Source organism: Bacillus sp. JJ1122, assembly GCF_036964885.1.
GTDB lineage: Bacteria > Bacillota > Bacilli > Bacillales > Cytobacillaceae > Mesobacillus.
Genome location: NZ_JBALQL010000014.1, coordinates 217444 through 259810, shown reverse-complemented (window position 1 = coordinate 259810; position 42367 = coordinate 217444). Strand labels below are relative to the sequence as shown.

The following is a 42367-nucleotide window of genomic DNA, read 5'->3' as shown; positions in this document are numbered from 1 at the left end:
AACAGCCATGTTTAACAGATCCTTTTTATAAATAGAGCAGAATTCACGCATTATCTTATAAGCCCAAAACTTCTTAGTATAGCTGAACATAATTAACTTCTAGCTGTTATTTTTAATAAAAATAGGGAAAAACAAAATTGTGTCCCAGTAATGCTTTTATATAACTGCCAGGCAATTGAAAATATTACCGGGATAATTCAAGTTGCTCTTAAAAATATAAGGGGGTATGCAAAATGAACGATATCACGGTATATTCAACCAATACTTGACCGTACTGCACAATGATGAAACAATTCCTTGAGGATCAAGGGATAGAATACAAAGAAGTAAATGTGCAGTTAGACCCCGTTGCAGCCCAAAAGCTAGTCGAGGAAACCGGACAGATGGGCGTACCGCAGACAAAGGTAAATGGTCATTGGGTGCTCGGCTTTGATCCCGAGACACTGATGCAGTATGTGAAATAGGGGTTGCAAAAAACAAGGCACCGGATTGATCCGGTGCCTTGTTTTTGAACTTCGTTATTAGCTTAAAGGATAAGTAAGACAATCGTCTGGCTTAAGAAGCCTTCTGTTCCGTAAAAGAAGCCTGCTGAACTACTTTATTACCTTTAAACACATTGAATACTAAATTCAATGCAATCGCAGTTAAGCTGCCCGCCACGATACCATTGTCGGTAAGTATACGGATGCTTGAAGGCATTTGGGCAAATAGTTCCGGAACTGCTGTCACGCCCAATCCCATTCCAACAGAGCATGCAATAATCAACAAATTCTCCTGTGATGCAAATTCAACCTTGCTGAGCATTTTTATTCCATAGGCGACTACCATGCCAAACATGGCAACCATTGCACCACCAAGAACAGGGGTAGGGATAATGGTCGTCAATGCACCAATTTTCGGTACCAGTCCGAGCAGCACAAGGAATACTCCTGCGGTGTAGATGACATTCTTTGTCTTTACCCCTGACAGCTGAAGAAGACCTACATTTTGGGAATACGTTGTATAAGGGAATGCATTAAAGACGGCTCCAAGGATTATCGCTAGCCCCTCGGCACGGTAACCATTCGAAAGGTCTTTTTCTTCCAGTTTTTCTTCACAAATATCACCAAGTGCAAAATAAACTCCTGTTGATTCTACTAAACTAACCATCGCTACCAGAATCATCGTAAGAATAGCTGTAACCTCAAAAGTCGGCATCCCAAAGTAGAATGGAGATGGCATATGGAACCAGGAAGCATCTGCTACAGCTGCAAAATTCACTTTTCCCATAAAATAAGCAACGATCGTTCCCGCAGCCAATCCCATCAGAATGGCAATCGCGCGAATAAATCCTTTAAAGAAGCGGAATAGCACAATAATGAAAAGCAAAGTCCCGAAGGCAAGACCAATGTTTGAAAGTGAACCAAAGTCTGGACTTCCTTGCCCTCCAGCCATATTATTCATCGCTACTGGGATTAAAGTAATCCCGATAATGGTTACTACAGAGCCGGTAACGACAGGAGGAAAAAATTTAACCAGCTTTCCAAAGAACTTTGAAATTGCTACTACAAATATACCTGATACAAGAATGGAGCCATATATTGCAGAAATGCCGTATTGTCCGCCAATGGCAATCATCGGCCCGACAGCAGTGAAGGTACAGCCTAATACAACAGGGAGGCCGATCCCAAAGAACTTGTTGCGCCAAACCTGCAATAGGGTAGCAATACCACACATGAAAATATCAATCGAAACTAAATAGGTTAACTGTTCCCCTGTTAATCCAAGGGCTCCTCCAACAATTAGAGGAACAATAACTGCTCCTGCGTACATTGCCAATACATGCTGGATACCTAATGAAGCAATTTTGAATGGGTTCTGTTTCATCATGCCAATTCCGCCTTTCTTTCTGTTGATTTCTCAAAGCTGACTATGCCGTTTTCAAGCGAGTTTAGTATCGCCAATGATTCAACCCGGTAGCCTTTATTTCGAAGAATACGGCCGCCTTCTTGAAACCCTTTTTCTATAACAATTCCGATTCCTTTTACAGATGCTCTAGCCTTGATCGCTATTTCTACAAGACCTAATGCCGCTTGTCCATTTGCGAGGAAATCGTCTATGATCAGCACCTTATCGTTTTCTGATAGATATTTATTTGAAATAGAAATTTCATTGGTTTCTTCCTTGGTAAAAGAGTAGACAGAGGCTGTGATCAAGTCATTTACGAGAGTCAGAGATTTTCTTTTTCTGGCAAAAACGACTGGCACTTGTAAATGAAGACCGGCCATAACTGCAGGAGCAATTCCAGATGATTCAATCGTTAGTATTTTTGTAATCCCGCAATCGGCAAATCGTTCGGCAAATTCCTTTCCAATTTCAAGCATGAGCTGCGGATCTATCTGGTGGTTTAAAAAGGAGTCTACCTTTAGAATGGACGATGACAAGACGCACCCTTCGTTTTTTATCTTTTCAATTAGCAGTTCCATGTTAATCCTCCTCTTTAGGTGTGAGCCAATGAAATACAAAAAGCCCAAAAACCATGCATTCACATCATAAAATGAGTGAAGCAATGGCCTTTGGGCTGTCAAGCATACAGGCGAATAAAGGGTAGAGATACCACCCTGACATTGCTCACCCATAGTCGGATCATTTACGGTAATCCGGTAGAAACTTGCAGGCCTTATCCCCGCGATTATATGAGTGAATCTTATTAATTTATAGTCATTATAACACCATTAAAAATTTCTTCAACACAAAATGATGAAAAAACCGAACTTAATTTTAAAAAACACCTCTAACATTCGTGATTTTTACAGTGTCTTTCCAGAAAAAAATTTTTTAAAACAAAACCCGTATCCAAAAGGATACAGGTTTTTTGCTCTTAGGAAGTTAAATGTTAATTCCCATTCCCGTTGCCATCACCATCTCCTGGAGGAGGTGGAGGTGGTGGATCCTTCGGTTTCGGATCTGTCGGAGGGTCCTTAGGTTTTGGATCCGCAGGAGGGTCATTTGGTTTCGGATCTGTTGGAGGATCCGCTGGTTTTGGATCCTTAGGTACTCCAATTTCAACAATATTGGATGGTGCAGATTCTTTTCCGGCAATATCGACTGCGGTCACATAGAAGGCACCGCTGCCTGCCTTGAATACTAAGGCTGCTCCTGCTTTAATGCTGCCGACCTTCTGTTTCCCGTTGTAAACTCGATAGCCGACTATATCATTTTCAGGATGTTTTCCCCAAGTAATGGTATTGCCAGAAAGCTTGATGCCTGGTGATGCAGGTGTTTTTCCATTCTCACTCAGTTTATCATCAGCCACAAGAATTTTAGACCAAGCATCTTTTTTAGGAATCAGCTGCTGTGGGTTTCTGATTTTATGGCCAATTATGCTTTCCATATACTCTGGATTCAGAATTACGCCTGTTTCAGCAAACTCTGCCGGAGTTGAATCAAGTGCAAGGTAGCGCTTATCGCCAACATAAACAAATTTGCTTTCAACCAGACTGTCATCGACTTTAGTTGGAGCGTACTTTGAGATGAAGTAATCGGATTCAACAAGGCCTGCTTTTGAACAAGCGCTTGAAGGGAGCAATCCTGATACGGCGCAATATGCTCTTTTGACGATTCCACCTGGCATTTTAAAGTGTTCAGCCGGGTCGACTAACTGAGGAGCTACATCATAAGCATCGTTCACTAAATCTGCCCAGATATACTGAGTCCTGACACCATATGAAAGGCCCTTATAGGTTTTTTCAAGGGGCTTATTATGGTCGTAGCCAAGCCAAACACCCATGGATACATTCGGGTTTGTAGCGACAAACCATGAATCATAATATTCATGCCCAGTTCCTGTCTTGCCAGCCCAGTCGGAATCAAACTTAAGACGGCCATTTACTGCAGTTGCTGTTCCTCTTCTGATAACGTCCCGCATCATATCGATTGTTAAGTATGCCGTTTGCGGACTGAATACATCAACGGGTTCTGCTTTGTGTTGGAAAATAATGTTTCCTTGCTTATCAACGATCTTGTCAATCAGGTAGGCATCAATAAATTTCCCGCCATTTGCGAATGTACCAAATGCATTTGTATTTTCCTCTACCGTAACTCCGCCTTGCAAAGAACCAATGGCAGTAGAAAGATTGTAATAATCGTCTTTTGTTAAATTAGAAAAGCCCATTTTATCCAGAAAATTGGCAGGCTTTTGGCCTAGGATATTCTTATAGGCAAGGACTGCAGGAACGTTATAAGACTTTGTCAATGCATATCTTGCCGAAGTTAATCCACTGTATTTCATGTCATAGTTGTGTGGCCACGCTTTTCCTGGACCGTTCAAAAATACCTCAACGTCTGGAAGGACGCTGCCAGGACTTAGTGATCCCAATTCAATCGCTGGAGCATAGACAAGCAGAGGCTTCATGGTCGAACCGTTTTGTCTTGTGGTATAGGTCGCGTGATTGGATTGCTGTTTGTCAAAATCACGCCCGCCGACGAAGCTGATTATTTTCCCTGATTTGTTTTCAATCATTACAGCGCCGACATCAACCTGTTCCGTAATTGTAATCGTTTTATTTGAATCATCAGGATCCGGTACTTCCTGAGGCTTATCACTGCCGTAATAAGCATAGTTTTTGGCCGTATCCTGCATTTTGTTATAGATATCCTTGTTGATGGTTGAATAAATTTTATAGCCATTCTGGCGAAGGTCGCGGTCTGCCAGCGCATTATATTCCGCTCTTAAATCCTCATCTTGCTTTAAATCATCTTCTTCATAGCCATCACGTTCAGCAAGGATCTTTGCTAAAATTTCTACAGCCCGAGATTCGATTTCAAACGTGAGGTACGGGTATTCTTCAACCGTATTATCACTCGGTACTTCTTTTACAAAGTCTTTCGTAATATCATAGTTGATTGCTTCATTGAACTCTTTGTCTGAGATGAATCCAGCGCCATGCATTCTGGTAAGGACTGTTTTTAGTCTTGTAAGCCCTGGTTCAAGCCCGGCTTCATCCTTGAGAATTCCATGATTGCTGCTGAACGGAGTATAACCAAAAGGGCTCTGAGGAAGCCCGGCAATAAAAGCTGCCTGCGGCAAAGTCAGATCTTTGGCGTCTTTGCCGAAGATTCCTTTAGCAGCTGCCTGTACACCTGCAATATTACTGCCATTCGCATTCCTTCCGAAGGTTGCGACATTCAAATATGCTTCCAAAATTTCCTTCTTATCGAAGAATTTTTCGAGACGAAGCGCAAGAAGGATTTCTTTTGCTTTACGTTCGAAAGAAATTTCATTCGTCAGGATTTGGTTTTTAATGAGCTGTTGAGTCAGTGTACTTCCTCCGGACGAAGTCGACGAGTTTGTGACTTCCTGGAAGAGTGCACGCATGATTGCTTTTGGAACAACACCATCATGCTCATAAAAATATTCATCCTCGGTTGCCACTATTGCATTCACCAAATGCTCCGAGACGTCATCAAGTTTAACTTCCTCACGGTATAGATCAGTACGGAGCTTGCCGAGATAAACATCGTTAGCAAAATATAAATCAGATGTCTCTTCGTAGTTGTATATGTCTTTCTTCATATTCTCATAAGGCCTGATTTGTTCATCTTTAACAAGGGATGCAAAGTATCCTGCACCGACACCACCCGCAAATCCAGTACCGAGCACGATGACGATGATCAATAACAGAACCATGTTCCAGATAACCGAATAGGTAATCCGGGCTCCTTTTACGGTTTTTTTATTCGTAAAAAAAGCACCCAAGGATTTTAATTTCTCTTTCCAAGGCTGTTTTTCTTCCTGCATTCGTATCATTCCCCCTAAAATCACATACATTATAGCATAAACAAGCAATCGAAAAGGCTCGAATCTCAATTTTTCTGAAAATTTATGTCGAATTTGACAGAGGATATGTTTGTGTGGTAAAAATGCATTATTAACTTTATAGCAAAAGCTTTGAAGGGAATTAGTAGTGCTTCTGTCCATGTTCCAGAAAGCCGGCGGGTGCTGTGAGCCGGTACAAACAGAAGGATGAATTACCTCCCCGAGCGCCGCCTGTGAACTGGAGACTTAGTAGCTGCGGCCGGTTTAACCGTTACATTAATGAGTGGAAGACAAATTTGTTTTCAAGCCGGGTGGTACCGCGCATTTATAGCGTCCCTGCAATTTATTGCAGGGGCGTTTTTTATTTGGCATAAAAGTAGTCTGCCGGGACCCAGGTTAAATTTTGAATGGAGGAAGAAACAATGGATTTATTGAAAGATCTAGAGTGGCGCGGCATCGTGTACCAGCAGACAGATGAAGAGGGAATAAAGGATACACTTTCTAAAGAAAAGATTTCATTATACTGTGGTATTGACCCCACTGCGGACAGCATGCACATTGGGCATTTATTGCCTTTCTTGACACTTCGCCGTTTTCAGAATGCAGGGCATCGTCCCATTGTACTTGTAGGTGGTGCGACAGGATTGATTGGAGACCCAAGCGGCAAAAGTGAAGAACGTAAATTGCAGACGCTGGAACAAGTCCAGCTAAATGTTGAGGGTCTTAGAAAACAGCTTGAGCAAATCTTTAAAGTTGAAGGTGAAAATGGTTCACTGATGGTCAATAATTATGATTGGGCAGGCTCAATGGATATCGTTACATTCCTTCGTGATTTCGGGAAGAATGTCGGCGTGAACTACATGCTGGCAAAGGATACGATTGCCTCCAGGCTCGAAACAGGAATTTCATTTACTGAATTCACATACACCATCCTTCAGGCAATGGATTTCTTCCACTTATACGAAAACCATAACTGCAAATTACAGATTGGCGGAAGCGATCAGTGGGGCAATATCACAACTGGCCTTGAACTGATCCGAAAGATGTCTTCTGAAGGTTCGAAGGCCTATGGGTTGACGATTCCGCTTGTTACGAAAGCAGACGGAACGAAGTTTGGTAAATCTGAAAGCGGAACAGTTTGGCTCGATCCTGAAAAAACCTCTCCATACGAGTTCTACCAGTTCTGGATCAACACGGCTGATGCTGATGTAATCAAATACCTGAAATACTTCACTTTCCTTGGGAAGGAAGAAATCGAAGTATTGGAAAAATCAGTTCAAGACGAACCGCATCTTCGCCAAGCCCAAAAAACGCTTGCCGAGGAAATGACTCGTTTCATTCATGGAGAAGAATCACTTCAGCAGGCCATCAAGATTTCAGCAGCACTATTTAGTGGCGACGTAAAGAATCTAACTGCAGATGAAATCAAACAAGGTTTCAAAGACGTTCCTTCTTTCACAGTAGAAGGGGAAGATGAATTAGGGCTGGTTGACTTGCTGGTTGCAGCCAAAATTTCACCATCTAAACGCCAGGCTCGTGAAGATGTCAGCAACGGCGCTGTCTCACTGAATGGAGATCGTGTCACAGACACAGCGTATGTCCTTGGTGAAGCAGATAAGATTGAGGGGCAATTCACAATCGTCCGCCGAGGCAAAAAGAAATACTTCATGATTAAATACTAAGGCAGATGCGTTGATAGCAAGTGCCTAATGAAAAAACAGTCTTCCTTGGTTGCAGGGAGGCTGTTTTTTTGTTGCGGAATGATGCTTTGTACAGTATTTATTTCAGGATATAAGGTTGTTTTTTGAATTGGGGATGTCTTTGTTTAATTCTTCTTTGGATTCCGCAGGTTCATGTCGAAATCCCGCAAAATTCCGTAGTCATTCCGCGGGTTCCCGCCATTATTCCGCGAGTTTTTGTCGAAATCCCGCAACTCGTGTAAAATTACTCAAAAAATGTAACTGAAACCCATGGAATAACAAGAACAAAAGGAAAAACAAAACCCCCGACCAGAATGGTCAGGGGTTTTAAAAACAAACTATTAACGAGAGTAGAATTCAACGATAAGAGCTTCGTTGATTTCAGCTGGAAGTTCAGAACGCTCAGGCATACGAGTGAAAGTTCCTTCTAGCTTGTCTGCATCGAAAGTCAAGAAGTCAGGTACGAAGTTGTTAACTTCGATTGCTTCTTTAACAACATCTAGGTTGCGTGACTTTTCACGAAGTGTGATTGTTTGTCCTGGAGCTACGCGGTAAGATGGGATATCTACGCGTGCACCATCAACCATGATGTGACCGTGGTTTACAAGCTGGCGAGCTCCACGACGAGTGCGAGCTAATCCAAGACGGTAAACAACGTTGTCTAAACGTGCTTCAAGAAGAATCATGAAGTTTTCACCGTGCTTACCAGGCATTTTGCTTGCTTTGTCAAACAAATTGCGGAACTGGCGCTCAGTTACTCCATACATGTGACGAAGCTTTTGCTTCTCTTGTAATTGTAATCCGTATTCGGATAATTTTTTACGCTGGTTAGGACCATGAGGACCTGGTGCGTAAGGGCGTTTTTCTAATTCTTTACCTGTACCGCTTAGTGAAATTCCAAGACGGCGGGATAGTTTCCAGCTTGGGCCGGTATAACGAGCCATGAATGACTCCTCCTTAGTTTTTATTTTGTAAAATAAAAACAGATTGTGATTGGTCAGTTATGGGTATTTTGTTTTCATGTACCTTCGCCCTAGCAGCAGCGGGTTACGAGATACACCATCAAAGAGTTTGAGGAACAAAATACATACATAATGTTGATCACATAGGCTGCGATATTTTACACAAGGAGTATTATATAATTTTAACATGATGAAAGTCAAGGTAATATTTTATTTAGTTGTTTTCTCGTAATAGTATAAGACCTTTTATGCTGCTAAATTGTTATTTTTTTATGATTGACTGCTTCCAGTGTTTCTTTGACTCCGCACGAGCTTCAATGAACGGAAAGCTCTGCGAATGCCCTCTCGGAAAGCAAGCGACTGGAGTGGAACTCAACAATAAAGGTTAACAGAGATATTGAAAAAAATATTCGAAAGAAGTTTATATAAAAGATGAAATGTAACTGAAAGAATATCCTTTTAAATCATACTATTTTACTATGCATATGATATAATTAATAGTAATTGTTTTATATTTCTAAAAATTGGATAATTACCTTAACTAATTGATTTTGCCATGTGATGACATTAAATTAATGACTGGTCTAAAAGGACTAGATCCGAGATATTGTTCTATTTTTTAAACAAAATAAGAATCACATCCAAATCGCTTGCTGATGCGATTGAAAAACAGGTGATACATATGGAAGAAACTTTTGAACGTGAATTATTATTGGAGTTAAAAATCAGTTTTTTTGAATTGATCTGCGGCAGCAGAGATTCATTTTCCTCTACAGAACTTCTTTCACAAATGCTTGCGATCCTGAAACCTTTTATGAATGCAGATGAAGTTGATTTTTATCGTTTGGAAGAATGGAAGCAGGACTTGGTTTTAGAAGCGACGACAAGGATAGGCGGAAAAGAGGCAATTATCAGTCCTGAAATTGCAGCGGTTCAGCACATTACTGGCCAGCGATCTTTCATTACGAATCCATCTTTTCCTGGCTTTGAAAAATATGACATGCTGATGCTTCTGGATCAAGCTGGAAAATTAGAAGGTATGATTGCTATACAAATGAATGGGAGTTTGCAAAGCAGTGCATCGGACAATTTTTTAGAGAAGGTAACAAGCGAATGTGGCTCCTTCGTTCAGAAAATCAGCAGCCTTGCTGATGCGATGGCCGAGGAAAAACGCTATAAGCAATTGTTCCGTGTCACTGAAAAATTCCATTCATCGATGGATATGGACGCCGTTTTAGGAGAAATCATTTCTACATTGAAGGAAGTATATCCTACTTTCATCTATTATCTACTTCTATCACATGACCATAAAGGATATGAAGGTTTGCCGGTAAAGGATTTAGAATATGATAGCGAAAACCTGACTGCCATGCAATCCTATGTAAGCGGACAAATCCAGTTTGAGGATACTCTCGCTGATCGAAATTCAATTATGTATGCACCATTAAAAGGAAAGCAGGGTGTGTACGGGGTACTGCAAGTAATTGCCCCTGACTCACTGGTTTTTCCTCAAAATGAGGTTGAATTCATTAGGTTATTGGCCAATACTGCGGGAAGCGCTCTTGAGAATGCCAAACTTTATGAGCAATCAAGAAAGTTGATAGCGGATTTGCAATTGATTAATGAGACTTCCCATCAGCTTAATACAAGCTTGCGCCTGACTGATACGATGAAATTTATTTGCGGGCAAATAGTGAAATCCTTTAAAGCACAAGAAGTTGGCTTCATCATGATCGATTCAGAAAGTGATGATTACTCAGTACTTCAGGGAAGCACTGGGTTTTTCTTTTCAAAACATTCCTCCAAATATATCGCGGATGTCGGCAGGCGGATTCAAAGGGAAATGGAGCCATTATTTATTGGGGATTTTGATACAAAGGATGAGATTTCATCCATCCATTTTAGATCCATAATGGGCGTACCAATGATTCAAAGCGGTGATTTGAAAGGATTTGCCATCGTTCTGCATGAAAAGCCTTATCACTTTGCCTTTGAAACTTTTAAATTGCTGCAATCCTTGATCCATCATTCAACACTTGCATTTACCAATTCCATCCTGCGTGAGGAACTTGAAAAAATGGTTGTAACTGACCATTTGACCAGGCTGTACTCAAGAAAATATTTGGATGAGAAAATGAAATTGTCGTTGCTTGAGGATTCCCAGGGCACTTTCATCTTAATTGATATTGATAATTTTAAAAGTGTTAATGATAAATATGGGCATCAGGTCGGGGACGATGTGCTCATCCAGCTTGCCCGTCAGATTGCAAAAAATATACGCGGAACTGATATTGGGGCAAGATGGGGCGGAGAAGAGCTAGCCATTTATTTACCGGGAGCGCCTCTTGAAATTGGAGTCATGATCGCAAACCGACTTGTCGATAAGGTTGAAAAACATACTCAGCCAAACGTGACGATTTCATGTGGAGTTTCTGCATGGATCAAGGGCCAGTCAGACACGACTAAAACTCTGTTTAAAAGAGCTGATCAGGCACTCTATCTTGCAAAGGACTCAGGGAAAAACAAAGTGGTAGTCCAAAAAGAAAATCAGTTTGATTTCATGAGCACTCGGGAGTGAGTGCTTTTTCTTTTTTTATGGGAAGATAAATTACTTTCATAATTTAGATAAATATCATATTCTGTTAATGGGGTTTGTAAGCGGTTACAAATAATACAGGAGGATTAATATGGGAGAGAAACGTTTTGAAACAGAAGTAATCCATTCAGGTTATAAATCCGATGAATTTAGGGGAAGCCTTGCTCCGCCTCTATTTCAGACCAGTACATTTACCTTTGACAGTGCTGAACAGGGAGAAAGACGATTTGCAGGAGAAGAAGATGGCTTTATCTATTCTCGACTTGGCAATCCAACCGTCGCTATGCTTGAAGAAAGGATGGCTGCGATTGAAAAAGGAGAGAAGGCTCTTGCTTTTGCTTCCGGCATGGCAGCCGTTTCAGCGGTATTAATTTCGCTCACAAGGACAGGTGACCATATTCTTTGTTCACAGGGTGTCTACGGATGTACATTTGGGCTCCTGCAGCTAATGAAGGAAAAATATGATATTAACCATAGTTTCTCGATGATGTCGACAAGAGAAGAAGTTTTGGCAGCCATTACCCCTGAAACTGCATGTATCTATATTGAAACGCCAATCAACCCGACAATGAGGCTGGTTGACTTGGAAATGGTTGCGGAGGTTGCGAAAGAAAAAGGGATCCCGGTTGTGGTTGATAATACTTTTAGTTCACCATATCTGCAAAATCCACTTGAGCTTGGCTGCGATTTTGTTATCCACAGTGCGACTAAATATATTTGCGGCCATGGAGACGTGATAGCAGGAATAGCAGTCGGACCTAAAGACATCATGTCCAAGATTGCTATGACAACACAAAAGGATATTGGCGGCGTTATGTCCCCGTTTGACGCATGGCTGCTTCTTAGGGGATTGAAAACACTCCCTGTAAGGATGGACCGCCATTGTGATAACGCAGAAAAACTTGCTGCCTTTCTATCAAATCATTCCGCTGTAGAGGAAATCATATTCCCGGGTGATCCGAATCACCCAGATTACAGGATTGCACAAAAACAAATGCGTAAGCCAGGGGGGCTGATCTCTTTCAACATTAAAGGAGACCAAAAAGCTGCCCAGTTATTTATGAACAAACTAAAGCTTATCAAAATCGCCGTCAGTCTTGGTGATGCAGAGACTTTAATCCAGCATCCGGCAACAATGACACATGCTGTTGTACCAAAGGAAGCAAGAGAAAAAATGGGTATCAAGGACAATATGCTGAGGCTCTCTGTCGGACTGGAAGCCTGGGAAGATCTAAGAGATGATCTTGAAGAAGCTTTTGAAGCAGTAAGAAAAGAAAGCAAGCAGGAAAGCGGGTCTATGTAATAGGCAGTTTTGTGTAATTGGTTTGTTTGAAAGCAGATCCTTGATAAATAAGTTGATTGGCACGGAAAGTGAGCATCTTTTCTTTCCAATCAACATATTAAAAGCAACAAAGTATACGAACGAAGCCATATAATAAAGCATTTTTTCAATAAAAAGAGCAGTTATCATATCCTTTGATAACTGCTTTTTATGTGTTCTGCATAAAAAAATTAAATATACTGCACCAATACTTCAACGAATTTTTCCAGTTTTAGCTGATCTAATTCATCAAAGCGGTTTGTCTCAGGAGAGTCAATATCCAGGACTCCTAGTAGTTTTCCATCCTTAATCATCGGGACGACGATCTCGGACTGGGATGCTGCATCACAAGCAATGTGGCCAGGGAAAGAATGGACATCTTCAACTCGTACGGTCTCTCTTTTGGAAGCGGCAGTTCCACATACGCCTTTGCCAAGCGGAATCCTGACACATGCTGGCAATCCCTGGAATGGTCCTAAGACAAGCTCTCCATCCTCCATTAGATAAAAACCTGTCCAGTTAACGCGATCAAGAAATTGGTTCAATAATGCAGAAGCATTGCTCAAATTGGCAATCGCGTTTTTTTCATCTTCGATCAGGGCTTTTAGCTGCTTTATTAATAAATCGTAATTTTTATCGCGGCTCTCGCTGTAATTTTCGACTTTAAACATCCTTTTTCCCCCTCATTCATGAAGTTTTACTATATATTGTATCAAATATAGCCGAAACAATGGAGACTTTGTCGAGCTTTTTTTAAAGGGAATTTCGTACATTTCCAGAAAGTAAACAGTAAGATATCGCTTTGAAAGGGAGGGGTGGAGATTGAGGAAAAATTCTAAAGCTGCCATCATGGATGCGGCCATCTTCTTATTTAATACAAAGGGGTTTAGTGGTACATCAGTCCGGGATATTGCAGCAAAGGCGGAAGTGAATGCAGCGAATATCTCTTACTATTTCCAAAATAAGAATGGACTCCTCGAAAACTGTTTTACTGCCTTTTTTGAAAGCTATCTGGAAGAATTGGAAAAGGGATTTGCATTGCTCGATTGCGGAGCGGAAATATGCCTGAAAGCAATGGTTGATAATGTTTTAAGATTTCAGTGTGAAAATATCCAGTTAACAAGGTTTATATTAAGAGAAATGACGATTGATTCACAGGTTGTCCGCGAAATTATGTCTACCTACCATGTGAAAGAGCGTTATTTTTTTAAAAAGGTGCTTGAAAGGGGCATGGAAACCGGTGAATTCAGGAGCCTGTCCGTCCAGTACATTATTTTACAGTTAAAGTCACTCCTTTCTATGCCGTTTTTAAATACTCATTATGTTACCGAGGTTCTCCATGTTCTGCCGCATGAACAATATTTTGCCGATAAGTACAGCAAGGAAATGTCCCAATGGATAAAAGGGACAATCTGTGTGGAACAGCTGGAGCAGCAAAAAATATTAATAAATATATAAACTATTTTTCGAAGTCTTATCTTTTATCAAAGGGATCTTACAAGAATCTTAAATAATTCAGAGAAAACCGGCATAAACGCCGGTTTTCCTATTTATAGCAGCATTCTGCCCAGCCCCTGGCCAAGCTCCTTTGCCTGATGTGCATCAGATCCATAAACTAACGGTATCCCAAGAGTAATTGCCTGCTTGATTACCCAGTCAGGTGGATATGGTTCACGGCACAAAGGTTTTGCCGTACCGGCACCGTTATAATCTAGCTCATACCCATGCTCTGAAACTGTCTTTAATATTTTGTTGATTTCCTCACTGAAATTGTTCTCAGCAGGGAAACGCACACTGAATTTATTCGCTAGAGTGATATGCCCGATTCTATTTGGTTTGTACGGACCTAAATCAGCCTGAATTGAATTCAATACCGTTTGGTAATAGCGGCGGTGTACATTTTCCACCGAACCATAATAGTCAACCATGGCGCTAAAGGTTTCAGGACTGTAATCGAGGCAATCATATTCACCATCCATATTTTTTAAAAAATGTACAGATAGGACTGCGTCATTTAAATGTCGTCCATATTCATTTAAGAAAGCTGCAGTCTGTTTTTCATATCCCTCTATGAAATCAACCTCCAACCCAGTATTGATCTTGATTCTGCCACTGTACTGCTGTTTGGCTTTTTCAATTATTTTAAAATAATCTTCAAGATCATTGCGCTTCATCGCGCTGTCCTTTAATGGCGTCGGATCGATGAAACCTTCTGGAAGTGGTGCATGCTCCGCAAAAGTGATTTCCGTATAGCCAAGCTGTAAAGCTTTTTCAATATACTCTTCGATTGTATCCTTTGTTCCATGCGGGCAAAAAGAAGTATGGACATGTCCGTCTCTCATGAAAATACCTCCAAAAGTAATGTTTTTCGTTTGCTGTAGAGCCAAATCGGCTTAATTCGGATAATTTCAACAAAAAATCTCAAATTAATAGTCAAAAAATGTCGTTTACATGGTAATATAAATACATTATACACGCATTTATAAATTCATTTTATATATATGGATATAGAACTTGGAATTTGTGAGGCCAGGGGGATAACAATGAAGTACATAATTGGCGGAATTGCTATATTGATAATTCTTTATTTAATAGGGTATTTTAGGAAACGGAAATTTTACAGTGAAGTGGACAGATATGAGTCCTGGAAAATTGAGATTATGAACCGGCCTGTTCTGGATGAAATGTCAAAAGTAAAACAGTTGAACATGACAGGCCAAACTGAGGAGCTTTTTGAACGCTGGCGCCAGGAATGGGATGAACTTGTTACTTCGAAGCTTCCGGGAATAGAAGATTACTTGTTTGATGCTGAAGAATATATTGATAAGTATCGTTTTAAAAAAGCGAAAGACTCACTTTCCATCATCGATCTGAAACTGAATGAAACGGAGGACAAAATCAAAAAAATCCTTCACGAATTGAATGAACTGGTCGGCAGTGAAGAAAAGAATCGTGAAGAAATTGATGGACTCAAAGAGGAATACAGGGAAAGCAAGAAAAGCCTCCTTACTCACCGCCACAGCTTTGGCAAAGCGGAAGCAAGCCTTGAAGCTACCCTTGAAGAAATCCAGGGGAAATTCGTGGAATTTGATGAGAAAACTGAGAACGGAAATTACTTAGAAGCAAGGGAAACGGTCCTGATAATCAAAGCAATGCTTGACGAGGTTGCCGTGAAAATGGAGTCGATCCCTGGGCTGCTGCATGATTGCCAAACAACGCTCCCCGGTCAAGTCAGCGATATAAAAGAAGGGGTCAAGGAAATGTCTGCCCAGGGTTATATTCTCGATCACCTGAATGCAGAAGCAGAATTAGAGAATATCGGCAAAGAACTATCTGAATACATTGTTTCGCTTGAAAACGGCGATGTGGAAATAGCTGGTCATGGCATCCATAGCTTAAAGGAAAAAGTCGATAATCTTTTCGATCTTCTCGAACATGAAGTTACAGCTAAACAATACATCAGCAAGACTGAACATGAAGCCAGGGAAATACTCGTAAAAGCGATAACTGAAAGCAAGACGCTTAAGGAAGAAACAAAGCTTATTCAGGAAAGCTACCATCTTTCTGAAAAAGAGTTAGCCGCCCAAACAAATGTAGAGCAGCAAATAAAAGTGCTGCTCAAACGCTTTGAATTGATTGACCACAGAATTACGGAGAATGATACACCACAGAGCCTGATTAAGGTTGAACTTGAAGAAGCTAAACAGCAGCTTGATGCTCTCGTGGAAGAACAAAAAGCACTGATGGAAAAGCTAAGTGCTTTGAGAAAGGATGAATTGGCTGCAAGGGAGAAAGTAAAGGAACTTTCCAAAAAGATTACGGAAATGATTCGGACAATCTCCAAAAGTAATATGCCAGGATTATCTCAGGATTATAAGTATCTTCTTGACGATGCGAATGAAAGCATCAATCAAGTAAATGGAAAACTTGATCAGAAACCGCTTGATATCCCTTCCATTCATCAATATTTGGAAATAGCTGTCCTAACTGTGAACAAGCTTGAAGCTTCGACAGAGGAAATTGTTGAGACGGTCATGCTTGCCGAAAAGGTTATTCAATACGGGAACAGATACCGGAGCCGATACCCATCGGTTGACCGTGGCCTGCGTGAAGCAGAAGAGTTTTTCAGAAACTATGATTACCGCCAGGCGCTCGAACAGGCTGCAACTTCAATTGAAGAAATTGAACCAGGAGCACTTAAGAAGATTGAAGTTATGCTTACTGAAAAATAATGATAACCTGTCAGGTCTCCAAAAAAGGAGACCTGTTTTTTTGGAGGCAGTTTAAGGGTCTTTTTCGTACGATCCGTCCCATAAGTTTTAGGAAATAATAAAATGTGTCGCATGTGCAGAGGGTTCTGATTGATTTTAAATGGACAGCTAATATGATAAGATTTTTAATTAGCATTAAGGTTTTGAACAAGGGGGGGAAGACGATGATATATTTTGACAACAGTGCAACCACAAAACCCTATAAAGAAGTATTAAATTCATTTTCGAAAGTATCTGAGGATTTTTTCGGCAATCCATCATCTCTTCATAAAATTGGCGGGCAGGCAGAGAAACTGCTCCAGCAGGCACGCAGCCAGGTTGCTAAATTGCTTAAGGTCAAGGAAACGGAGATATTATTTACCTCTGGTGGTACAGAGAGCAATAATCTTGCAGTTAAAGGCGTGGCATTGGCGCATAGAGACCGAGGAAGACATATCATTACCACTGCCATGGAGCATGCCTCCGTTCATAATGCAATGATGCAGCTTGAAACGCTCGGATTTGAAATTACGTATATTCATCCCGATTCCTTTGGTTTCATCAGTACAGAAGCAGTCGAAAAGGAAATGCGTGATGACACGATCCTGGTATCCATTATTCATGTAAATAATGAAGTCGGTACAATCCAGCCTATTGAGGAAATTGGCTCCATGCTGAAAAAGTATCCTAAGACAATTTTTCACGTGGATCACGTCCAGGGAGTTGGAAAGGTCCCGATTGATTTTTCAAATGCCGGGATTCATTTGTGTACGATCTCTGGACATAAATTTCACGGATTAAAAGGAACAGGCGCCTTATTTGTTAAAGAAGGAATCCATTTGTCCCCATTATTTTCAGGAGGGAATCAGGAATGGAAGCAGCGGAGTGGAACGGAAAATGTTGCCGGTATGGTTGCGATGTCAAAGGCATTGCGGATGACGCTTGAACAGAGAAATGAAAAGCTGAATCAAATGAGAGCAGCATTGGAAAGAGTAAGGGATGGAATATGCCAAATCAAGGAAATCACTATCCATACACCTGATAAAAACAGTGCCCCACATATATTAAATTTCTCAGTAAAAGGAATAAAGGCAGAAACATTCGTCCATGCCCTTGAGGAAAAGGATATCTATGTATCGACTACAAGCGCATGTTCTTCAAAGAAAAAGGCTGCCAGCAAGACTTTATTGGCAATGGGAGTTCCGGCTGATGAGGCTGAAAGTGCAATCCGGATCAGTCTTAGTTACAGCAATACAGCAGAAGAAGCGGAACAAACAGTGAAAGCAATAGCAGACGCTGTAAAACAACTAAGTGAGGTAGTAAAAAAATGATGTATGACCGTATATTGGTTCGATATGGAGAAATATCGACAAAAGGAAGAAACAGAAACAAATTTATCGACCGGTTAAGAAAAAATGTTAAAAGATCTTTAAGCGATTTACCGAATGTTGAGATTAAGGCAGATCGTGACCGCATGTTTATCCTTCTGAATGGCGAAGACAGCGCCGAAGTGGGGAAACGAATAAAAAGGATATTTGGAATTCAATCATACAGCCCGGCAATTAAAGTGGAAAAAGAAATTGAGAAAATGAAGGATGCTGCGCTTGACCTTTTTAGGAGCATTCACAAACTAGGACAAACCTTTAAAATTAGTGCAAAAAGGTCTGATAAAACATTCGAACTTGATACGAATGAAATTAACTCTACTTTTGGCGGCCATATTTTAAGAAATGTGGATGGGCTGACTGTTGATGTACGCAGGCCGGATATTAACCTTCAGATTGAAATTCGAAAAGAGGCTGCCTACATCTCAGCTGAGAATATCAGGGGAGCAGGGGGGCTGCCTGCTGCTTCAGGTGGTAAAGGGATGCTCATGCTCTCAGGCGGCATCGACAGTCCAGTTGCAGGTTATTTAACAATGAAAAGAGGCCTTGAAGTAGAAGGTGTTCATTTCTTCAGTCCTCCATTCACAAGTGAACGTGCTAAGCAAAAAGTTATCGATCTTTCTGAAAAACTTGCAGAGGTAAGCGGACATTTCGCGCTGCATATCGTTCCATTTACAGAAATTCAACAAGCCATACACAAGCAGGTTCCTGAAAACTATACCATGACTACGACAAGAAGGCTGATGCTTCGAATTACGGACGCTATCAGAGAGAAACAGGGCGGTTTAGCCATCATCACTGGCGAAAGCCTTGGTCAGGTAGCCAGCCAGACTCTCGAAAGCATGTATGCGATCAACGAAGTAACTAGTACGCCGATCATCCGGCCATTAATCACCATGGACAAACTTGAAATCATGGATATTGCCCATGAAATCGAAACACATGACATATCCATCAGGCCTTATGAAGATTGCTGCACGGTATTTGTCCCAGCTTCACCTAAAACAAAACCAAAGCTGGAAAAGGTGCAAAACTTTGAAAGTTACTTTGATTTTGAAGAATTAATCCAGAAAGCGGTCGAAGGAACAGAACGGATCATTATTAAACCAGCATCAGAACGAAAAGATGACCCGATAGATGAGTTATTCTAGGCTGGGTTTGAGCGTCTGTATCTAAGACAATACGATAATAAACCTTGAACATAAATAACATTTTCACATATGTTAAAAATTTGTGAACAATTACCAGTTAAACTTCGGTATTAAGCCATGTGTTTCTACACACTCTATACTCACAAGGAGGTGAAAACACATGGCAAACAACAACAGCTCAAATCAACTTCTAGTTCCTGGAGTTCAACAAGCTCTTGATTCAATGAAGTATGAAATCGCTACAGAATTTGGTGTACAACTTGGTGGAGAAACTACTTCTCGCGCTAACGGTTCTGTAGGAGGAGAAATCACTAAGCGTTTAGTTCAAATGGCTGAACAACAACTTGGTGGCGGATTCTCTCGCTAATCAAAAAATAAATAATATGGCTACAAGGAGCAGGGCAATCGTCCTGCTCCTTTTCTTATTCCATAAATATTTATCTTATAATTTTTAATATTAAAATAATTTTGTATAATGTAGAAGTGGGGATTTATCATAAAAAATAAGGGGGAAGATTATGAACAGGGAAGAATTGATTGCACCTCAAAAGTATAATCTCGTATCGGAAATGGAGCGCTTTGCCCAGGATTCCGACAGAAAGGCCATCCTATGGGAGAATGAGGAAGGCGATGCAAAGGAAATTACATACAGAGAACTTTTAAATAATGCAAACAGAATTGGAAACGTTTTCTCGAAATATGGCTTGAAGCAGGGAGACGTTGTCCTTGTTGTTGTACCAAGACTGATTGAGGCTTATCAAACATACATTGCTGCGTTAAAAATGGGACTGGTTGTCATTCCAAGCTCCGAAATGTTAAGGACGAAGGATTACCAATACCGTATTACACATGGTGATGTAAAAGCGGTGGTAAGCTTTTCCCCATATACAAAGGAATTTTCCGGGATCGATGAAGTTGAGAATCTGCATAAATTTGTCATCGGAGAGAACGTAGACGGCTGGGTTCATCTTGACGAAGAAATGAAATCTGCTTCTGAAGCACTTGAACTGGCGGACACTGAGCGTGACGACATGGCGTTTCTAAGCTATACATCTGGAACGACAGGAAATCCGAAGGGAGTTGTCCACACACATGGGTGGGCATTTGCCCATTTGCGCACTGCAGCAAGTAAATGGCTTGGCATCGAAGACGGGGATACTGTATGGGCAACTGCAGGACCAGGCTGGCAGAAATGGATCTGGAGCCCATTTTTATCAGTAATGGGTACTGGAGCTACAGGACTTGTATATAATGGGAAATTCGAGCCTCAGAAATACCTGTCACTTTTACAAAAATACAATGTGAACGTCCTATGCTGCACACCGACCGAATATCGCTTAATGGCGAAGGTAGAGAATATCGGCGACTACACCCTTCCTGGCCTTCACAGTGCTGTATCTGCAGGAGAACCGCTTAACAGGGAAGTGATTGAGACATTTAAAAAGCACTTTGATGTCGAGGTTCGCGATGGGTATGGACAAACAGAGAATACGCTTCTTGTTGGTGTGACAAAAGGAATGGAATTAAGGCCAGGATCGATGGGCAAACCTACTCCTGGAAACCGTGTCGAAATCATAAATGAAAACGGCGAGCCATGTGCACCAGGAGAAGTGGGCGACATCGCAGTTCATATTAAAACACCTGCCCTGTTCAAAAACTATTATAAGGATCCTGAACGCACAGCTATGCAGTTCAGGGGGGATTACTATGTAACAGGCGACAAAGCGACCAAGGACGAAGAAGGTTATTTCTGGTTTGAGGGCCGCGGTGACGACATCATCATCAGTTCAGGCTATACAATCGGGCCATTCGAGGTAGAGGATGCTCTCGTTAAGCACCCATATGTTAAAGAATGTGCTGTCGTAGCGTCACCGGACGAAATTCGCGGGCATATTGTAAAGGCATTTGTCGTATTGAGGGAAGGCATCAGCACTGAGCAGGAAAACCTGGTAGCAGAGCTGCAGCAGCATGTAAAGGATCTAACAGCGCCATATAAATATCCGCGTAAAATTGAATTCCTTGAAGAACTGCCAAAAACCACCTCCGGAAAAATCCGGCGCATTGAGCTAAGGAAAAAGGAATTGGAAGGTGCAAGTAAATAAGGAAAGAGAAGAGCAGGCTGTTCAGGCCTGCTTTTCTATGTGTCAAGAATTGTTTTCTCATATAAACTTGGGTATATATAAGTAAAAGAAAGGATGATCAACTGTGAAAATAGAAATTAGAGAGCCTGCATTAAACGAACTGACGAAGATTGATTTCGATCAAGACGAAGGAATAAGAATTTTAGCTGAGTTTGTAGGTACTTGCTCGATTGCTACTGACATTGAGCTTCATATAGAAAAGATGCAAGAAAATGATTCTGTAATAAAGGAAAACGGGATAAATTTCTTCGTTCCAAAGAAATCCATAGAATCCCTGCCTGATAAAATATTTTTAGATTATAAGCCGGGATTGGGTTATAAAATATCCTCGGCGGAAGAGACCTTTGGTTATAATTTTCAGCTTAAATATAAGAACAGTTAGTTAATGAAATAGCCCTGAGGGGTTATTTTTTTTAGGGATAATTGTCTTCCAATTAAATGGATAAAAGTAGCTTTGACAATTGAAAAGGGAATTCAAACGGATTAATAAAATATCTGCTGTACTTCGCAGTTTGCACCTTTTGTCTAACCTATGTTTAAGAAAAAGATTGTCAGTGCAGCTTTTGCCCCTTATAATGATATTATTTCGAGTCTAGAAAGATTAGGGGTGTCAACAAATGAATAATAGGACCGAACAGCAAGCTGGCGTTTTATATGCAGCTTTTTCTTATATTTTATGGGGGGTTCTTCCGATTTACTGGAAGCTGCTTCACAACGTGAATGCCGATGAAATCCTCGCTAACCGGGTATTTTGGTCGTTCTTTTTCGTAGCAGCTGTTCTGTTCTTCAACAAGAAATGGAACCTATTTACCGAAACTTTGCGCGGCTTTGCAAAAAATAAAAAGCAATTTGCGGCTCTGACAGTAGCATCATTGCTTATCAGTATTAACTGGTTCATCTACATTTGGGCCGTCAATACGGATCAGATGATTGAAGCGAGCCTTGGCTATTATATCAACCCGCTTGTTAGCGTACTTCTGGGCATGGTTTTTCTTAAAGAAAGACTTACAGTGATGCAATATGTATCTTTTGCTTTGGCAGCGGCTGGAGTGCTGATCATGACCATTTCATATGGCCAATTTCCGTGGATTGCTATGTCGCTTGCTATATCATTCGGACTTTATGGGCTTGCGAAGAAATTGATAAAAGTGGATTCTGCCGTCGGACTTGCACTTGAAACTCTTGTGGTTATGCCGCTGGCTGGAATTTATATAGGTTACTTGTTTTTCCAAGGAACCAACTCACTATTTGCTGGTTCATGGTCGACAAGCCTGCTGCTCGCTGGTGCAGGAGCGGCTACGGCAGTTCCTTTGCTATACTTTGCGAAGGGAGCGCAAAGAATTCCACTCGCAACGCTTGGAATCCTTCAATACATTGCACCAACATTAACATTGATACTTGGAGTTTTCGTCTATCGCGAAACCTTCTCAACCGTTCATCTTTTAGCTTTTACCTTCATCTGGTCTGCTTTGATTCTTTACTCACTATCAAGAACGAAGCTTGGAACTGCAATGACTGTAAAATGGAAAAAAGAAAAGGAAATGCATATGTAAAAAATAGAGCTGCGGATTTTCCGCAGCTCTTCGTTTATAAGATAAGAAAGTATAAAAACTCACTTCGACAAATGTCCAGCTCCAGCGCCTAGCCCCTCGAGTCGCTTGTCTAGTTGCGGCTCCTAACTCCTCGAGACGCTTCGGGCCTGACCAAGGCGCTTGCGCTTTTCTTACAAAAACGTCCTCTTAACTTTCTCCCAGAAAGAATTATCCTTCAGTTTGACAGTCTTAATGATCTTATTGCTTAGTTTTACATCGAACTTGTCAACATGCTGGATGCTTAATGCTTCATTATCCATACCCATGATTGGATAATCATTGCCGTCTTGGGCAACCTTGAAAGTAAGCTTTCGGTCACCGCTAAGGATGAAAGATGATCCAAGAGTGCGGTAATGATTATTATTCACAGAAGCGAGCTCACTAACCTGCATGCACGGAAGCAGCGGATCCACAACGGCCCCATTAACAGATTTGTTATAAGCAGTGCTTCCAGTTGGAGTGGCAACGATCATCCCGTCCCCGCGGAATGTTTCAAAATGGATATCATCAATAAATACATCCATCACAAATGCTTTAATAATTCCAGAGCGGACACTGAATTCATTCAGGCACACAAACGATGTTTCTTCATCGATTGTGACCTCAATTGTTGGATAGCGTCTTACTTCAATTTGAGAATTGGTAATCGCTTCAATCATTTTATCCGTATCGGCAATTTGGAAATCGCAATACATGTTCAAGGAGCCAGTAGTAGAAATACCAGCGTAGAGGCAATCATCGCGAAAACAGGTTTTTCTGACAGCCTGCAGGAATGTTCCATCATCGCCGATACTGACGATAATGTTGGCCTGGCGGTAATCTGAAACAATATTGAAGTCATATCGTCTTGCCAATTCGTATAAAGGCTCAACTTTTTCCAACATTTTTGTATCGGGCTTATGGTAAAAATAAATATTGCGGCGATCTTGCATGACTGATTCCTCCAAACATTATGTAATTTTCCATATTTTTACCCACTTTTATAATCTTTTGCTAAAATAAATGTTATTGACATCAGTTTATCATTTTTACATAACTATTTGAAAGTACAAGGAATTTTAAGGGGGCTTTACGATGAATGGTAAAAGATGGGCAGCATTAGGTATTGCTGCAGGTTTGCTGATTGCTTCAACAGTCATTAATCTTTTGTCTACATTCGCATTCAGCGACGCTGAAAATGCATTTAATGACATATTTGCTGTATCGGAAGAAATGTTTGCAGAAGAAATCATTGAGGAAGGGGATATGCTGAGCAAAATCGCTGTCCTGTCCATTGATGGGGTCATCCAGGACACTGGGGATACACAGTCTTTCTTTGAAAGTCCGCTATATAACCATAAGGCATTCATGGAACAGCTCGAATATGTAAAGGAAGATGAAGATGTTAAAGCGATTATCCTGCGAGTTAATTCTCCTGGTGGAGGAGTCGTAGAGAGCGCTGAGATTCACGATAAGATCAAGGAAATACAGAAGGATACTAAGAAGCCTGTATATGTTTCCATGGGATCGATGGCAGCATCCGGCGGGTATTATGTATCCGCTCCAGCTGATAAAATCTTTGCCAGTCCAGAAACATTGACAGGATCTCTTGGAGTCATCATGCAGGGTGTCAACTATGCTGGACTTGCCGAAAAATATGGTGTGGAATTCAACACAATCAAAAGCGGACCTTATAAGGATATTATGAGTCCTTCAAGGAAGATGACAGAGGAAGAACGGAAAATCCTTCAATCCATGATCAATAATTCTTATGAGGGTTTCGTAAAAGTTATTTCAGAAGGTCGAGGCATGTCTGTTGAACAGGTTAAGAAAATCGCGGACGGCAGAATCTATGACGGCCGTCAGGCGAAAGAACTGAAACTGATCGATGGATTTGGGTATCTTGATGATGTCATTGAAGCCGTAAGGAAGGATGAAAAATTGGGAGATGCCCAGGCAGTTAAATATACAGAAAGTACGGGAATCGGTTCCTTCTTTAGCATGAGTGCGCAAAAAATCGTGGGGAAAGACGCAGAAATGGCAGGTTTAATGAAGATACTGTCCCAGCCTAATTCTCCCCGCTTAATGTATCTGTATGCGGAATAGGGGGGACGAAAATGAATTCGAATGAATTTGATAAAGAAGAAAAAAGAACTGTTTATGATTCAGGTAAACAGGAATGGATCAAGCAGGATGAAACTGAACTGCCGGTAAGAACGGAAAGAGTTGAAATTAACGAACAAACTGCTCAAGCAGAGTCTGCTGAGGCCGGCAAAATAATTAATCGAAGTGTTTACCTTGATAATGGGGAACAAACAGAACAGTTCGATCGAATACCAGCAGGCAACACCTCATCACCCTCTCCTTACAAGCCTGAAGGAATTTTTGCTGAGCAAAAGGAAGCTGGCCATTTTCAGTGGGAGGGCTTATATGGGGGATTCTGGATGCGTTTTTGGGCTTATTTACTGGACCTGATTGTGATTGGAAGTGTTAACAGGATGATCATCCATCCGGTTTTTCGTGCCCTGGACGTACCGTTAGTAAAAGAGGGGATTTTTTCTCCTGTGTCAATCGCCACTGCAATCGTGTTCTATCTATATTTTGTGCTGATGACTAAGTATTATGGCCAGACGCTTGGCAAAATGGTCTTCGGTTTAAAGGTTGTCGATTTGAGGGGCAATCGTCTATCATGGGGGACCGTGATTTTCCGGGAATGGATCGGCCGTTTTATTTCGGCGACAATTATGGTTCTGTATGTAATCGTTGCTTTCTCCAAAAAGAAACAAGGCCTGCATGACATATTTGCTGATACAGCCGTCATATATGAACAGCGCTAAAAATGAACCTGCTTCGGCAGGTTTATTTTTATGACTTTTTGTTGATAATAATAGGCTGAAAGGTTGTGGAGGATAATGAAATGGGTGCTGCTCGCCTTACTGCTTCTCACTGTACTTATATTAATCATCCTTATAACAAAAGTGAAAATTTTTATAGATTATTTCCACGGCAATGATAACGACCATCTTAAAATTACCGTAAAAGCCTGGGGAGGGCTCATAAAGTATAAGGTCGATATCCCGGTTATTAAAATTGATGATAATTCACCCACGATTGTAGCGGAGCAAAAAATCCACACCGGGCCAAATGAAAATATGAAACAAGAAAAAATATCACAAGTTGATAAAACAGATTTACTAAACAGCATAAATGATTTCAAGCATTTAGTTACCCATGTTGCAGGACTTCACAAAATCATCAGGGGCTTTTTAAGAAAAGTAACACTCAGGAAAATAGAATGGCACACCATGGTTGGAGTGGGAGATGCCGCGGCGACAGGTGTCATAACGGGAGCCTTTTGGGCTGTAAAAGGAGGATTGATTGGTGTCCTCAGCCATTATATGAAACTGAAAGATATGCCAGTTATGTCGATCACGCCAAGTTTTCAGCATGCCGTGTCGATCACTAGCTTTAAATGTATGATTCAAGTCAGAGTCGGGCATGCTATTTTAGCAGGAATAAAGCTGGTTAAATATTGGAAAGGCGGATGGCCAGAGTTTAAAACAAAGCCATTATCCGTACTTTCTGGTGATAAAACTAATACCGTTTAAACAAGGAGGAAAACAGGAATGTCCGACCATCCAATTCAAGGACTTATGACGACTGCCATGGAAAGTTTAAAAGAAATGATTGATGTCAATACAATCATAGGAGACCCTGTAGAGACACCGGACGGAAGTGTGATCCTGACCGTTTCTAAAGTAGGTTTCGGTTTTGCAGCTGGTGGAAGTGAATTTGTTTTGGAAAGCACGAAGGGTGGATCAGGAGGCTCTGGAGGATCTGGCGGTTCAGGGGGACAGTCCGGAGGTTCACAGCATCCATTTGGAGGAGGCAGCGGCGGCGGTGTGTCAATTACGCCAATCGCTTTCCTGATTGTCAGCTCACATGGCGTGAAGATGCTTCATCTAGATGAAAGTACACATTTGTATGAAAAAATTCTTGACCTGGCGCCTCAGGCTGTGGATAAAATTCAGCAAATGATGTCCAAGAAAGATCAAAACAGCCAGAATGGCAGTCAGAACCAAAACCAAAATAATCAATCAGCATACAACGGACCTAAATCAGAACTTGAATTTTAAGGTGCTGCTGCCTTTTCAAATGGGGAGGCAGCTTCGCTTTGTATAAGTATCTTAAAAGAAGTTTAGCAGTCATACTCTTTTTTCGTTTGTTTCTCTTTAATAGCAGTATGCTAACATATGAGTCAGTAAAATAATTGCAAAAACTTGCTGTTAAAGATATATTTACACTGTACATAAAAAGGACAAGGAGGATGAGCAGGTATGGCATCTGTTACATTTAAGGGGAACCCAGTTACATTGTTAGGGAATGAAGTAAAAGTTGGAGACCAGGCACCTGATTTTAAGGTTCTTGCAAATGATATGTCTGAAGTGACACTTCAGGATACTAAGGGGCAAGTTAGACTGATCAGCGCAGTACCTTCACTTGACACTGGCGTTTGTGATGCAGAGACTCGCCGTTTTAACGAGGAAGCTGTAAAACTTGATAATGTTAAGGTATTGACAGTGAGCGTGGACTTGCCATTTGCACAGAAGCGCTGGTGCGGAGCCGCTGGAATTGAGAATGTCCAAACGGTTTCTGATCACCGTGAGCTTTCATTCGGTGAGGCATACGGAGTCGCAATTAAAGAACTTCGCCTGCTGGCTCGTGCCGTATTTGTTGTTGATTCTAATGACAAAGTAACATATGTACAATATGTTAGTGAAGTGACTGATCATCCTGATTATGAAGCAGCGGTTGAAGCTGCTAAGCAAGCTAGATAAAACTAAGCCATGACAAGCCGCAGGATTCTGCGGCTTGTTTTATGTAGAAGAACCTCAAAAGGCTAAGAGTGCGCGAAAAACGATTAGTGCATCCAGCTTGTAAGCAATGAAAAACATGGCTACAATAGTAGATACCTATTTTAATCGGGAGGAAGAAAAGTGAGTATGACTCCGGTAGAAACATTATTTACCGCTTTTAATACAACGGCGGATATTTTAAAAGAAGAACTTGCATGTACATATTTGGAGGCGCTGGCCGAAACTGGGGAAAATATGTTCCAGGGCACTGTCCTTCAAGACGAATTAAATGAAGTGGCGAAGAAAAGGCTTGAAAAAACATATAAAGAGATCAAGCTTGATGATTTTTCCAAAGAAGATATCAGGAAAGGCTTCCAGCTGGCAATCTTGAAAGGCATGAAGGAACACGTTCAGCCAAACCATCAGATGACACCAGATTCTGTCGGGATGTTCATAGGATATTTGGTAAGTAAATTCATCGACAAGAAAGTTTTCACTATGCTCGATCCTGCCATTGGTACAGGCAATTTGCTTGCCACAGTTCTTAACCAGCAGACAGATAAAACGGTTGACTCGATCGGAGTGGAAATCGATGATCTGTTAATCAGATTAGCTTTCGTCAATGCCAATTTACAGAAGCATTCTGTCGAACTTTTTAACCAGGACAGCCTTGAGCCATTGTTTGTAGATCCGGCAGATGCCGTTATTTGCGATCTTCCTGTCGGATACTATCCTAATGACCTAAGGGCAGAAGATTATGAAGTGAAAGCAGCTGAAGGACATACATATTCCCACCACATGTTCATTGAGCAAAGCACGAAGCATGTTAAGGCTGGAGGTTATTTGTTTTTTATGATTCCGAATGGATTATTTGAAAGTGAGCAGGCTCCTTTACTGCATGAGTTCATTAAGAAGAATTTGATTGTCCAGGGGATTTTGCAGCTTCCAGCATCATTATTTAAAAATAAGCAGGCTGCTAAAAGCATCTTAATTCTGCAGAAAAATGGCTCTGAAGTTAAGGCGCCGAAACAAGCACTTCTCGCTGAGCTGCCAAAGCTGTCAGATGGAGCAGCGGTAAATCGAATGCTGAATAAAATCGACCTTTGGTTTAAAGAAAATAAGCAAAATGAAGAATAACTTAAAGGACCGGTTCATTTCCGGTTCTTTTTATTGTCAATAAGGGTAATGAATCACTATGTGAAACTTTTTACAATCCTTAGAAGTATCTGAATAAAAACTCATTTCTGGATTGAGAAAGCTTTGCTTGAAATGTGAATTAGACAGTGTTTAAATGGAACATTGAGAGATATATTTGCGGCCTGTGGCACACAATAAAGGTGTACTATTTTAACGTATATTTAAACAGGTTGTTATATAAAAGGAGCGGAAAAAATGGCTAAAATCATTGCAATCAATGCCGGCAGCTCATCACTTAAGTTTCAATTATTTGAAATGCCGAGCGAAGAAGTTATTACAAAAGGTATTGTAGAAAGAATCGGAATTAAGGATTCTATTTTCACAATCTCTGTTAATGGCGAAAAAATCAAGGAAGTTACCGATATTCCTAATCATGAGGTTGCGGTAAAAATCCTTCTTGATAAGCTTACTACGCTTGGAATCATCCAATCCCTGGACGAAATTGAAGGCGTTGGCCACCGTGTTGTTCACGGCGGAGAAGAATTCAATGATTCAGTGTTGATCACTGAAGAAGTATTGACTAAAATCGAAGAACTATCTGAGCTTGCACCATTGCACAATCCTGCAAACCTTACTGGAATCCGTGCATTCCAGAGAGTTCTTCCTAATGTTCAAGCAGTTGCGGTCTTTGATACTGCGTTCCACCAGACAATGCCAGAAAACTCATTCCTGTACAGTCTTCCATATGAGTACTATAAAAAGTACGGAATCCGTAAATATGGCTTCCATGGCACATCACATAAATATGTGTCACAACGTGCGGCTGAAATGCTTGGACGTCCAGTTGAGCACTTGCGTCTAATTTCCTGCCACCTAGGAAACGGTGCAAGTATTGCTGCAATCGAAGGCGGTAAATCAATCGATACATCAATGGGCTTCACACCTCTTGCTGGTGTGACAATGGGAACACGTTCAGGGAATATTGACCCTGCTTTAATCCCGTACATCATGGAAAAAACGAATAAAAATGCTGACGAAGTTTTAAATGTTCTTAATAAGGAAAGTGGAATGCTTGGCGTTTCTGGCTTCTCAAGCGACCTTCGCGATATCGAAGACGAAGCTGAAAAAGGAAATGAGCGTGCAGAGCTTGCATTGAAGGTATTCGCTGACAGAATCCACAAATATATCGGTTCATATGCAGCACGTATGTGTGGCGTTGATGCAATCATATTCACAGCAGGTATTGGTGAAAATAGTTCTGCTATCCGTGCACGCGTCCTGCAGGGACTTGAGTTCATGGGAATTTACTGGGATCCTGCTTTGAATAAAGTCCGGGGAGAAGAAGCATTCATCAGCTATCCGCATTCTCCTGTAAAAGTAATGGTCATTCCGACAGATGAAGAAGTTATGATCGCGCGCGATGTTGTGCGTTTAGCTAAATAATAATTTTAAGGGCAGGAGCGGATTGCTTCTGCCCTTATTGTATTTTTATAAGGGTTTTCTTTTGTGCTATACTGGAAGAAAATGCACATGCTGGAGGTTTTTTAATGCCTTTAACTGACCGGGAACAAAAGGTATTGGAAGAGTTAACTCAATGGGAAAGCAAACTTTATGGATATGAGCCGAATGATCTTGAACTAGCCTATGACAGATATTTGGACCGATCCTTTTCTCTGCTGCCTGAGGAGGCACAAGAAAAGTTTTTCTCCCTCTTTGACAGCGGGTTGTTTCATCTACATTCCCTTATCCAGGGATCGCAGCTGCAGATGGATGCAAAAGAAAGAATCATTGCTGCAGGCCGTGTGTTTCAGCCTGACCTTGAGACAATCCAGGATTTAAGGGAGCTGCCGATCGAGCAGCTGGAGTTTATTGCAGGACAGCAAATAGCACGTCATAGAATCTATTCCTTTGTGCAGGGAGGCATGTCCGGAAGTGGAGGCAATCTTGTACTTGGAGCCGATATGCCGGCCATGGCGGTCATCAATCTAAGAGTTGTACAGCTGATTGCGATGACATACGGTTTTGAAGTGAATACACCGTTTGAGATGATGGTCGCCTTGAAGGTGTTCCATACTGCGACAATGCCTTCCAGGATGCAAATTTCTGGGTGGACAGAATTAAAAAAAGATTTGGAGCAGGCTGAGGATTATTATTTTTACCAGGGAAATGATGACCTGACAGACGTTACATGGCTCGAACAGCCAATCAAGCAAATCTTCAAGGGAATGGCCATTATGATATTCCGCAAAAAACATTTGCAAGGCATGCCAGTCATAAGCATGGCGATTGGAGCCGGGGCAAACTATCAATTAACCCGTAGAGTCACCGAATTCGCACATAAATATTATCAGATGAGGTATTTCAAAGAAAAAGGGGCACTGTAGCATTATGAGTACACAGGAGCACAAACAGGCTGCACCAAGCCACGTCCGCTGCATGGTTATAACGGTCAGCGATACGAGAACGGAAGATACAGACAAAAGCGGCAAACTAATGATAGAAATACTTGAAAGCGCAGGACATAAAGTTGTTGATTATGTAATCGTCAAAGATGAAGCAGAGCCAATTAAATCAGAAGTACTAAAGGGATGCAGGAATCCGGCAATTGACGTTGTCCTGACAAATGGCGGAACAGGGATTGCTAAACGGGATGTAACAATCGAAACGGTCCAAAGTCTATTCGATAAAGACATCCCGGGTTTTGGCGAGATTTTCCGCATGCTTAGTTACCAGGAAGATATAGGATCAGCTGCTTTATTATCACGGGCAGCGGCCGGTGTAGTGAATGACCGAGCTGTCTTTTCTACACCTGGGTCAACCGGCGCAGTCCGCCTGGCAATGGAAAAACTGATCATTCCTGAGATCGGACATGTCGTAAGGGAATTGACAAAGGATTTATAAGCAAAAAAAGCTGGGAATTCTAACGGGTTCGGATACCTGTCACTTTTTTAAAAAATACGTTTAAAAATCTGCTTATATTTGTTATACATTTGGTCCTGCAAAATGCAGGGCTTTTTGTTTTGTAAGAATATTACAAAGGCGACCTAATGTATAATGCGTTTTGTGGGCAAAGTACTGTTATAAAACTGAACGGTGTTAGAAAAATAACCGGAAAAATTCCGTTTAAAAAGGGAAACACCCATTTTTCCTTAAGAATAAGCGGAATTTTTCCGCTTATATGACCCAAATCTTTGAATTTTGGCTTATTTAAAGCAGTTAACCGGAATTCCTCCGCTTATCTTTGCTACTTAAGCTTCCTCTATATACATTAGCCGGAAATTCTCCGCCTATTCATTCTCATACATATACGAAACTCATCAATGAATCATTACAGAGCCAAAGAAAAACGTAGTTTTGTAAACAAAAAGCACAGCATTTTGCAGTCCGATTTATGAGGTAACAGATATTTCTGTAACCTTACATTTCGATATACAAATTGGATCACATTTTCAAGCCTATTTTTATCGTTATTCGCGTTAGTTCAATAAAAAATGACCATCAAATTCACATACAAATTGATGGTCCTTTTAATAGATATATTGGATTTTTGTGACAAGTAAAAGAACCCGTTACTGTTTTTTCATGCAATTCCCGCCATATAAACACCGTAAGTGAAGCTCTTACATCATTGATGCATTTTATCAGAAGTAATGTCCTGATGCGTCCTGTACCAGAGCCAAAGATCGTTGATGATGGATGCCAGTTCGGCAATCTCGCTGTTTAGTTCACATGAAAGGATAAAATTACTTTCATCAGATAGCTGCGCCTGTTTCAGGTTTATGATTTTTTCAAGCTCTGCGATTCGGTCAGGAATGCTTCCGCGAATTTTTTCCCAGTGGAGAAGGATCGCATGCTGTGTATCAATGTCATATTCGTCCCATTTTTCTCTAAAAGCAGGCAGGGGTATGCCCAGTCGGCTGTTAAATAGAAAATATTGTTCCATATCTTAAGGAGCCCCCAATCCGATCATCATTGCTTTTATTCTACTATACTTCTATTTTCACTTCCACAATTGCCTGACTATGTCCATTTCAAGGAATTTTAAAGAAATAATGATTTTTATCTTGAAAAGTTCCGGAAAACCTGTTAATTTATTAAACATGAATAAAAATTAATATCGGTGAATAAATATTCGATTATAAAGGAGCAAATAAAATGACTGAAAACAAAGTGATACTAGCCTATTCGGGCGGTCTTGATACATCTGTAGCAATTAAATGGCTTAAGGAACAAGGATATGCAGTGGTTGCTTGCTGCTTAGACGTTGGCGAAGGTAAAGATCTTCAATTCATTAAGGAAAAAGCATTAAAGATTGGCGCTGTTCAATCTTATGTACTGGATGTAAAGGATGAATTTGCAAATGATTATGCACTTTTTGCCTTGCAGGCTCATGCTTTATACGAAGGAAAATATCCTCTTGTATCTGCACTTTCTCGTCCCCTTATTTCTAAGAAACTAGTAGAAATCGCAGAAATGGAAGGTGCAGTTGCAGTCGCTCACGGATGTACAGGAAAAGGAAATGACCAGGTGCGATTCGAGGTATCCATCAAGGCCCTTAATCCCGACCTTAAGGTTATTGCACCTGTACGTGAATGGAAATGGTCCCGTGAGGAAGAAATTGCGTATGCAGCGAAAAATGGCATTCCAATCCCGATCAATCTGGACAGCCCATTCTCTATTGACCAGAACTTATGGGGAAGAAGCAACGAATGCGGCATCCTGGAAGATCCATGGATGGCGCCGCCTGAAGAAGCTTATGAATTGACTGCGGGACTTGAAGATACACCTGATACTCCTGATCTCATTGAAATAGAATTTAATCAAGGTGTTCCTACAGCAATCGACGGAAAAGCTTATCCACTTTCGGAATTGATTCTTGAGCTGAATGCAATTGCAGGAAAGCACGGTGTCGGAAGGATTGACCACGTTGAGAACAGACTTGTCGGCATCAAGTCCCGTGAAGTTTACGAGGCTCCTGCAGCCATGACTTTAATTAAAGCTCATAAGGAATTGGAAGATATCACACTTGTTAAAGAAGTAGCACATTTCAAGCCAGTTATTGAGAAAAAGATGACAGAACTGATTTATGAGGGATTATGGTTTTCTCCACTCCAAGAAGCATTGGCTGCATTCTTAAAATCTACCCAAAAGCATGTGACAGGTACTGTCCGTGTTAAATTATTCAAAGGTCATGCGATTGTGGAAGGAAGAAAATCCCCTTATTCTCTATACAATGAGAAATTGGCAACTTATACGGCAGACGATGAATTCGATCATAGTGCAGCTGTTGGATTCATTAATCTTTGGGGCCTTCCGACAGTCGTACACAGCATGGTTCAGAACAAGAAGGTGACAGTGTGAAGAAATTATGGGGCGGCAGATTCACCGGATCGGCAGAGGATTGGGTTGACGAATTCGGTGCCTCGATCGGCTTCGACCAGGAATTAGCAGAGCAGGACATCGAAGGAAGCATTGCCCATGCCATGATGCTGGCCCAATCTGATATCATTTCAGATAGGGAAGCTGACGAAATTATTCAAGGTTTGAAAAAGCTTAAGGAAAAAGCAAAAAATAATGACCTTGAATATTCTGCGAAACTAGAGGACATCCATTTAAATCTTGAGCACCATTTAACAGAATTAATTGGTCCAACCGGTGGCAAGCTGCACACGGCCAGGAGCAGGAATGACCAGGTCGCGACGGATATGCATTTATATCTAAGAGCTCAGGTAGAAGAAATCATCGAACTCATCAATGAGTTTCAAAAAACAATCATAGACCAGGCGGAACAGAATATTGAAACGGTCATGCCTGGCTATACACATTTGCAAAGAGCGCAGCCAATCTCATTTGCCCATCATCTTATGGCTTATTTCTGGATGCTGGACAGGGATAAACAGCGTTATTCTGACAGTCTGAAAAGAATAAATTTATCTCCTCTTGGCGCAGGAGCATTGGCAGGAACGACATTCCCGATTGATCGCTACTTCACTGCAAAGAAGCTTGGATTTGAGGGAATATATGAGAACAGCCTGGATGCTGTCAGCGACCGTGATTTTATCCTTGAGTTCCTGTCAGGAAGCTCAATTTTGATGATGCACCTCTCACGTCTTTGTGAAGAAATCATTCTTTGGTCGAGCCAGGAGTTTCAGTTCATAGAACTTTCAGATGCTTTTACAACAGGCTCAAGCATCATGCCGCAGAAGAAAAATCCAGATATGGCTGAATTGATCCGCGGGAAAACAGGACGTGTCTACGGCAGCCTTATCGGTCTGCTGACGGTTTTAAAAGGTCTGCCGCTAGCATACAACAAAGACATGCAAGAGGATAAGGAAGGCATGTTTGATACGGTAAAAACCATCAAGGGTTCCCTTAAAATATTCTCTGGAATGACTAAGACGATGAAAGTAAAAAAAGAGACAATGGAAAGCTCCGTCAAGAATGATTTTTCAAATGCAACCGAACTTGCGGACTATCTTGCCACGAAAGGTATCCCTTTCCGTGAAGCTCATGAGATTGTTGGTAAGCTTGTCCTTGAGTGCATACAAAAACAATGTTATCTTGCAGATCTGCCGTTAGAAGCTTATAAGGAAATGAATCCTTTGTTTGAGGATGATATATATGAAGCTTTGAATCCGTATAACGCAGTTGAGCGCAGAACTAGTGCCGGCGGAACAGGATTTTCTCAGGTAAAATCCCAAATCGGTAAGGCGAAAGAACTTATATGAATAGAAAAAAGCACGCAATCTTTAAAGTTTGCGTGCTTTTGATATTTTAAAAAAATCTTAGTTTACTTTGTCAGTACGGACGACAAGGACGTCACATGATGCGTAGCGGGTGATATGTTCAGATACACTACCGATGAAGAAGCGCTCCATCGCGTTCATTCCTGTCGCTCCACAAATAATCAGGTCGGCGTTGTATTTTTTAGCAACATCTTTTGCAATCTTGACCTTTGGAGAACCATAATCGATTTCGTAACTTACATTTGTGACTCCAGCTTCATTTGCCTGCTGCTTGTAGCTTTCCATCAGTTCTGTGGCAAATTGGTTTGCCCGTTCTGAAATAGTACGGTCATAGGCCTCCACAGTTGCAAATGTACGTAGATCAATGATGTGGGTCATGACTAGATTTGCATCATTCCTTTTTGCAATCTCAATGGCTTTTTTAAAAGCCCATGCTGCTTCCTTAGAACCATCAACGGCAACTAAAATGTTCTTGTAAGATAGCGCCATAGTTCTCGCCTCCTTTTCCTATATTATACAACAGATTCTGTAGTATAGCTGTGACAATCCAACGAAAACTATATTAGTAAACATAATAATGCAGGAGGGAAATTGCATGAAAAAACAAGAGCGTGAAGGCCAGCCGGCATTCGACTATGATGATCAGGGTGTCACCCAGGTTAGTCAGCAAATTATGGACTCCTATAACAGTGGAGTGATTGGGCAGGAGCAAATGACTTCTGTTGTGGAAACCGGCCAGGAACAGCAATAAAATGAGAAACAAGCTGTTGTTTTAATAAGCAGCTTGTTTTTTATATGTTCCGAGCTGCAGGCAGAAAGCTAGTACCTGAAGCCAAGTTCACCATATAAAAAGGAGAAACCTAAATATTAAAAATATACAGAATAGTATATTTTAGGTATTTTCATACGAATTGTTTTGCCAAATGGTTTTTTTTCTACTAAAATGAAAGTGTTTTCATCCTCGTCCTTTCTAGAAATGATTCTTATCCCTTAGACTTTTATTAATCGATGCATGATTTGAAGCATTTTAAAAACTGAGCCTAATAGGATGAAATTTGATATAGTAGAGGCGGGCCTGAAATGGAAGGCAATTATTATTTATAGGAGGTATGCAATAATGCGTATCGGTGTACCTAAAGAGATAAAAAATAATGAAAATCGTGTGGCTATGACGCCTGCCGGAATACTGAACCTTGTTAACTTTGGTCATGAAGTATTTATCGAAGCAGGTGCTGGCCTGGGATCAAGCTTTACTGACGATGATTATAAGGCTGCTGGAGCGTTAATAGTTGCCAGTGCAGAAGAAGCATGGTCACAGGATATGGTCATGAAGGTAAAAGAACCTCTGCCAGAAGAATACGGTTATTTCCGTGAAGGGTTAATTCTATTTACATATTTGCACCTTGCTCCGGAACCAGAGCTAACAAAAGCTCTGATCGAGAACAAGGTTGTAGGCATTGCATATGAAACAGTACAGCTGCCAAACAATTCTCTTCCATTGCTGACTCCAATGAGTGAAGTAGCTGGCCGCATGGCTACTCAAATTGGTGCCCAGTTCCTTGAGAAGGTACACGGAGGAAAAGGAATCCTTCTTGGAGGAGTTCCAGGCGTCCAAAGAGGAAAGGTAACAATTATCGGAGGCGGAGTAGCCGGTACGAATGCTGCTAAAATGGCTGTTGGCCTTGGAGCAGAAGTAACAATGATCGACTTGAATCCGGAACGACTGCGCCAGCTTGATGACATTTTTGGCTCAGATATTACGACTCTGATCTCCAACCCTTACAATATCGCTGAAGCTGTGAAAACTTCTGATGTTGTGATTGGCGCGGTATTAATTCCTGGTGCTAAAGCTCCAAGACTTGTAACAGAAGAAATGATCCAGTCCATGAATCCAGGTTCAGTGGTAGTTGATATCGCAATCGACCAGGGCGGAATTTTTGAAACGACTGACAGAATCACTACCCACGACAATCCAACTTATGAAAAGCATGGAGTTGTCCACTATGCAGTTGCTAACATGCCCGGTGCTGTACCAAGAACATCTACAATCGCGCTTACGAACGTAACAGTTCCATATGCCGTTCAAATCGCGAACAAAGGCTACAAGCAAGCTTGCCTTGACAATGAAGCATTGTTGAAGGGAATCAACACGCTTAATGGCTATGTTACTTATAAAGCAGTTGCTGAAGCACATGATCTTGTATACTCTGAAACAAGAACATTGCTAGAGCAAATTTAATTTTCAGGATCCGGATGTACAATCCGGGTCTTTTGTTTTGACCTGATGACGATGTAAAAGAACGATGCTCATCTTTAATTAAAGGCTCTGTTATTGCTAAATGTTGATTTTAAACCCTGTTGATTGTAGTGGAAGGAGCGAAGCGACGAAGAGGGTCAGCGCCAGTCCCGCGGAAAGCGAAGCGCCTGGAACGAAAATCAACAGCCTAGTTTAACAATGCCTAATTAGAATGCATTATGATTTTCATATAAAGCTGTTTAAAATAAATTCATTTTAGCGTATATTATTTATGGGATATACGGATTCTTGCTCAAGCAAGGAATGAGCAGGAATGTCCGTGATAAATTGTAACTAAGGAGTGTCATGATGGAAAAAATACTTGTTTTTGGACATAAAAATCCTGATACCGATACAATCTGCTCGGCAATCGCCTATGCTAACTTAAAGCAGAAGCTTGGTGTTGATGCAGAAGCAGTCCGTTTAGGCCAGGTGAATGGGGAAACTCAATACGCATTGGATTATTTCAAGGCTGAAGCACCTCGTCTAGTAGGACAAGTTTCAGAAGAAGTAAACAGCGTGATCCTCGTTGACCATAACGAACGCCAGCAAAGTGCAGACGGTATTGAAAAAGTAAAGATTGTTGAAGTTATCGACCATCACCGTGTTGCTAACTTTGAAACAAGCGACCCGCTTTATTTCCGTGTTGAGCCAGTTGGCTGCACAGCAACTATTTTAAATAAAATGTACAAAGAAAATAACGTGGAAATCGATAAGAACATTGCTGGACTTATGCTTTCTGCGATTGTTTCCGATTCATTATTGTTTAAGTCCCCAACATGCACGGAACAAGACGTGGCAGCTGCCCGTGAATTAGCCGAGATAGCAGGGGTAGACGCTGATCAATATGGTCTTGATATGCTTAAGGCTGGTGCGGATCTAAGCAGCAAAACAATCGATGAACTCATAACTCTTGACGCGAAAGAGTTCCAAATGGGAAGCGCTAAAGTTGAAATCGCACAGGTAAATACAGTAGATGTTAACGAAGTGCTTGCACGCCAGGCTGAGCTTGAAGATGCACTTAACAAGAAAATTTCAGAGAGAAACCTCGACTTGTTCGTATTGGTTATTACTGATATTCTTACAAATGATTCTGCAGCACTTGCGCTTGGAAAAGAAGCAGCAGCTGTTGAAGAAGCTTTCAACGTTACATTGAACAATAACACTGCGACTTTAAAAGGCGTTGTTTCACGCAAAAAGCAAGTCGTGCCTGTATTAACAGATGTACTTTCAAAATAATTTTGAAGATATAAAAAACCGTCATGCCATGTAAAAGGCAGGACGGTTTTTGCTTTTTAGGTAATTATTCAAAATCAAGCAGTGGATCGTAAGCTTATTTATGCGAACTTTTCTCTTCTGGCTGCAGTAACCTTGAACTTAAACGTAATGAATCCAAAATATATGATTGCTGCAATCGATAGGTAAACCCATGCTTCGGATACCTGTTCGCTTTTCCATAATCCAGTCATCGAAAGCAATGCCGGAAAAGTTAAAGTAAGCCATGATTGCACGAAGGCAACCTTGCCGATATAGGCATCGATCTTTTTGTTAAGGCCCATGGATAAAAAGAACAGGAACCAAAGATATGCCCACATCAGCCACGTAAGGGTACTGACAATATCATTGAAGTGGACATAGGCTACTAGTGCATATATGAGTGCGATGACTGCTACCCAAAGGGAATACCAGCCGAGTCCGCTTCCATCAAGATCTTTTAATAGTGTTAATCCAACATACAGGTAAGTGAAGCCAAAAAGAAATATGCTGGCTAGGCTGTAGATTGTCCAGTTGCTTTGATCAGATACCACGATCAAATAGAAAGGTACAATGACTTGCATAGCCCCGATGAATAAGTTAAATACTGCTACACTTTTTGCATTTGCCCTTCCAAGAAGCATTAAGCTGTTTAGGAATAGTGCTGCACCTGATAGCAATAAACCTGCGTCTCCCATGATGAATGCCGCAATTAATTATGGTAATTGGCGGCTCTTTCCTCCTTTATCAAGCAAGTTGTGATGATTAGCTTGGGATAGCTTGAATAAGAAAGAGCAATTCCTATACCAGAAAGGCTGCAAGGAATTGCCCTTATTTATATTATTTACTTAATCGATTTTTTCCATGTCCTTAGATGTAAAATAACCAGGCAGGATTTCGCTGATCGTTGTTTCCTGCACATCGCCATTAAGGTTAGCAAGGTAAATCTTTGTGTCTTCTGTAGCAAATTCAGCAATTACCTGGCGGCAGGCACCGCAAGGAGAAATAGGACCTTCAGTATCTCCAACAACAGCAATCGCCTTGATTTCAGTATCGCCTTCTGATACAGCTTTGAAAATAGCTGTTCTCTCTGCACAGTTTGTCAGACCATAAGAGGCATTTTCGATATTGCAGCCAAGATAAACCTGATCGTTGGTCGTTATGATTGCAGCTCCAACCTGAAACTTAGAATATGGAACGTATGCTTTGCTTCTAGCTTCAATCGCTTTTTCAACAAGCATGTTTTTATCCATCGTCCATTCCCCATTCCCATGAATATTTTAATTAATGTTAAATGCCTTGAGTATTAGTATGAAGAGTTAGAAGACAAGCCATTCATGATTGCTACACCAGAGCTTGCTCCGATTCTAGTCGCGCCAGCTTCAATCATGTTCTGTGCATCTTCAAGGCTTCTTACGCCACCAGAAGCTTTAACACCGATATCTGGGCCAACTGTCTTTCTCATTAATGCGATATCTTCAACTGTTGCACCGCCTGTTGAGAAGCCTGTAGAAGTCTTGACGAAGTCTGCTCCTGCGCTGACAGAAAGCTTGCAAGCCATTTCTTTTTCTTCGTCTGTAAGAAGGCAAGTCTCAATGATCACTTTTGTCAAAGCTTTACCTTTAGCTGCTTCAACGACTGACTTGATGTCATTTTCGACTACATCATACTGCTTGTCTTTAAGTGCGCCAATGTTAATAACCATATCAACTTCTGTTGCGCCATTTTCGATTGCATTTGTTGTTTCGAAAGCTTTTACAGCTGAAGTGGAAGCTCCAAGAGGGAAGCCGATTACCGTACATACCTCTACACCTTCAGCGTCTTTAAGAATTTCTGCAGCGGTTTTTACCCAAGTTGGATTAACGCATACTGAAGCGAACTTATATTCTTTTGCTTCTTCAGCCAATTTAACAATCTCTGCTTCAGTTGCATTTGCTTTAAGTAATGTGTGGTCGATCATTCTCGCTAATTCGTTTGTCATACTAATTCAAACCCTTTCCGTATTTAAGATTATGATTAAACGCTTTCATAAAGAATAAAATTTCAACTCGAAATTTATTATGCCTTACTTACATGAATAATATATCAGGTGCATGAACAAATGTAAATAACGAATTGAACATATGTAAAAATAATATGTAGTAATTCAAGAAAATGTCACATTTATAGAAAGGAACTTGGAGGCAATTGCTACTGTCAGGAATTTGTTACTTTAAATTTGTCTTAAAGGGCAACGGTGGTTTTTAGACCGTGAGCGAAAATCAACAGCCATGTGTAACATAGTCAAAAATAAAGGATTTTTCAATTAAATTAAAATACAGGAGTCTTCTCAAAACAGCTCTCAAGGACAATTTTTTCCTTTGACTTTCAGAGAGTGTTTCATTATAGTTGCTTTATAATAATGAATAATCATTCCCATAATCGCGGGAGAGGTTCATAGCGGACACCCTCTATAAAAAACTATGGCTTTGAATTATAATTTCAACCATATCCAGAGGATATGGTTTTTTTATTTATAAAAAGGCATCTAGAAGGGTATTTGAACTCATATCGCGTTTGCGGCCAAATTAGGAGGCTAAAATAATGGCTGGAAGAAAAGAAGAAGAAATGAAAGATTTGACACTGCTTGGCAATCAGGGGACAAAGTATTTGTTTGAGTACAGTCCAGAAATCCTTGAATCCTTTGAAAATAAACACCCGTATCGTGATTACTTTGTAAAATTCAACACACCTGAGTTCACAAGCCTGTGCCCGATTACAGGCCAGCCTGATTTTGCATCAATCTATATTAGTTATATTCCAGATAAACTAATGGTAGAAAGCAAATCATTAAAGCTGTATTTATTCAGCTTCAGGAACCATGGTGATTTTCACGAGGATTGCATGAACATCATTATGAATGACCTGATTAAGCTAATGGATCCAAAATATATCGAAGTGTGGGGAAAGTTCACGCCTAGAGGCGGAATCTCAATCGATCCTTACACAAACTATGGTAAGCCGGGAACAAAATATGAAGAAATGGCAGATTATCGTCTGATGAATCACGATATGTATCCTGAGAAGGTAGACAATCGATAATGTAAGTTACATTTTAAATAAAAACCGTCTGGCAATGGCCAGACGGTTTTCTTTAAAAGATAAGAAAGTATAAAATTCACTCCGAGAAATGTCCAGCTCCAGCACCTAGCCCCTCGAGTCGCT

39 protein-coding genes, 1 riboswitch and 1 other annotated feature are annotated in these 42367 nt (G+C 40.9%); of the genes, 27 read left to right on the top strand and 12 right to left on the bottom strand.

The annotated features are described in order from the left end of the window. Window positions 1-233 precede the first annotated feature (233 nt). Window positions 234-464 (top strand): glutaredoxin family protein, encoded by a 231-nt coding sequence (locus tag V7201_RS09210; RefSeq protein WP_335376475.1) that lies wholly within the window; start codon window positions 234-236, stop codon window positions 462-464. A 91-nt stretch (window positions 465-555) separates the two neighbouring features. On the opposite strand, the gene V7201_RS09205 is transcribed toward V7201_RS09210, so the two are convergent. The 3 genes from V7201_RS09205 to V7201_RS09195 all read right to left on the bottom strand — a co-directional run bounded on the left by V7201_RS09205 (window position 556) and on the right by V7201_RS09195 (window position 5779). Then, entirely contained in the window at window positions 556-1866 is a 1311-nt protein-coding gene (locus V7201_RS09205) for a nucleobase:cation symporter-2 family protein (protein WP_335376580.1), read from the bottom strand. Continuing rightward, on the bottom strand, window positions 1866-2465 hold the full coding sequence (locus V7201_RS09200) for a xanthine phosphoribosyltransferase (protein ID WP_335376474.1): 600 nt from the start codon (window positions 2463-2465) through the stop codon (window positions 1866-1868). The genes V7201_RS09205 and V7201_RS09200 overlap by 1 nt, the downstream gene beginning before the upstream one ends. Window positions 2466-2597: 132 nt before the next feature. After that, a riboswitch (purine riboswitch) is annotated at window positions 2598-2699 on the bottom strand. Window positions 2700-2875: 176 nt separating this feature from the next. After that, window positions 2876-5779: a transglycosylase domain-containing protein gene (locus V7201_RS09195; RefSeq protein WP_335376473.1), complete on the bottom strand. Its 2904-nt coding sequence runs from the start codon at window positions 5777-5779 to the stop codon at window positions 2876-2878. A 141-nt stretch (window positions 5780-5920) separates the two neighbouring features. Beyond that, window positions 5921-6138 (top strand) — a binding site (T-box leader). A gap of 81 nt (window positions 6139-6219) precedes the next feature. Here V7201_RS09195 and tyrS point away from each other — a divergent pair. Further along, a complete protein-coding gene (gene tyrS / locus V7201_RS09190; RefSeq protein WP_335376472.1) occupies window positions 6220-7479 on the top strand; it encodes a tyrosine--tRNA ligase in 1260 nt (419 codons plus the stop codon). 359 nt (window positions 7480-7838) lie between these two features. On the opposite strand, the gene rpsD is transcribed toward tyrS, so the two are convergent. Beyond that, the gene (gene rpsD, locus V7201_RS09185) at window positions 7839-8441 is read right to left on the bottom strand and encodes a 30S ribosomal protein S4 (protein WP_335376471.1); all 603 of its coding nucleotides are present in this window, start codon (window positions 8439-8441) and stop codon (window positions 7839-7841) included. A 700-nt stretch (window positions 8442-9141) separates the two neighbouring features. Here rpsD and V7201_RS09180 point away from each other — a divergent pair. Both V7201_RS09180 and megL read left to right on the top strand, forming a co-directional pair. Then, entirely contained in the window at window positions 9142-11037 is a 1896-nt protein-coding gene (locus V7201_RS09180; protein ID WP_335376470.1) for a sensor domain-containing diguanylate cyclase, read from the top strand. A 109-nt stretch (window positions 11038-11146) separates the two neighbouring features. Then, window positions 11147-12358 carry a methionine gamma-lyase gene (gene megL / locus V7201_RS09175; protein WP_335376469.1) on the top strand — a complete coding sequence of 404 codons (1212 nt, stop codon included), beginning with the start codon at window positions 11147-11149 and terminating at the stop codon, window positions 12356-12358. A 209-nt stretch (window positions 12359-12567) separates the two neighbouring features. Here the strand turns inward: megL and V7201_RS09170 are convergent, their stop codons facing one another. Next, on the bottom strand, window positions 12568-13047 hold the full coding sequence (locus V7201_RS09170) for a GAF domain-containing protein (protein WP_335376468.1): 480 nt from the start codon (window positions 13045-13047) through the stop codon (window positions 12568-12570). Window positions 13048-13198: 151 nt separating this feature from the next. On the opposite strand from V7201_RS09170, the gene refZ reads away from it, so the two are divergent. Then, on the top strand, window positions 13199-13834 hold the full coding sequence (gene refZ, locus V7201_RS09165) for a forespore capture DNA-binding protein RefZ (protein WP_335376467.1): 636 nt from the start codon (window positions 13199-13201) through the stop codon (window positions 13832-13834). A 92-nt stretch (window positions 13835-13926) separates the two neighbouring features. Here refZ and hisJ read toward each other — a convergent pair whose 3' ends face one another. Continuing rightward, on the bottom strand, window positions 13927-14718 hold the full coding sequence (gene hisJ, locus V7201_RS09160; RefSeq protein WP_335376466.1) for a histidinol-phosphatase HisJ: 792 nt from the start codon (window positions 14716-14718) through the stop codon (window positions 13927-13929). 201 nt (window positions 14719-14919) lie between these two features. Between hisJ and ezrA the strand changes: the two genes are divergently transcribed. The 7 genes from ezrA (at window position 14920) to rarD (ending at window position 22856) form a co-directional block, all read left to right on the top strand. Then, window positions 14920-16608: a septation ring formation regulator EzrA gene (ezrA, locus tag V7201_RS09155; RefSeq protein ID WP_335376465.1), complete on the top strand. Its 1689-nt coding sequence runs from the start codon at window positions 14920-14922 to the stop codon at window positions 16606-16608. 203 nt (window positions 16609-16811) lie between these two features. After that, on the top strand, window positions 16812-17957 hold the full coding sequence (locus V7201_RS09150) for a cysteine desulfurase family protein (RefSeq protein ID WP_335376464.1): 1146 nt from the start codon (window positions 16812-16814) through the stop codon (window positions 17955-17957). Continuing rightward, entirely contained in the window at window positions 17954-19162 is a 1209-nt protein-coding gene (thiI, locus tag V7201_RS09145) for a tRNA uracil 4-sulfurtransferase ThiI (RefSeq protein WP_335376463.1), read from the top strand. The genes V7201_RS09150 and thiI overlap by 4 nt, the downstream gene beginning before the upstream one ends. A 160-nt stretch (window positions 19163-19322) precedes the next feature. After that, entirely contained in the window at window positions 19323-19529 is a 207-nt protein-coding gene (locus V7201_RS09140) for a small, acid-soluble spore protein, alpha/beta type (protein WP_207500692.1), read from the top strand. Between the two features lie 151 nt (window positions 19530-19680). Next, on the top strand, window positions 19681-21264 hold the full coding sequence (mbcS, locus tag V7201_RS09135) for an acyl-CoA synthetase MbcS (RefSeq protein ID WP_335376462.1): 1584 nt from the start codon (window positions 19681-19683) through the stop codon (window positions 21262-21264). 103 nt (window positions 21265-21367) lie between these two features. Next, window positions 21368-21685, top strand: coding sequence for an iron-sulfur cluster biosynthesis family protein (locus V7201_RS09130; protein WP_335376461.1), 318 nt, complete (start codon window positions 21368-21370; stop codon window positions 21683-21685). Window positions 21686-21920: 235 nt separating this feature from the next. After that, complete coding sequence (gene rarD, locus V7201_RS09125; protein ID WP_335376460.1) at window positions 21921-22856, top strand: EamA family transporter RarD; 936 nt, start codon at window positions 21921-21923, stop codon at window positions 22854-22856. A gap of 170 nt (window positions 22857-23026) precedes the next feature. Here rarD and V7201_RS09120 read toward each other — a convergent pair whose 3' ends face one another. Next, window positions 23027-23827 carry an NAD kinase gene (locus V7201_RS09120; RefSeq protein ID WP_335376459.1) on the bottom strand — a complete coding sequence of 267 codons (801 nt, stop codon included), beginning with the start codon at window positions 23825-23827 and terminating at the stop codon, window positions 23027-23029. A 142-nt stretch (window positions 23828-23969) separates the two neighbouring features. Here V7201_RS09120 and sppA point away from each other — a divergent pair, with 142 nt between their 5' ends. From sppA to V7201_RS09075, 9 genes are all read left to right on the top strand, one after another. Further along, window positions 23970-24980: a signal peptide peptidase SppA gene (gene sppA, locus V7201_RS09115; RefSeq protein ID WP_335376458.1), complete on the top strand. Its 1011-nt coding sequence runs from the start codon at window positions 23970-23972 to the stop codon at window positions 24978-24980. Between the two features lie 275 nt (window positions 24981-25255). Further along, window positions 25256-25711: an RDD family protein gene (locus V7201_RS09110; protein ID WP_335376579.1), complete on the top strand. Its 456-nt coding sequence runs from the start codon at window positions 25256-25258 to the stop codon at window positions 25709-25711. A 75-nt stretch (window positions 25712-25786) separates the two neighbouring features. Beyond that, window positions 25787-26482, top strand: a complete 696-nt coding sequence (locus V7201_RS09105) for a DUF2953 domain-containing protein (RefSeq protein ID WP_335376457.1) — start codon at window positions 25787-25789, stop codon at window positions 26480-26482. An 18-nt stretch (window positions 26483-26500) separates the two neighbouring features. Then, window positions 26501-27010 carry a GerW family sporulation protein gene (gene ytfJ, locus V7201_RS09100; RefSeq protein WP_335376456.1) on the top strand — a complete coding sequence of 170 codons (510 nt, stop codon included), beginning with the start codon at window positions 26501-26503 and terminating at the stop codon, window positions 27008-27010. A 201-nt stretch (window positions 27011-27211) separates the two neighbouring features. Then, the gene (gene tpx / locus V7201_RS09095) at window positions 27212-27712 is read left to right on the top strand and encodes a thiol peroxidase (RefSeq protein ID WP_335376455.1); all 501 of its coding nucleotides are present in this window, start codon (window positions 27212-27214) and stop codon (window positions 27710-27712) included. 159 nt (window positions 27713-27871) lie between these two features. Continuing rightward, window positions 27872-28867, top strand: coding sequence for a class I SAM-dependent methyltransferase (locus tag V7201_RS09090; RefSeq protein WP_335376454.1), 996 nt, complete (start codon window positions 27872-27874; stop codon window positions 28865-28867). Window positions 28868-29122: 255 nt separating this feature from the next. Continuing rightward, window positions 29123-30310 carry an acetate kinase gene (locus tag V7201_RS09085; RefSeq protein WP_335376453.1) on the top strand — a complete coding sequence of 396 codons (1188 nt, stop codon included), beginning with the start codon at window positions 29123-29125 and terminating at the stop codon, window positions 30308-30310. Between the two features lie 104 nt (window positions 30311-30414). Continuing rightward, window positions 30415-31251, top strand: coding sequence for an EcsC family protein (locus V7201_RS09080; protein WP_335376452.1), 837 nt, complete (start codon window positions 30415-30417; stop codon window positions 31249-31251). Between the two features lie 4 nt (window positions 31252-31255). Then, the gene (locus tag V7201_RS09075; RefSeq protein WP_335376451.1) at window positions 31256-31768 is read left to right on the top strand and encodes a MogA/MoaB family molybdenum cofactor biosynthesis protein; all 513 of its coding nucleotides are present in this window, start codon (window positions 31256-31258) and stop codon (window positions 31766-31768) included. A gap of 724 nt (window positions 31769-32492) precedes the next feature. Here the strand turns inward: V7201_RS09075 and V7201_RS09070 are convergent. Next, a complete protein-coding gene (locus tag V7201_RS09070) occupies window positions 32493-32810 on the bottom strand; it encodes a hypothetical protein (RefSeq protein ID WP_335376450.1) in 318 nt (105 codons plus the stop codon). A 212-nt stretch (window positions 32811-33022) separates the two neighbouring features. Here V7201_RS09070 and V7201_RS09065 point away from each other — a divergent pair, with 212 nt between their 5' ends. Beyond that, window positions 33023-34228 carry an argininosuccinate synthase gene (locus tag V7201_RS09065; protein ID WP_335376449.1) on the top strand — a complete coding sequence of 402 codons (1206 nt, stop codon included), beginning with the start codon at window positions 33023-33025 and terminating at the stop codon, window positions 34226-34228. Then, window positions 34225-35595, top strand: coding sequence for an argininosuccinate lyase (gene argH / locus V7201_RS09060; RefSeq protein ID WP_335376448.1), 1371 nt, complete (start codon window positions 34225-34227; stop codon window positions 35593-35595). Before V7201_RS09065 ends, argH begins: the two co-directional genes overlap by 4 nt. Before the next feature lie 57 nt (window positions 35596-35652). Here the strand turns inward: argH and V7201_RS09055 are convergent, their stop codons facing one another. Further along, entirely contained in the window at window positions 35653-36102 is a 450-nt protein-coding gene (locus V7201_RS09055; protein WP_335376447.1) for a universal stress protein, read from the bottom strand. Window positions 36103-36208: 106 nt separating this feature from the next. Here V7201_RS09055 and V7201_RS09050 point away from each other — a divergent pair, with 106 nt between their 5' ends. The 3 genes from V7201_RS09050 to V7201_RS09040 all read left to right on the top strand — a co-directional run bounded on the left by V7201_RS09050 (window position 36209) and on the right by V7201_RS09040 (window position 39148). Further along, window positions 36209-36364 carry a hypothetical protein gene (locus V7201_RS09050; RefSeq protein ID WP_335376446.1) on the top strand — a complete coding sequence of 52 codons (156 nt, stop codon included), beginning with the start codon at window positions 36209-36211 and terminating at the stop codon, window positions 36362-36364. A 366-nt stretch (window positions 36365-36730) separates the two neighbouring features. Beyond that, entirely contained in the window at window positions 36731-37852 is a 1122-nt protein-coding gene (ald, locus tag V7201_RS09045; protein ID WP_335376445.1) for an alanine dehydrogenase, read from the top strand. 366 nt (window positions 37853-38218) lie between these two features. Then, window positions 38219-39148 carry a manganese-dependent inorganic pyrophosphatase gene (locus tag V7201_RS09040; RefSeq protein ID WP_335376578.1) on the top strand — a complete coding sequence of 310 codons (930 nt, stop codon included), beginning with the start codon at window positions 38219-38221 and terminating at the stop codon, window positions 39146-39148. A 98-nt stretch (window positions 39149-39246) separates the two neighbouring features. On the opposite strand, the gene V7201_RS09035 is transcribed toward V7201_RS09040, so the two are convergent. From V7201_RS09035 to deoC, 3 genes are all read right to left on the bottom strand, one after another. Continuing rightward, the gene (locus V7201_RS09035) at window positions 39247-39861 is read right to left on the bottom strand and encodes an AmiS/UreI family transporter (RefSeq protein WP_335376444.1); all 615 of its coding nucleotides are present in this window, start codon (window positions 39859-39861) and stop codon (window positions 39247-39249) included. Between the two features lie 150 nt (window positions 39862-40011). After that, window positions 40012-40416 carry a cytidine deaminase gene (locus tag V7201_RS09030; protein WP_335376443.1) on the bottom strand — a complete coding sequence of 135 codons (405 nt, stop codon included), beginning with the start codon at window positions 40414-40416 and terminating at the stop codon, window positions 40012-40014. A gap of 53 nt (window positions 40417-40469) precedes the next feature. Then, the gene (gene deoC / locus V7201_RS09025) at window positions 40470-41144 is read right to left on the bottom strand and encodes a deoxyribose-phosphate aldolase (RefSeq protein WP_335376442.1); all 675 of its coding nucleotides are present in this window, start codon (window positions 41142-41144) and stop codon (window positions 40470-40472) included. Between the two features lie 602 nt (window positions 41145-41746). Between deoC and queF the strand changes: the two genes are divergently transcribed. Continuing rightward, window positions 41747-42244 carry a preQ(1) synthase gene (queF, locus tag V7201_RS09020; RefSeq protein ID WP_207500574.1) on the top strand — a complete coding sequence of 166 codons (498 nt, stop codon included), beginning with the start codon at window positions 41747-41749 and terminating at the stop codon, window positions 42242-42244. Window positions 42245-42367 lie beyond the last annotated feature (123 nt).

What these genes read in the sequence shown, in the direction of transcription:
- megL (WP_335376469.1), top strand. Translation starts at nt 11,147, where the DNA reads ATGGGAGAGAAACGTTTTGAAACAGAAGTAATCCATTCAGGTTATAAA.
- V7201_RS09105 (WP_335376457.1), top strand. Translation starts at nt 25,787, where the DNA reads ATGAAATGGGTGCTGCTCGCCTTACTGCTTCTCACTGTACTTATATTA.
- rarD (WP_335376460.1), top strand. Translation starts at nt 21,921, where the DNA reads ATGAATAATAGGACCGAACAGCAAGCTGGCGTTTTATATGCAGCTTTT.
- V7201_RS09170 (WP_335376468.1), bottom strand. Translation starts at nt 13,047, where the DNA reads ATGTTTAAAGTCGAAAATTACAGCGAGAGCCGCGATAAAAATTACGAT.
- V7201_RS09140 (WP_207500692.1), top strand. Translation starts at nt 19,323, where the DNA reads ATGGCAAACAACAACAGCTCAAATCAACTTCTAGTTCCTGGAGTTCAA.
- V7201_RS09040 (WP_335376578.1), top strand. Translation starts at nt 38,219, where the DNA reads ATGGAAAAAATACTTGTTTTTGGACATAAAAATCCTGATACCGATACA.
- V7201_RS09035 (WP_335376444.1), bottom strand. Translation starts at nt 39,861, where the DNA reads ATGGGAGACGCAGGTTTATTGCTATCAGGTGCAGCACTATTCCTAAAC.
- deoC (WP_335376442.1), bottom strand. Translation starts at nt 41,144, where the DNA reads ATGACAAACGAATTAGCGAGAATGATCGACCACACATTACTTAAAGCA.
- hisJ (WP_335376466.1), bottom strand. Translation starts at nt 14,718, where the DNA reads ATGAGAGACGGACATGTCCATACTTCTTTTTGCCCGCATGGAACAAAG.
- sppA (WP_335376458.1), top strand. Translation starts at nt 23,970, where the DNA reads ATGAATGGTAAAAGATGGGCAGCATTAGGTATTGCTGCAGGTTTGCTG.
- V7201_RS09080 (WP_335376452.1), top strand. Translation starts at nt 30,415, where the DNA reads ATGCCTTTAACTGACCGGGAACAAAAGGTATTGGAAGAGTTAACTCAA.
- V7201_RS09180 (WP_335376470.1), top strand. Translation starts at nt 9,142, where the DNA reads ATGGAAGAAACTTTTGAACGTGAATTATTATTGGAGTTAAAAATCAGT.
- thiI (WP_335376463.1), top strand. Translation starts at nt 17,954, where the DNA reads ATGATGTATGACCGTATATTGGTTCGATATGGAGAAATATCGACAAAA.
- V7201_RS09030 (WP_335376443.1), bottom strand. Translation starts at nt 40,416, where the DNA reads ATGGATAAAAACATGCTTGTTGAAAAAGCGATTGAAGCTAGAAGCAAA.
- ytfJ (WP_335376456.1), top strand. Translation starts at nt 26,501, where the DNA reads ATGTCCGACCATCCAATTCAAGGACTTATGACGACTGCCATGGAAAGT.
- V7201_RS09120 (WP_335376459.1), bottom strand. Translation starts at nt 23,827, where the DNA reads ATGCAAGATCGCCGCAATATTTATTTTTACCATAAGCCCGATACAAAA.
- V7201_RS09085 (WP_335376453.1), top strand. Translation starts at nt 29,123, where the DNA reads ATGGCTAAAATCATTGCAATCAATGCCGGCAGCTCATCACTTAAGTTT.
- V7201_RS09200 (WP_335376474.1), bottom strand. Translation starts at nt 2,465, where the DNA reads ATGGAACTGCTAATTGAAAAGATAAAAAACGAAGGGTGCGTCTTGTCA.
- mbcS (WP_335376462.1), top strand. Translation starts at nt 19,681, where the DNA reads ATGAACAGGGAAGAATTGATTGCACCTCAAAAGTATAATCTCGTATCG.
- tpx (WP_335376455.1), top strand. Translation starts at nt 27,212, where the DNA reads ATGGCATCTGTTACATTTAAGGGGAACCCAGTTACATTGTTAGGGAAT.
- V7201_RS09075 (WP_335376451.1), top strand. Translation starts at nt 31,256, where the DNA reads ATGAGTACACAGGAGCACAAACAGGCTGCACCAAGCCACGTCCGCTGC.
- V7201_RS09070 (WP_335376450.1), bottom strand. Translation starts at nt 32,810, where the DNA reads ATGGAACAATATTTTCTATTTAACAGCCGACTGGGCATACCCCTGCCT.
- queF (WP_207500574.1), top strand. Translation starts at nt 41,747, where the DNA reads ATGGCTGGAAGAAAAGAAGAAGAAATGAAAGATTTGACACTGCTTGGC.
- V7201_RS09055 (WP_335376447.1), bottom strand. Translation starts at nt 36,102, where the DNA reads ATGGCGCTATCTTACAAGAACATTTTAGTTGCCGTTGATGGTTCTAAG.
- ald (WP_335376445.1), top strand. Translation starts at nt 36,731, where the DNA reads ATGCGTATCGGTGTACCTAAAGAGATAAAAAATAATGAAAATCGTGTG.
- V7201_RS09065 (WP_335376449.1), top strand. Translation starts at nt 33,023, where the DNA reads ATGACTGAAAACAAAGTGATACTAGCCTATTCGGGCGGTCTTGATACA.
- V7201_RS09150 (WP_335376464.1), top strand. Translation starts at nt 16,812, where the DNA reads ATGATATATTTTGACAACAGTGCAACCACAAAACCCTATAAAGAAGTA.
- V7201_RS09195 (WP_335376473.1), bottom strand. Translation starts at nt 5,779, where the DNA reads ATGCAGGAAGAAAAACAGCCTTGGAAAGAGAAATTAAAATCCTTGGGT.
- tyrS (WP_335376472.1), top strand. Translation starts at nt 6,220, where the DNA reads ATGGATTTATTGAAAGATCTAGAGTGGCGCGGCATCGTGTACCAGCAG.
- rpsD (WP_335376471.1), bottom strand. Translation starts at nt 8,441, where the DNA reads ATGGCTCGTTATACCGGCCCAAGCTGGAAACTATCCCGCCGTCTTGGA.
- V7201_RS09205 (WP_335376580.1), bottom strand. Translation starts at nt 1,866, where the DNA reads ATGAAACAGAACCCATTCAAAATTGCTTCATTAGGTATCCAGCATGTA.
- ezrA (WP_335376465.1), top strand. Translation starts at nt 14,920, where the DNA reads ATGAAGTACATAATTGGCGGAATTGCTATATTGATAATTCTTTATTTA.
- V7201_RS09050 (WP_335376446.1), top strand. Translation starts at nt 36,209, where the DNA reads ATGAAAAAACAAGAGCGTGAAGGCCAGCCGGCATTCGACTATGATGAT.